The sequence below is a fragment of the Ferrimonas senticii DSM 18821 genome, assembly GCF_000422665.1.
In the GTDB taxonomy this organism is placed as follows: Bacteria; Pseudomonadota; Gammaproteobacteria; order Enterobacterales; family Shewanellaceae; genus Ferrimonas; species Ferrimonas senticii.
In genome coordinates this window covers 115,344-159,923 of sequence record NZ_AUGM01000011.1, presented here as the reverse complement: position 1 = coordinate 159,923, position 44,580 = coordinate 115,344, and the positions used below count along the sequence as shown (strand labels likewise).

General features: G+C 54.3%; 31 protein-coding genes and 2 tRNA genes (1 of these 33 cut by a window edge). 16 read left to right on the top strand and 17 right to left on the bottom strand.

Annotation, left to right across the window (positions count from 1 at the left end):
* The 7 genes from G506_RS0108580 to G506_RS0108550 form a co-directional block, all read left to right on the top strand.
* Window positions 1-8,254, top strand: an 8,254-nt coding sequence (locus G506_RS0108580) for an Ig-like domain-containing protein (RefSeq protein WP_028116504.1), incomplete at its 5' end; no start/stop codon positions are given.
* Window positions 8,255-8,264: 10 nt separating this feature from the next.
* Complete coding sequence (locus tag G506_RS19295) at window positions 8,265-10,460, top strand: type I secretion system permease/ATPase (protein WP_035387171.1); 2,196 nt, start codon at window positions 8,265-8,267, stop codon at window positions 10,458-10,460.
* Window positions 10,457-11,803, top strand: a complete 1,347-nt coding sequence (locus G506_RS19290; RefSeq protein WP_051202008.1) for an HlyD family type I secretion periplasmic adaptor subunit — start codon at window positions 10,457-10,459, stop codon at window positions 11,801-11,803. Before G506_RS19295 ends, G506_RS19290 begins: the two co-directional genes overlap by 4 nt.
* A gap of 29 nt (window positions 11,804-11,832) precedes the next feature.
* On the top strand, window positions 11,833-13,191 hold the full coding sequence (locus G506_RS0108565) for a TolC family outer membrane protein (protein WP_028116503.1): 1,359 nt from the start codon (window positions 11,833-11,835) through the stop codon (window positions 13,189-13,191).
* Between the two features lie 10 nt (window positions 13,192-13,201).
* The gene (locus tag G506_RS0108560) at window positions 13,202-13,807 is read left to right on the top strand and encodes an OmpA family protein (RefSeq protein ID WP_051202010.1); all 606 of its coding nucleotides are present in this window, start codon (window positions 13,202-13,204) and stop codon (window positions 13,805-13,807) included.
* A gap of 24 nt (window positions 13,808-13,831) precedes the next feature.
* Window positions 13,832-14,536: a transglutaminase-like cysteine peptidase gene (locus G506_RS19285; protein ID WP_051202007.1), complete on the top strand. Its 705-nt coding sequence runs from the start codon at window positions 13,832-13,834 to the stop codon at window positions 14,534-14,536.
* Window positions 14,533-16,488 carry a bifunctional diguanylate cyclase/phosphodiesterase gene (locus G506_RS0108550; RefSeq protein ID WP_028116501.1) on the top strand — a complete coding sequence of 652 codons (1,956 nt, stop codon included), beginning with the start codon at window positions 14,533-14,535 and terminating at the stop codon, window positions 16,486-16,488. The genes G506_RS19285 and G506_RS0108550 overlap by 4 nt, the downstream gene beginning before the upstream one ends.
* A gap of 61 nt (window positions 16,489-16,549) precedes the next feature.
* On the opposite strand, the gene G506_RS0108545 is transcribed toward G506_RS0108550, so the two are convergent.
* Window positions 16,550-16,625 (bottom strand) — tRNA-His (locus G506_RS0108545).
* Window positions 16,626-16,667: 42 nt separating this feature from the next.
* A tRNA-Arg gene (locus G506_RS0108540) sits at window positions 16,668-16,744 on the bottom strand.
* 274 nt (window positions 16,745-17,018) lie between these two features.
* Here G506_RS0108540 and G506_RS0108535 point away from each other — a divergent pair.
* Window positions 17,019-17,522, top strand: a complete 504-nt coding sequence (locus tag G506_RS0108535; protein ID WP_028116500.1) for a hypothetical protein — start codon at window positions 17,019-17,021, stop codon at window positions 17,520-17,522.
* Between the two features lie 62 nt (window positions 17,523-17,584).
* On the opposite strand, the gene rep is transcribed toward G506_RS0108535, so the two are convergent.
* A complete protein-coding gene (gene rep / locus G506_RS0108530) occupies window positions 17,585-19,600 on the bottom strand; it encodes a DNA helicase Rep (RefSeq protein WP_028116499.1) in 2,016 nt (671 codons plus the stop codon).
* A 119-nt stretch (window positions 19,601-19,719) separates the two neighbouring features.
* On the opposite strand from rep, the gene G506_RS0108525 reads away from it, so the two are divergent.
* Both G506_RS0108525 and mltC read left to right on the top strand, forming a co-directional pair.
* Window positions 19,720-19,977 carry an accessory factor UbiK family protein gene (locus tag G506_RS0108525; RefSeq protein ID WP_028116498.1) on the top strand — a complete coding sequence of 86 codons (258 nt, stop codon included), beginning with the start codon at window positions 19,720-19,722 and terminating at the stop codon, window positions 19,975-19,977.
* A gap of 178 nt (window positions 19,978-20,155) precedes the next feature.
* Window positions 20,156-21,295 carry a membrane-bound lytic murein transglycosylase MltC gene (gene mltC, locus G506_RS0108520; protein ID WP_028116497.1) on the top strand — a complete coding sequence of 380 codons (1,140 nt, stop codon included), beginning with the start codon at window positions 20,156-20,158 and terminating at the stop codon, window positions 21,293-21,295.
* A 70-nt stretch (window positions 21,296-21,365) separates the two neighbouring features.
* Here mltC and betT read toward each other — a convergent pair whose 3' ends face one another.
* Complete coding sequence (gene betT / locus G506_RS0108515; RefSeq protein ID WP_028116496.1) at window positions 21,366-23,378, bottom strand: choline BCCT transporter BetT; 2,013 nt, start codon at window positions 23,376-23,378, stop codon at window positions 21,366-21,368.
* 424 nt (window positions 23,379-23,802) lie between these two features.
* On the opposite strand from betT, the gene G506_RS0108510 reads away from it, so the two are divergent.
* On the top strand, window positions 23,803-24,774 hold the full coding sequence (locus G506_RS0108510) for a hypothetical protein (protein WP_156904850.1): 972 nt from the start codon (window positions 23,803-23,805) through the stop codon (window positions 24,772-24,774).
* 123 nt (window positions 24,775-24,897) lie between these two features.
* Window positions 24,898-25,617, top strand: coding sequence for an SDR family oxidoreductase (locus G506_RS0108505; protein WP_028116494.1), 720 nt, complete (start codon window positions 24,898-24,900; stop codon window positions 25,615-25,617).
* A gap of 10 nt (window positions 25,618-25,627) precedes the next feature.
* On the opposite strand, the gene G506_RS19280 is transcribed toward G506_RS0108505, so the two are convergent.
* The 3 genes from G506_RS19280 to G506_RS0108490 all read right to left on the bottom strand — a co-directional run bounded on the left by G506_RS19280 (window position 25,628) and on the right by G506_RS0108490 (window position 28,691).
* On the bottom strand, window positions 25,628-26,566 hold the full coding sequence (locus G506_RS19280) for a LysR substrate-binding domain-containing protein (protein WP_240473405.1): 939 nt from the start codon (window positions 26,564-26,566) through the stop codon (window positions 25,628-25,630).
* A 231-nt stretch (window positions 26,567-26,797) separates the two neighbouring features.
* A complete protein-coding gene (locus G506_RS0108495) occupies window positions 26,798-27,151 on the bottom strand; it encodes a cytochrome c3 family protein (RefSeq protein WP_028116493.1) in 354 nt (117 codons plus the stop codon).
* A gap of 10 nt (window positions 27,152-27,161) precedes the next feature.
* Window positions 27,162-28,691, bottom strand: coding sequence for a flavocytochrome c (locus tag G506_RS0108490; protein WP_035387168.1), 1,530 nt, complete (start codon window positions 28,689-28,691; stop codon window positions 27,162-27,164).
* 398 nt (window positions 28,692-29,089) lie between these two features.
* On the opposite strand from G506_RS0108490, the gene G506_RS0108480 reads away from it, so the two are divergent.
* Window positions 29,090-29,998: a LysR family transcriptional regulator gene (locus G506_RS0108480; RefSeq protein WP_028116490.1), complete on the top strand. Its 909-nt coding sequence runs from the start codon at window positions 29,090-29,092 to the stop codon at window positions 29,996-29,998.
* Window positions 29,999-30,166: 168 nt separating this feature from the next.
* On the opposite strand, the gene G506_RS0108475 is transcribed toward G506_RS0108480, so the two are convergent.
* Window positions 30,167-30,865: a 4Fe-4S dicluster domain-containing protein gene (locus G506_RS0108475; RefSeq protein ID WP_028116489.1), complete on the bottom strand. Its 699-nt coding sequence runs from the start codon at window positions 30,863-30,865 to the stop codon at window positions 30,167-30,169.
* Window positions 30,866-30,882: 17 nt separating this feature from the next.
* A complete protein-coding gene (locus G506_RS0108470; protein WP_028116488.1) occupies window positions 30,883-33,447 on the bottom strand; it encodes a DMSO/selenate family reductase complex A subunit in 2,565 nt (854 codons plus the stop codon).
* 293 nt (window positions 33,448-33,740) lie between these two features.
* Here G506_RS0108470 and G506_RS0108465 point away from each other — a divergent pair, with 293 nt between their 5' ends.
* Window positions 33,741-34,496, top strand: a complete 756-nt coding sequence (locus G506_RS0108465; RefSeq protein ID WP_028116487.1) for a Crp/Fnr family transcriptional regulator — start codon at window positions 33,741-33,743, stop codon at window positions 34,494-34,496.
* A gap of 26 nt (window positions 34,497-34,522) precedes the next feature.
* On the opposite strand, the gene G506_RS19275 is transcribed toward G506_RS0108465, so the two are convergent.
* From G506_RS19275 to G506_RS0108425, 8 genes are all read right to left on the bottom strand, one after another.
* Window positions 34,523-35,335 (bottom strand): ATP-binding cassette domain-containing protein, encoded by an 813-nt coding sequence (locus G506_RS19275; RefSeq protein WP_051202005.1) that lies wholly within the window; start codon window positions 35,333-35,335, stop codon window positions 34,523-34,525.
* Window positions 35,332-36,018, bottom strand: a complete 687-nt coding sequence (modB, locus tag G506_RS0108455; RefSeq protein ID WP_035387167.1) for a molybdate ABC transporter permease subunit — start codon at window positions 36,016-36,018, stop codon at window positions 35,332-35,334. Before modB ends, G506_RS19275 begins: the two co-directional genes overlap by 4 nt.
* 78 nt (window positions 36,019-36,096) lie before the next feature.
* Window positions 36,097-36,717, bottom strand: coding sequence for a TorD/DmsD family molecular chaperone (locus G506_RS0108450; protein WP_028116485.1), 621 nt, complete (start codon window positions 36,715-36,717; stop codon window positions 36,097-36,099).
* Between the two features lie 100 nt (window positions 36,718-36,817).
* Complete coding sequence (locus tag G506_RS19270; RefSeq protein WP_169628087.1) at window positions 36,818-37,432, bottom strand: TorD/DmsD family molecular chaperone; 615 nt, start codon at window positions 37,430-37,432, stop codon at window positions 36,818-36,820.
* Window positions 37,433-37,483: 51 nt separating this feature from the next.
* On the bottom strand, window positions 37,484-38,116 hold the full coding sequence (locus G506_RS0108440; protein WP_028116484.1) for a DMSO/selenate family reductase complex B subunit: 633 nt from the start codon (window positions 38,114-38,116) through the stop codon (window positions 37,484-37,486).
* Between the two features lie 24 nt (window positions 38,117-38,140).
* Window positions 38,141-40,543: a DMSO/selenate family reductase complex A subunit gene (locus tag G506_RS19265; protein ID WP_035387166.1), complete on the bottom strand. Its 2,403-nt coding sequence runs from the start codon at window positions 40,541-40,543 to the stop codon at window positions 38,141-38,143.
* A gap of 26 nt (window positions 40,544-40,569) precedes the next feature.
* Complete coding sequence (locus G506_RS19260) at window positions 40,570-42,570, bottom strand: MtrB/PioB family decaheme-associated outer membrane protein (RefSeq protein ID WP_051202003.1); 2,001 nt, start codon at window positions 42,568-42,570, stop codon at window positions 40,570-40,572.
* 11 nt (window positions 42,571-42,581) lie between these two features.
* Window positions 42,582-43,520 carry a DmsE family decaheme c-type cytochrome gene (locus G506_RS0108425; protein WP_028116483.1) on the bottom strand — a complete coding sequence of 313 codons (939 nt, stop codon included), beginning with the start codon at window positions 43,518-43,520 and terminating at the stop codon, window positions 42,582-42,584.
* 254 nt (window positions 43,521-43,774) lie between these two features.
* Between G506_RS0108425 and G506_RS20920 the strand changes: the two genes are divergently transcribed.
* Together G506_RS20920 and G506_RS0108415 are read left to right on the top strand one after the other, a co-directional pair.
* On the top strand, window positions 43,775-44,482 hold the full coding sequence (locus G506_RS20920; RefSeq protein WP_156904849.1) for a cyclic nucleotide-binding domain-containing protein: 708 nt from the start codon (window positions 43,775-43,777) through the stop codon (window positions 44,480-44,482).
* A gap of 33 nt (window positions 44,483-44,515) precedes the next feature.
* On the top strand, window positions 44,516-44,580 hold the 5' end (the start) of the coding sequence (locus tag G506_RS0108415) for a hypothetical protein (RefSeq protein WP_028116481.1). The gene runs 394 nt beyond the window's last position; 65 of the gene's 459 nt are visible here — the first part of the coding sequence; it begins with the start codon at window positions 44,516-44,518; its stop codon lies off the right edge, out of view.

The following is a 44,580-nucleotide window of genomic DNA, read 5'->3' as shown; positions in this document are numbered from 1 at the left end:
TCCCGATGCCGACTACAACGGCAGCGTTAGCTTTGATTACAGCATCAGCGATGGCAATGGCGGTACCAGCAGCGCCACCGCCACCGTCACCGTTAAACCTCTGAACGATGCCCCGGAGCTCAACCTTGTCAGCGTCAGCAGCTTCACCGAAGACAGCGGCGTTGCAGCTGGCGATGTGGTCGCCAGTTACACCACCTTTGATGCCGACGGCGATAAAGTGATCGTCTTCCTCACTGATGGCACCTATTACGCGCTCGATAACAACGGCAATGTGGTATTAACCCAAGCCGGTGCCGATCTGGTCAATCAAGGCCAAGAGCTGCCGCCATTTTTGCTGATCCCCAACGACGGAGAGCAAGATGGCCGACCGGTGATGGTCGAGCCAACGGTGAGCCCAGCCAACGACGCCCCCGAACTAACGATTACCACCGTCAATAATTTCATCGAAGACAACGGCGCTGACGTTGGTGATATCGTTGCCACATACATTACCAGCGACGAAGAGGGCGATACGGTTACCGTCACGTTAAGTGACACCACCCACTATGCCCTCGATGGCAATGGCAACGTGGTACTGACCCAAGCAGGACTGAACTTAGTCAATTCCGGCCAAGAGCTGCCCCCTTTCACCCTAACCCCAAGTGATGGCCAAGACAGTGGCGAAGCCCAACAGGCGGCTCCACAAGTTACCGCCAGCAATGATGCACCGGAAGTCAGTAGCAGCAACATCAGCGTCTTGGAAGAGAGCGGCGCCACCAACCTTGGCCTCACCGCTCCGACTGATGAAGAGAACGACAGCCTCACCATCACTGTTACCGGTCTACCGACTATTGGCACCATTACGCTGGCCGACGGCACCCCAGTGGTGACTGGCCAAGTGCTCAGCGCCGAGCAACTCGAAGGCTTGTTGTATCAAGCACCGGCTGACTACAACGGCAGCGATGCCGTTGGTGGCTTTGGCTATGAGGTGTTTGATGGCACCACCACCGTGAGCGGTAGCACCAGCATCAGCGTTACCCCAGTCGATGACGCCGCCGAGCTTATTGACGACCAGTTCAGCGGCGCTGAAGACAGCACCGTTACCGGCAACGTGCTCGCTAACGACAGCGACGTTGATAGCACACTGCAAGTGGCTAAGTTCACCATTGGCAATGATGCCACCGAATACCTCCCCGGCGACGAAGTCCCTATCCCCGGCATCGGTACCTTTAGCCTAAACGCCAACGGCAGCTTTGAATTTGTCCCCGACGCCAACTGGAACGGGGCGGTGCCTACGGTAACCTACACCACCAACACCGGTGACAGTGCCACACTGGCTATCGACATCACCGCCGTTGATGACCCAACTGATGCCGTCAACGACTTTGTCGAAGGCACAGAAGATCAAATGCTTAATGGCAATGTGCTAGCCAACGACAGCGATATCGATGACACCCTCAGCATTGCCAGTTTCAGTGTCGACGGCATCAATGGCAGTGCCCTGCCCGGTGAAAGTATCGAGATCGCCGGCGTAGGCACCATCACCATTGTGGCGAACGGCGACTTTACCTTTGAGCCCGCCGAAAATTGGACCGGTTTAGTCCCTGCAATTAGCTACGTAACCAACACCGGTACCGAGGCGATTTTGGGTATCGGGATCCGCGCCAGCAATGACGCGCCTGTCGCCGAAGATGATCTGGCCAGCACAGACGAAGATACCAGCGTCATCATTGATGTCCTCAGCAATGATTTTGACATCGACTTTAAGGATCAACCGACGGTTATCAGCGCCAGCAGCGCTGATGGGACTGTGGTCATCAACGACGATGGCACCCTAACCTTCACCCCTAATGCCAACTTCAATGGCACAGCAACCATCAGTTACACCGTTGAAGATCGTGAAGGTGCCACCGATAGCGCCACCGTTACGGTAACCGTCAATCCGGTCAATGACGCGCCTAATGCCGACAACAACAGCATCAACGTCGATGAGGATAGCGGTAGCACCCCACTTGGCCTAACCGCCCCAACTGACATTGATGGCGATAACCTCACCATCACCGTCACTGGCTTACCGACTATTGGCACCATTACGTTGGCAGACGGTACCCCAGTGGTGGCAGGCCAAGTGCTCAGCGCCGAACAACTCGAAGGCTTGTTGTATCAAGCACCGGCTGACTACAACGGCAGCGATGAAGTCGGCGACTTTAGCTATGAGGTGTTTGATGGCACCACCACCGAGAGTGGCGGCACCAGCATCAGCGTTACCCCAGTCGATGATGCCGCTGAGCTTACTGACGACCAGTTCAGTGGCGCTGAAGACAGCGTGGTTACCGGCAACGTGCTCGCTAACGACAGCGACGTTGATAGCACACTTCGAGTAGCTAAATTCACCATTGGCAATGATGCCACCGAATACCTCCCCGGCGACGAAGTCCCTATCCCCGGCATCGGTACCTTTAGCCTAAACGCCAACGGCAGCTTTGAATTTGTCCCCGACGCCAACTGGAACGGTGTGGTACCAACGGTTACCTACACCACCAACACCGGTGACAGTGCCACATTGGCTATCGACATCACCGCAGTGAATGACGCACCCAACGCCAATGACGACGATCTTACCGTTGCCGAAGATGGCGAACTTAGCCTCGATCTAACCGGCAACGATGGCGATATTGACGGTGACCTACTGATCATCACCCACATTGATGGCACCGCACTGACCGGCAATGCCCAAACCATTGACCTTAAGGATGGCAGCGGCAGTGTGATTGTGGCCGCCGATGGCAGCATCAGCTTTAAACCGGCGCAAAACTACGTAGGTGAAGCCACATTCGATTACGTCATCTCCGATGGCGAACTAAGCGACAGCGGCTCGGTCACCATCACCATCACCCCAGTGGATGACGCCCCAGTTGCCACCGATGACAGCGCTCAAACCACGGAAGAGACCGAGGTCACCATCAAGGTGCTGGACAACGACAGTCACCCCGATGGCGACACACTGACCGTCATCTCGGCCAGCGTTGATCCCGCCATTGGTAGCGTTACCGTACTCCCTAACGGTACCTTGCTATTTACGCCTGCGGCCAACTATTTTGGCTCGGCAACCATCGAGTACACCATTCGCGATGAAAACGGAGATGAGGCCAGCGCGACCGTCAGCGTCAATGTCACTCCGGTGGACGATCCCTCCGACTTGCGCTCTGATCTGGGCAACGCCGATGAGGACCACAGCGTCAGCGGCAACGTATTGGCCAACGATAACGATGTGGACAACGACCTCGCGGTGGTTGGCTTTAACATCGGTGGCGACAGCTATGGCGCCGGTGACACCGCCATCCTAGATGGCATCGGCGAGATCACCATCAACGCCGATGGTGGCTATACCTTTACTCCAGTTGAAAACTGGAATGGCACCGTGCCGCAGGTGCTCTACTTCACCAATACTGGCATGTCATCAACGCTGAATATCACCATTAATGCGGTCGATGACCCAGCCGAACTGAGCAACGACAGCATCAGCGGCCAAGAAGACACTACCGTCGACGGCAACGTGCTCAGCAATGACAGCGACGTCGACACCCTGTTGCTGGTCGATAGCTTTACCATCGGCGGCGACAGCACGGTCCATGCCGCCGGTGACAGCATCACCATTGACGGCATGGGTGAATTCACCTTAAACGCCAATGGCAGTTACACCTTTATCCCCGTTGCCAACTGGAACGGCGAGGTGCCGCCGATCAGCTATACCACCAACACTGGCGATACGGCGACGCTGGATATCACCATCGACGCGGTTAATGATGCGCCGATAAGCGAAAGCTTAATTGACAGAGATAGCCTAGATCATGAGGACATCAGCGTTGATATCAGCGCCAACTTTGACGATCTGGAAAGTGCGCTGCGCTTCACCGCCGACGGCTTGCCGGATGGTCTGACGATTGATCCCGACAGCGGCGTTATCAGTGGCCAGATCGCCAATGATGCTTCATCCACCGGCAGCTTTGAGGTCACCATTACCGCCACCGATGCCGACGGTCTTACCACCGAGCAAACCTTTACTTGGACCATCAGCAACCCGGCACCATTTGCCTTCGACGACAGCGCCAGCACCGAGGAAGACCGTAGCGTTATCATTGATGTACTTAGCAATGATTTCGATGATGACAGCTTTAGCATCACCGCCGCCAGTAGCCCCGATGGCAGCGTTACCATCAACGACGATGGCACCTTAAGCTTTACCCCTAATGCCGATTTCAATGGCACCACCAGCATCAGCTACACCGTCACCGATGCCGATGGCGCCAGCAGTACCGCGACGGTCGTCGTTACGGTTAAAGCGGATAATGCCGATGCGGTTATCAACGACGACAGCGCCAGCACCAATGAAGAGACTCCCCTCAACGGCAATGTGCTCAACAACGACGAGCAAGATGACGCCGCGCTCAATGTGGTTAGCTTTGAAGTCGGGGGGTTGCGCTACGACGCCGGCGCCAGCGCCAGCATCGATGGGATCGGCACCATCACCATCGACAGTGACGGCAGTTACCGCTTTGAGCCCGCGACCGACTTTAACGGCACGGTTCCAAGCATCACCTACACCACCAATACCGGCCAAAGCGCCACGCTTAACATCACCGTTGCCGCCGTTAACGATGCCCCCATCGCCCAGGACGACAACATCAACACCGACGAAGACAGCGCCGTCACCATCGACGTACTGGCCAACGACAACGATGCCGACAACGACAGCTTAACCATCACCGCCGCCACGGTACCGCCAGAGCAAGGCACCGTCGCCATCGTCGATGGCAAGTTGTTGTTTACCCCGGCAGCGAACTTCAATGGCAGCGCCACCATCAGTTATCAGGTCAGTGATGGTAACGGCGGCAGCGATAGCGCCCAGGTGACGGTGGTCGTTGAGCCAATCAATGACGTGCCGACCATCAGTTTGGGCGACGTTGCCGAATTTACCGAAGACAGCGGCGCCGCCGCCGGTGATGTGGTGGTTAGCTACAGCACCTTCGATGCCGATGGCGACGACGTTACCGTTACCCTTAGCGACACCACCCACTACGCCTTGGATGACAGCGGCAATGTGGTGCTGACTCAAGCTGGGGTTGACCTGATTAACCAAGGTCAGCCACTGCCACAGTTCACCCTGACGCCAAATGATGGCAGCGACAATGGCACTGCGGTTAGTGCAACGCCAACGGTCACCCCCGTTGACGATCCATCACAGTTGCTTGATGACAACGACAGCGGCCAAGAGAATCAAACTCTGACCGGCAATGTGCTCAGCAATGACCGCGATGAAGACACGCCGCTCACGGTCAACAACTTTAGCGTTAACGGCCAGACGGTCAGCGCCGGTAACAGCATCACCATCGTCGGTATCGGCGTAATTACCATCGCCGCTTCCGGCGCCTACGCGTTCGAGCCGCAAGCCGGTTGGGATGGCACCGTGCCAGCAATCACTTACACCACCAATACCGGTGCCAGCGCCAAACTCAACATCACCATCAACGGCAGTAATGACAGCCCCGATGCGGTCGATGACCGTTACCAAGTCAATGAAAACGGCTCCATCGCCCTAGATTTACTAAGCAACGACAACGATCCAGAGGGCTCGTCCCTAACCTTCAGCTACATCAATGGCATCGCCGTCACCGGCGCAGAACAAACCATTGCCATCAGCAACGGCACCATCAACATCGATGCCGATGGCAACATGACCTTTACCCCAGATCCCGGTTTCGCTGGTGATGTTAGCTTCAACTACACCATCAGCGACGGCAACGGTGGCGGCGACAGCGCCAACGTCGCGATCCGGGTTAACAGCGTTATCGCCAATGATGATCAAGCCAGCCAAGGCCAGTATCAGGTCGATGCCGACTTTAGCAATGGCGCGACCATCCCCACCGACAGTGATGGCAATCCACTGTTTACCATGACCGCCATCAGCTTCGATGGCAGTGAACAGATCGTCGGTGAGTTCAGCACCATCAGCGGTCAAGGGATCGGGGTTGGCGACAGCATCCGGCCACAAGGGCAAATCAACGATCAGATTGAATACGATCCCAGCAGTGGTCGTTCCGAAGGGATTAAGATCGAATTCAACGAGCTGGTTAGCCAAGTTGAATTCTCCGTTGCTCGCCTGTTTGCCAATGAAAATGGCGGCGAACAGGGCGTCTGGAAAGCCTATTACCAAGGGGAGTTAGTCGCCACTGAGGTGTTCTTTACCGAAAACGGTGCCACCTCCGGCAGCTACACCATTGATACCGGCGACATCGTGTTTGACACCCTAGTGTTCGAAGCCACCGAAAATCGCAACGGCAACGACGACGGCGGTGATTCCTCCGACTATCTGTTGACAGCGATCAGCGCCACTGGCGCCAACCTCGGCGATGGAGCCCTGATCACCGATGCCAATGGCCGGTTGCAGATCGACGATGCCAACAATGGCCTCTTGGCCAATGACAGCGATCCCGAAGGCGACCGCTTCAGTTTGACCCACATCAATGGCCAACCGGTAACCGACGGCCAAGTGATCACGCTAGACAGTGGCGCACAACTTACCATCAACAGCGATGGCACCTTTAGCTTTGACTCGCTGGGGATCTACGATGATCTGAGCGCCGGTCAAGTGGTCACCGAACGCTTTGAGTACAGCATCACCGACGAGCATGGCGCCACCAGCACCGCCACCGCCGAGATCAGCGTTATCGGCAACAATCGCGTTGGCAGCAATGACGACGACATCTTAACCGGCGGCGGTAATGACGACGTACTGATTGGTGATGCCGGCGGCTCAACCCCTGTCGAGGTGCCGCTGAACTACCACTACGCGGTGATGATCGACAGCTCCGGTTCACTGGATGATCAGCAACTGGCCGACATCCAAGAGGCGCTATTGGCGATGATCGATGATATGGCCGCGCACGACGGCAACGTCACCATCAAACTGATCGACTTCGACAGCCGCGTGAATAACCCCAACGGCGCTGCCACCGAATTTGATCTCGCCGATCCGGCGCAACTGGCGGCGGCCAAAGCCTACGTCAATGCGATGGACAACACCTCTGATGGCGCCACCAATACCGGTTGGACTAACTACGAGGCGGCATTCGCCGACGCCAACGCCTGGCTGAGCAGCAATCCAGCTGATGCCATCACCGAAAACCACGCCATCTTTATCACCGATGGCCAGCCCAACGCCTACATCGACAGCGACGGTAACTATCAATATGGCAGCGCCAGTGCCACCGCTTGGGGTGAATTGGTTGGCGCTGACGGCAGCGATGAACTGGCGCAACTGAAAACGCTGGTCAGCAGCTTGCAAGCGATCTCCATCGGCGTCGATGCCGACAGCATTCTTGCCAGCGGTGACAACCTAGTTGGCGATGTTGATGGCAATGGTGAACTGACCGCCAGTGAACTAATGAACTTCATCGACAGCGGCAACAATGCACTGTTATTGCAAGACAGCGCCGATCTTAAGCAGGCGCTGGGGTCGATCTTGGATCAGCAGTTGGCCTCGCTGGGTAAAGATCAGATCAGCGGCAACGATGGCAACGACATCATCTTTGGCGACAGTCCCAATACCGATGCGCTAGTGCAAGCGCTGGGACTCAATCCGGCGCACTACCCGGCAGGCTCGGGCTGGAAGGTGTTGCTCGATTTGGAAAACGATGCCGACCGCGATTGGACTCGCACCGACAGCCTCGATTACCTCCGCGCTAACCATCCTCAGTTGGCACAAGAAAACGTTTCGGTCACTGGCAACGTTCGCAGTGGCGGTGATGATCGCATCGATGCTGGTGCTGGGGATGACATCGTCTACGGCCAAGAGGGTGACGACACCATCATCGGTGGCCTTGGCAATGATCTGCTTAGTGGCGGCGTCGGCAAAGATACCTTTGTCTGGCATCAAGGCGATGCCGATGGCAGTACCGATATCATTAAGGACTTGGAACAGTTCGATAAGTTGGATCTGTCGCAGCTGTTGATTGGCGAAACCAACGCCACCATCGGCGACTATCTGAGCGTCAGCAGCGATGGCAGCGACACCACCATCCGCGTCGATACCGATGGCAGTGGCAGCAACGGCGATACGTTAACCATTGTGCTGGAAGGGGTCGACAGCAGCTTGGATGAGCTGGTCAACGATGGCGCCTTGGTGTTCGACAGCGATCTCGACAGCCAAAATGCCAATGCTGGTGCAGCCCTGCAAGTGGCACCGCAGCGGCCTGATGACACTTATCTGCCATAGGATGTAAGGGATGACAGATAGCCTCGCACGCAGCGTTACCGAATCCGCTTCTGGGCTTCCCCAAGAAGCGGCTGCGACGCCTGCAGCGCAAGCCAACACCAGCGCAGATTCACCACTGCTGGAGAATCTGCTGTGGTTGGCGCAGTTTTTTGAACAACGCGTAAATCGCAGCGCCATAACCGCCGGTTTACCGCTGCCCGGCGGCGATCTGCCGTTATCCCACTTTTCCCAAGCCGCTGAGCGTGCGGGGCTAGCCTGTCGCTCGCTGAGCCTACCATTAAGCCAACTATCCGCGCCGGCGCTGCCCTGTTTAATCGCCCTAGCGGATGACCCGCCAGTGGTGCTGTTGGCACTCAACCATGAACGCGCCACCCTGCTCGATCCGTTAACTCACGGTCAAATCGAGTGGTCACGCACTCGGCTAGAGCAGCAGTATTTGGGGCATCTGATTGCGGTCAAACCGAAACTGGCGCTGCTAGATCAGCCGGAGCAACAACCGCCGCCATCACAACACTGGTTCTGGGGACCGTTGCGCCGTACCGCACCGCTGTATCGCGACATCATCCTAGGGTCGTTGTTGATCAACCTGTTTGCGCTGGTGTCGCCGCTGTTCATTATGAACGTCTACGATCGCATCGTCCCCAATCTGGCCTACGACTCCTTGTGGGTGTTGGCAGTCGGTGCCGGGCTGGCCTATCTGTTTGATTTTGCCCTCAAGCAAGTACGAGCCAGCTTGATCGATTACGCCGGTAAGCAAACCGATCTGGCGGTATCACGCACCTTGTTTGCCAAGATCATGGGGCTGCAATTGCAGCACAAACCTGGGGCGACCGGCGCGCTGGCACGCAAGTTCAGCGATTTTGACAGCGTCCGTGAATTTATCGCCTCGACCACCATCGTCACCTTGGTGGATCTGCCCTTTTCACTGCTGTTTTTGCTGATCATCGGTTATGTCGGCGGGCCGTTAGTGTGGCCAGCGCTGATCGCCATCGGCTTGATGATTGTCATCACCGCCGCGCTGCAGCGGCAGATGGCGGCGGCCGCGCAGCAAGCCCAGCGCTTCGCCGATCTGCGCCATAACCATCTGTATGAATCGCTGATGGCGCTGGAAACCATCAAAACCAGCGGCGCTGAAGGCGCGGTGCAACACACTTGGGAGCAGCTGCAAGCCCACAACGCCGACTGGCAGATGCGCAGTCGGCGGCTGACCAACATCGCCAGCAACAGCGCCTCGTTTATCGTCCAGTTATGTTCGGTGATCACCGTGGTACTTGGGGTGTACTGCGTCGAAGCGGGAGTGATCTCCATGGGTGGGATTATTGCTGCGGTGATCTTAGGCAGCCGCGCCATCAGCCCAATGAGCCAACTGATCAACCTGCTTAGCCGCGCCCATAACGTCAAAGCCACCCTAGAGCAGTTGGACCAATTGATGCAGCTGCCGCAAGAGAGCGCCAGCCATAAGCACTACCCCGATCTTGGCCGTCTGCAAGGCAACATAAGCGCCGATAACTGGCAATTCAGCTACCCCGGCCAAGCACAACCGGCGCTGCGGGATCTCAACTTTACCCTAGCGGCGGGACAACGACTGGCGATCATCGGTCGCAATGGCTCTGGTAAATCCACTCTGGTTAAAGCCTTGCTCGGGCTGCTGCGCAGCGACCACGGCGGCCTGCGACTGGATAACCATGAAATCAAGCAACTGCACAGTGGCGCGCTACGGCAGCAGATCGGCTACGTGCCGCAAGAGATCAAACTGTTTCGCGGCACTATCGCCGACAACATCACCCTTGGCTGCCGCCACATCAGCGAAGCGCAACTGAAACTAGCAGTCGAGCGCAGTGGCGTTGGCCTATTTACCAACCTTGATAGCGAAGGCTTAAACCGTCAAGTCGGCGAAGCGGGGTTAGCGCTCTCGGCCGGCCAGCGGCAAGCGGTCGCGCTGGCGCGGGCGCTGTTGACCGATCCACCGGTACTGCTACTGGATGAACCAACCGCCAGCCTCGATGCCCGTGCCGAACTGCAGTTTATTCGGACCATCAAGCAACTGCCGCGCGATAAAACCCTGGTGTTAGTCACCCATAAACAAGCGCTGATGGAACTGGCCGATCAGCTGATGATCCTGGAACGCGGCCGGCTGGTGGCGGTGGGGCCGCGCCAGCAAGTGCTGCAGCGGTTACAGCAAAACAGCGGCGAGGCCAGCGCATGAACGATTTAAACGCCAACCGTTACCACTGGGACGAGCAACTGCTGGCGCAGCCGCCGATCTATCATAGGCAACTGATCTGGCTGCTGGCTGCACTGGTGTTTAGCTTCCTGCTATGGGCGGGGATCAGCACCATCGACGAGGTTACCCGCGGGGCTGGCAAGGTGGTGCCATCGTCGCAGGTGCAGGTGATCCAAAGCGTCGATGGCGGGGTGGTTGAACAGATCTTGGTGCGCGAAGGGATGCAGGTCGACGCCGGTAGCGCTTTGCTGCGGATCGACGCCACCCGCTTTGCCTCGGATCTGGCCCAGCGCGAGCAAGAAGCCTTGAGTCTGGCATTCTCGGTCGAACGCTTGCAAGCGCAACTGGGCAGCGTCAACGTTGGCCCGCAACAACTGACCATCAAACCGCTGCCACTGGCGTTCGCGCCAGCGCTGTTGGAACAATCCAGCACCTTGGCCGAACAGCAACGTGCCGACTACCAGCATCGACTCGAGCAACTGCAAAACCAATTGCAGATCCAAGCCCAAGCAATCAGCAAAAAAGAAAACGAACTGAAAGAGTTAGCCACCCGCACCAAAACCTTGGGGGTCAGCCTGCAGTTGGTGCAGCGGGAACTGGAAATCACCAAACCGCTGGCAGCGCGCGGCATTGTCTCGGAAGTGGAGCTGATCAAATTGCAGCGGCAAGCCAACGACGTTGCTGGCGAACTGGCAGCGCTGCGGCAACTGCGGCCATCACTGCTGCTGGAACGGGATGAAGCGGCACTGCAGCGGCGCGAGATCGCCTTGACCTTCTTGGCCGAAAGCCAAGCCGAACTGAACGAGCAAAGCGCGCAACTGGCGCGGTTAAATAAGGCCAACATCGGCGCCCAAGATAAGGTCGACCGCACGCTGCTGCTGTCGCCGGTGGCCGGTACCGTCAAGTCACTCAACATCAACACCATTGGCGGTGTGGTTCAGCCCGGCGAACCGCTGCTGGAGATCGTCCCCAGCGAAGATCAGTTGTTGATTGAAGCCAAAATTTTGCCAAAAGACATCGCCTTTTTGCGCCCCGGTTTGCCCGCCACCGTCAAGATCAGCGCCTACGATTTTACCCGCTACGGCGGCCTTAGTGGCACCGTTGAACACATCAGCGCTGACACCATCAGCGATGAAGAGGGCAACCCCTTTTACGTGGTGCGCATTCGCACCGACAGCAATCGCCTTGGCGACGGCGACAAGCCACTGCCAATCATCCCTGGGATGATCACCAGCGTTGACGTGCTGACCGGCGAAAAAACCATTTTGGCGTATCTACTCACCCCGCTGCTGCGGGCCAAAGAGAGCGCCCTTCGGGAACGATAACTTTAAAAACTTCAAAGGATGGAAGCAGTATGAAACGGTTTACCCGGCTAACGGCCCTGCGCCTTAGCACTGTTGTAACCAGTCTCGCCCTCAGTGGCTTGGCCTTTACTGGCGCCGCGCAGGCCAGCACCCTAGAGCAAGCGGTGGCGCACACCCTTGATAGCAACCCGCAGATCCGTCTGAGCTTCAACCGCTTTAAATCCAGCGAAGAGCAGGTCAACGCCGCCCGTGGCGGCTATCTGCCGCAGATCGATCTGTACGCCCGTGGCGGCTACGACTGGGCCGACATCCCCTCAGGCCGCAAGCAACAACCAGCGGATCACGATCTGGAACACAACCCAATGCAGTCCGGCATCAGTTTGTCGCAACTGCTCTTCGATGGCTTTAAAACCAACGGTGAAGTCGATCGCTTAGGCGCCGAAGCCGCCGCCGAACAGTGGACCCTGCTAAGCACCGCCGAAGACATCGCCCTTAACGCCGTTGCCCGTTACATCGGTTTGCTGGCCGCCCAGCAGCAGTATGAGTTGGCCGAGCACAACCTCGCCAATCACCAACAGGTGCACGACAAGATCAAACAGCGCAGCGATTCGGGTTTGGGATCCAGCGCCGACTTAGCTCAAAGCAGTGGCCGCTTGGCCCGCGCCAACGCCAATAAGATCGCCGCCTACAACAATCTGCTGGACGCCGAAAGCCAATACCGCACGGTGATCGATCTGGCGCCAGCTGATCTGACCATCCCGATGCCCGATTTCGATATGCTGCCGCAAAACTTAGAAGAGGCGCTCAGCAGCACCGCCGATCACCCGGTACTGAAAACCAGCCGCTTCGATGTGATCGCCGCCGAACATCAACGGGATGTCGCCAAATCCGATTACTACCCCACCTTGGAGCTGCGCTTGGATGGCAGTTGGGGCAATGAGATCAGTAACAGCGACGGCCACTACAATGACGCCAGCGCGATGCTAGAGGTGCGCTATAACCTGTTTGCCGGTGGCACCACCAAAGCCCGTGAACGCAGTGCCGCCTACCAACTTGGCAGCGCCAAGTCGATTCAAGAACAGGCCTACCGCCAAGTCACCGAAGGGATGAAACTGTCGTGGAGCGCCTACCAGCAACTGTCACTGCAGCAACAGTTTATCCGCCAACACGTTGAAGCCGCCAAACAGGCGCAACTGGCCTACAGTGAACAGTTCCGCCTAGGCCAGCGCAGTTTGCTGGATCTGCTGGATACCGAAAACGAATTGTTCCAAGCCCGTCAGGATTACATTCGTACCGAGATGGATCAGCTACTGGCCGCCTATCGGGTACTGAACGCCAGCGGCCGTTTGCTGGATTCACTGCGGATCACCCGCCCGCCGCAATGGCAGGCCGAGCGCGACTATCAATAGGATGATGACCATGAACACTTACCATAAACTGGGGCTCGCGCTGGCCGTGGCAGCACTTATCAGCGGTTGCAGCAGCAACGGCTTAGTCGACTGGCAAACCACCACGCAAGCCAATGATCTATCTGATAGCGATGGCGACGGGGTGATCTTGGCGCGAGAAGATTGCGTCGGCACCCTGCCCGGTGCCACCGTCAACAACGTCGGCTGTGGCGACGTCAGCCAGTTCACCGCCCGCAAAAAACTCAATGTGCTGTTTCCTAACAACAGCAGCGAAATCAACAGCCGCTTCTATCCAGAGATCGAGGCCGTTGCCGAGTTTATGAACCAATACCCCGGCAGTACCGTCACCATCGAGGGTCATTCCAGCAACGTTGGCAGCCGCGAGCTCAACCTAAAGCTGTCGGATCGCCGCGCCAATGCGGTTAAGCAGGTGCTAATCGACCAGTTTGGCATCGAAGCCGATCGGATTAGTGCCGTTGGCTATGGCTTTGATCGCCCTATTGATCCGGCCAACGATGCCCTCGCCCACAGTCGCAACCGGCGGGTGGTGGCCGAGATGGCCACCAAAGACAGCGCCGCATCGATGCGCTGGAACGTCTGGACCGTCGGCAAATAAGCCAGCCTGATACCGAGATTAAGCGTGAACCGCCGTATCGTTGCGCTTTGGTTGGCTTACTGCAGTGGCACCGGCCTGTTGGTCGGTGCCTTGGCACAACTGTCACCGCAATCTTGGCTAAGTCAGCCGGAATGGCAGCCGGCGCAGCAGGAGCGCTTGCTGCAATACTATGGCGAGGCGGCCGCGATCCGTTATCGCCACTGGCAGCAACTGGTTCGCGACCAACAGCAGCAACCAACGCGGCAGCAGCTGCAGGCGGTCAATCAGCATCTCAACCAGTATCAATTCCACGACGACAGTCTGCTGTGGCAGCAAAGTAACTATTGGGCCACGCCGCTGGAATTTATCGGCCGTGGCGGCGGCGACTGCGAAGATTTCGCCTTAGCGAAGCTTGTCACCCTACAACAACTGGGGATCCCTGCTGAGCAGTTACGACTGGTGTACGTCAAAGCCGAGACGCTCAATCAGCACCATATGGTGCTGGCATGGTACGCCAGCCCCAGCGCGGAACCACTGTTGCTGGACAACCTTAATGGTCAACTGCTGCCCGCCAGCCAGCGACCGGATCTGACCCCGATTTTTAGCTTCAGCGGCCAACAGTTATGGCGCGGTAGCGGTTCGCAGCGGCTGCAGGACACGCCCCCGCTCAACCTCTGGCAACAATTCCAACAACGACGTCAACTCGGCCAGATGCGGCCGCTCCCTTCTGGGCTAGGAGCCACCCCATGACTCTGTATAAACAGCTATCATCACTGATTTTTTTGGTATTCGGTTTGGTGGTTCTGGGCCTAAGCCTCGGCCAACTGCGCGAAGCACGCCAGTTTATCGACGCGCAGATGCAATCGGAGCTTAACAACAGCAGCCAAGCCCTAACCTTAATGTTGCAACCAGCGATGGAGCAGGCCGACAAGGTGGCGGCGCAGACGATGATCACCGCGCTGTTTGAAACCGGGCTATACCAAAGCATCACCCTGCATTGGCTAGCGGATGGCGAACAGCAGCAATGGCAACGGCCAGCGGGGCAAGATTCGGTGCCGCAATGGTTCCAACAATTGCCGCTGTTTCAGCCGCGCAGCCAAACCAGCACCATCGTCAGCGGCTGGCTGCAACTGGGTGAGCTAACCGTCACCAGTCATCGCGGCTTAGCCTATCAACAGATCTGGAGTTCGCTGTGGATCACCTTGCTGATCACCAGTGCGATGCTGCTACTGATGCTGACCTTAGCCAAGTGGTGGCTGCGCCACTTGCTGCGACCACTGGAGCAGATCCGAGTACGCGCCGGTAAGATTGCCGCGCGCCAATTTGAAGCCCCAGCGATCCAACCCAAGGCGAAAGAGTTAGCCGAGTTAGTTGCCTCGCTGAATCAGATGGAACGTAAACTGCAGCAGCAGTTTCTCGATCACCAGCAACTGGTCAGCCAGTTGCAACAGCAGTTGTTGACCGATGCCATCAGCGGCCTACCGAACCGCCAGCACCTTAATCAACGGCTCGACAGTTGGCTTGATAGTCACGGCACTGGGGCGCTGCTGTTACTGCAACTGCCACTGTTACAGCAATTAAAACAGCAATTTGGTTATCAGCTTAGGGATGAACTGCTGCAGCAGTTTGTGCGACAGTTGCGGCCACTAGCCAAGCAGCACCACGTCACCCTGTTTCGGATCAACTATCACGAATTGGCGGTTCTGGCAGAAAACATCGGCAGCCACGGCCAACAACTGCTGGCCGACGATCTGGTTAGCCAGCTGCAGCAACTCGAGCAAAGCTGTGGTCTGGCCAAGCCGAAGCCCAGCGCCATTGGTGCCGTCAGTCGCCAACCGCAACATCAACGGCAACAACTGCTGGCCGACGCCGATCAAGCGCTCACCCAAGCGCAACAGCAACACAGCCCACTGTGCTGGTTTGCCGAACTGACAGAGGAACCGTTATCGCATCATCAATGGCGAACGCTATTGAGCGGAGATTTGGCGCCGTTACTGCGGCTGTATCGGCAACCGGTGCTGGCGCAAGGCACGCATCACTGTGTCCACTATGAGCTATTCACCCGCTTAGACCACGCCGGGCAAGAGTATCGAGCCGAGCAATTTTTGCCTTATTTGCAACTGACCGATGCCACCATCGCCTTTGATCAACTGGTGATCCGCACGGTATTGGCACAGTTGGCCAACGCCCCTAATGGCCAACTGCCCTATGCCCTGAACCTCAGTGCGGCGGCGGTCAATCAACCGAGCTTTGGTCAATGGCTGTTAAGCCAACTGCGCGGCCAACACTACCCAGTGCAATTTGAGGTCAGCGAGGCGGCGGCACTGCATTGCAGCGATGCCCTGCTGACCCTGCGACGGCAGTTGGCCGAGGCGGGTTATCGCTGCGGCATCGACCACTTTGGCCGCGAGCTAACCTCACTGGATTACCTGTCGCAACTGCGGCCTGACTACCTGCGGCTTGATCTCAGCTTTGTCTGTAGCGCCAGCGACAGCAGCCACACTTTGGCACAAGCGTTATGTTTAACCGCATCGGGATTGGAGATTGAGGTTTACCTGACCGGCGTCGAACACACGGCGCAGTTACCACGCTGGCAGGAGGTGCCGCTCGCAGGTTATCAAGGCTTTATCGCCCCGCCAGAGCCGTTCGAGATGGCGACAGTACAGCCACAGTCTGAAGACGCGTCCTCGGCGACAACCTAAGCACTAAAAACTGAAAATGCGAAAAGGCCCTGTTCTTGCGAACAGGGCCTTCTCTGAATAGTGGGGTGGCTAACGGGACTTGAACCCGCGACAACCGGAATCACAATCCGGGACTCTACCAACTGAGCTATAGCCACCAACGGTGTTTTGTCTTTCGAACTTCTGTCGGCCAAAATAAATGGCGCGCCCAGAGGGATTCGAACCCCCGGCCTCACCCTCCGGAGGGGTGCGCTCTATCCAGCTGAGCTATGGGCGCGTTCCTTGACGCCGGCTATAGTACGTATTCGCCTCCCTGCCGTCTACGCCAATTTCGATTATTTTAACCAACCGAACAAAATTTGACTTGCTGGTTCATTTTACGCACCGATAGCTCACACTTTCTGACCACGACAGACTGCAATCGCAAATCGACACAATAGCTTAACCACTGTCGTGACCGCTCTCTCAGAACCCTAACGCAAGCTTAGTCGCGACTCGGACACTGCGGTAGCCTCTGTCCAATTTCACCCTATTTTAAGGATATTGGGGCCATGTTTAGCCGTCGCCAAGCCATCTCTCTTATCGGTGCTGCCGTTGCCGCTGCAGCCATCAGTGTGCCAGTGCAGGCCAGCACTGCGGTTGAAGAAGCCACCAAGCTGGTGCGCAAGTTCGTCTATTTTGACCACAGCGGTTTCCGCCTCGACAGCGGCAACGTCTGGTTGATGGAAAATCTGGTGATTGAAGAGTTTCATACAGGCTGGCAACGCTTCTTCGTGACCGGCGACTTCACCATTGCCAACAGCAAGCAAACCGCTGAGGGCATTCAGATCACCGTCGATTACGAACTGCTGGCCGCGGTCGACGGCAAGCTAGAAAAGCTGACCACCAATGAGATCGCTAAGCGCCAGCAGGTGACCTTCCACCTGACCCCAGACGGCAGCAAGATCACCGCCATCGATCACCCGCCTTATGTGTCGATCCACACCGCCGAAGCGATCTTCGATGCGGAAAAACAGCTGGATCAGATCCCGCTGCTGCATCAGCTGCAGAAATAGCAGCCGCATACCACAACGCCGCGCCATTGCGCGGCGTTGTGTTCTACCGAAAGCGAATTAACCTACTTTTTGTTGAGCATCGCCCGCATCGCGGCAATATTCGCGCTGGCGGTTTGCTGCCGTTGCTGCACCGACGGTTTCACCTGACGGTCTTCCCAGATTAAGTCGTCTTGCGGTAACTCCAGTAGGAAGCGGCTCGGCTCACACTTAACCTGCTCACCATATTGGCGGCGCTCTTTACACAGAGTAAACACTAACTCACGCTGAGCACGGGTGATCCCCACGTAGGCCAGACGGCGTTCCTCTTCGACGTTACCCTCATCCAAGCTGACTTGGTGCGGCAGTAGACCCTCTTCGGCGCCCACCAAGAACACCACCGGGAACTCCAACCCTTTGGAGGCGTGCAAGGTCATCATCTGCACCTGATCCAGCTCTTCATCTTCGCTGGAACGCTCCATCATGTCGCGCAGAGTCAAACGGGTAACCACCTCTTTCAGAGTCATCGGCTCTTCCAGATCGTCACCTTCCACCATCGCGGTGATCCACTTGTACAGTTCAGAGACGTTCTTCATCCGCATCTCCGCCGCTTTCGGGCTTGGCGAGGTGTCGTACAGGAAGTCTTCGTAGTTGATCTCGCGCACCATATCGCGCAGCGCGGCGATGGTGTCGCCGCGTTCGGCGCGGTCGCCAAGTTCCACCAACCAACGGGTAAAGATCATCGCCGTTTCCGCGGCGCCGCGGGGCAGCACTTGCTCAATCTCAGGATCAAAACAGGCGGCGAATAGGCTGATCTGTTTGCGGTTGGCCAGATTGCCGATCTTCTCCAGCGTCGCCGGCCCCATGCCCCGTTTCGGCACATTGCAGATCCGCAAAAACGCATTGTCGTCGTCAGGGTTAGTCAGCACCCGCATGTAGGCCATGATGTCTTTGATCTCGGCGCGGCTAAAGAAGCTGGTGCCGCCGGAGATCTTGTACGGAATGCGGTTGGTCATCAGCGCTTTTTCAAACAAACGCGACTGATGGTTACCACGGTAAAGGATGGCGTAATCCTTAAACTTACCGTGATTCATAAACTTGTGACGGATAAGCGTAGCCACTACCCGCTCCGCTTCGTGATCATCATTGTTGGCGCTGATCACCCGGATCGGTTCGCCGTATTGCAAGTTGGCCTTCAGGCTCTTGTCGTAGACGTGCGGGTTGTTGGCAATCAAGATGTTGGCGGCTTTCAAAATGCGGCCGTAGGAGCGGTAGTTGTCCTCCAGTTTCACCAACTGCAGATTGGGGTAGTCTTTGCCCAGCAACACCAAGTTCTGCGGCTTGGCGCCACGCCAGGAATAGATCGATTGGTCGTCATCACCCACCACGGTAAAGCGGGCACGTTCGCCCACCAGCAGTTTCACCAGTTCGTACTGACTGGTGTTGGTGTCCTGATACTCATCCACCAGCAAGTAGCGGATCTTGTTCTGCCAGCGCTCACGCACTTCACTGTTGCCCGCCAGCAGCAGCGTCGGCAGCATGATCAGATCGTCAAAGTCGAGGGCGTTGTAAGCGATCATATGATCGCGGTAGCGGCCATACAGCAGCGCCTGTTCGCGCTCGCCGGGATCGGTCGCCAGCGCCATCGCTTTGTCCGGCATCACCAGATCGTTCTTCCAATCGCTGATGCGACTGATCAGCCGTTGCAGCAAGTCTTTGTCGTGATCGTACTCGGCCTCGGTTAGCTCTTTTAACAGCGCCAACGAATCCTGATCGTCAAACAGCGAAAAGCCGGGCTTTAACCCCAACACTTTGTGTTCGCGGCGGATGATGTCGAGCCCCAAGGTATGGAAAGTCGAGATCCGCAACCCGCGCGCTTCGGCCTTACCCAAGGTACCGGCCACCCGCTCGCGCATCTCCCGCGCGGCCTTATTGGTAAAGGTCACCGCGGCAATGTGTCGAGCTTGATAGCCACACTGCTGGATCAGGTAAGCGATCTTATTGATGATCACTCGAGTTTTGCCGGAGCCAGCACCAGCCAGCACCAAACAGGGGCCAGAGACGTAAGTAACCGCTTGCTGCTGGGCGGGATTGAGTTTCATCACGACAACCTTGTAGAACTTTCAGAGTCGGGGATTCTAACCAATTTACTGACTTACGCACGCGCTATTGCGACGCGGATTTTGATATTCTAGGAAAAAACCAATGCAAGGAAATGGCGATGATCCCTCCACAAAAATTGGAACAACTGGCTCGACAATTGGCCGATAACCTACCGCCGGGACTAAAAGCCGGCGCCGAAGATTTTGAGCTAAAAGCGCGTACGCTGCTGCAAAGCCAACTGATGAAGCTCGACCTGGTATCCCGTGAAGAGTTTGACCGCCAAACCGCGGTACTCGCGAAAACTCGGGCGATGGTAGAAGCGTTAGAAGCGCGCTTGGCGCAGCTAGAGCAAGCCGACAAATCCGCCGCGGAATAACCGCCAAGGCGGCCGGCAAACCTTGCCCGCCGTCACTGGTGGCAACTGCATCAAAGCCGAGCTCCGCTCGGCTTTTTCAGTGATCCTAGCCGCAACTTAACGGCCATCTGCTTGGGCGATCACCTGTATCGGCGTACAGTAGTTTTTACTCAAACTGTTATCGTAGTAAGTGAATCCCATGAGAGTGTTGCTGCCTCTGACGCTGCTGGCCACTTTGGCTGGTTGCGCGCAAACGCCTGATCCTGAGCCCTGTGTCTGTGAACCGGCCTTTCAACAGCCCAGTTACAGCGAATGCCCATCGGTAACCTCGCCATCGACCCCAAGCGCCGACCAGATCGCCTTCACCAAGCTGATGCAATACTTAGCCAACAAGGTGAAACAAGAGTGGGGGGAAGATGAATATCTGGTGGCCGGTAAGCACCACTACGTGAAATACATCGACAGCTATCGTACCCGCGCCCACATCGACTTTGATAAGGGCAAAATTTGGGTGGCCACTATCGCCCAAGATCAGCCTAAAACCCACCTGCAACAAGCGATTGTCGAAACCCTGCTGATGCCAGCGGATCCCAGCAAGGTTGACCTGTTCAGTGACAAAAACATCGCCGCCAGCGGCAAACCGTTTTTGTTGGGGCAAGTGGTCGATCACGATGGCAAACCGATCGAATGGCAGTGGCGTGCCAACCGCTATGCCAACTACTTGCTAGAAAATCGGTTAAGCAGCAAGCCAGTGCGCCGTGGCAAGGTCTACTACGTCGAAATTGACATGGTGAGCGACCACGAAAGCCAGCGTGAGTACCAATATGCCCACCTGATCCGCGATGCCGCCAAACGCTATAACCTTAGCGAAGATCTGATCTACGCCATCGTTAAGACCGAAAGCAGCTTTAACCCCTACGCGGTCAGCCACGCTGGCGCTTATGGCTTGATGCAGGTGATCCCGAAAACCGCCGGCGCCGATGTGTTTAACCTGGTTAAGGGGCGTAATGACATCCCCACCAAGGAATACCTGTTCGATCCCGCCAGCAATATCGATACTGGCGCCGCCTACTTCCACATCTTGAAGACCCGCTATCTCAAGGAAGTACAGAACTCGACCTCGCTACACTACTCAATGATCTCTGCCTACAACGGCGGTACCGGTGGGGTGTTGTCGACCTTTGACAGCGACCGCAAGCAAGCGATGCGGGAACTGAACGCCCTGCATCCAAATCAGTTGTACACCGTGCTAACCACCCAACATCCGAAAGCGGAAGCCCGTCGATACTTGGAAAAGGTGCTGAAATTCCAGAAGGAATTTAACCAAGGCACGATGTAAGCCGGTTGCTTAACGCCATAAAAAAACGCCACCTCAGTTAAGGTGGCGTTTTTGCTGCTAGCTTGGGCGTTTAAGCCATGGTCGCGCTTGGTCGAGTGTCCTCGTCACGCACCATATGCAGGAAGTGCAGGTGTTTCTCGTATTGATCGAGAATGTCCCCAAGCACCTGCTCCTTGTTCCAGCCCATGACGTCGTAATCTTTACCGCCTTCGGTCAGGTGAACTTCGGCGCGGAAGTACTTACTGTCTTCGTCGCTGTCGTCACCGGTTAAGGCAAACGCAGGGCGCATGTAGGCGGTTGGGATCACGTGATATTCAAAGTCATGCTCGTCACCAAGCAGCACTTTCAGACTGATCGCGTGAGTGTCGTCATCCAACGTCACCAGCACCTCGACCCCGCTCTTACGCAGCTCGCCGGCAACCATCTCCATCGCGGCGGTCACGGTGTCATCGATAAAGCGGTTCACATGGCCACGACGAGGGAACTGCATCATATTGCGCAGACGGCGATCCCACGCCATCGAGTTGCGAGTGGCCGCTGGGGCCAGGTTGGTTTGCTGCAAACTGTCGCGCTTGTGCAGATCGATCCGCAGCGCTTTGAGTAGACCGTAACTGGCCACCAGCAACACAATCGAGAACGGCAAGGCACTGGCGATGGTCGCAGTTTGCAGCGCCGCCAGACCGCCAGCCAACAGCAACACCACCGACACCACGCCAATCGACGCCGCCCAGTAGATCCGCTGCCACACCGGGGTTTTATCGTTGCCGCCCGAGGCCAACATATCGACCACCAAGGAACCGGAATCCGCCGAGGTAACGAAGAACACCACCACCATCATCATCGCGATGGTCGACAGCAGGCCAGAGAACGGGAACTGCTCAAGGAACACAAACAGCGCCAATGAGGAATCTTGACTGATCATATCGGCCAAGGCTTGCTGGCCATGGTGCAAAATCATGTCGATGGCGCTGTTACCAAACACCGTCATCCACGCCATGGTGAAACCGGCTGGGACAAACAACACCCCAGACACGAATTCGCGAATGCTACGCCCGCGAGAAATACGGGCGATAAACATCCCCACAAACGGCGACCATGACATCCACCAGCCCCAGTACAGCAGGGTCCAGCCACCGAGCCAATCGGTCGGTTCATAGGCGTACAGGTTGAAGGTCTTGGAAACGATCTCCGATAAGTAGCTGCCAACGTTCTGAACGTAGCTTTGCAGCAACAACACCGTTGGCCCCAACAACAGCACCAGCAGCATCAAGATCACCGCCAAGCCCAAGTTAAGCTCCGATAGACGGCGAATCCCTTTATCCAAACCGGAAACCACCGAGATGGTAGCCAACGCGGTAATGGCGATGATCAGCCCCACCTGCACCTGCGCGCTGACCTCGATACCGAATAGGTAATTCAGACCAGAATTGAGCTGCAACACGCCATAACCGAGCGAGGTCGCCACCCCAAAAATGGTGCCCAAAATGGCAAAGATATCGACCGCATGCCCTGCCCAACCGTAGATCCGATCGCCAATCAGCGGATACAACGCCGAGCGCAGGGTCAGAGGCAAACCATGACGATAACTGAAAAACGCCAGAATCAACGCCACGATGGCGTACAACGCCCAAGCATGCAGGCCCCAGTGGAAGAAGGTTAACTTCATCGCCTCGCGGGCGGCTTCAACCGTGCCGCCCTCGCCGATCGGTGGGGTCATAAAGTGCATCACCGGCTCGGCAACACCGAAGAACATCAAACCGATGCCCATCCCCGCCGAGAACAGCATCGCAAACCAACTGCCAAGGCTAAAATCCGGCTCGGCGTGATCGGGACCAAGCTTAATCTCGCCGTATCGGGATAACCCCAAGTACGCCACCAGCAGCAGGATCAGCGCCACCGCCAAGATATAGAACCAACTGGCATTGGTGATGATCGACGCCTGCAGCGCCGAGAATTGCTGCGAGGCCAACTCAGGAAACAGCGCGGTAAAGCCGACCATCAATAGGATCAGCAGCGAAGCGCCAGCAAACACCGAGCGATTTAAGCTGGATTGCGGCGAAGTGGATGCGGATGCATCACTCATGGAACCTCCGAAGTCATAACTGCGCTCAGCATCCAGCTGAGCAATGACTCTAGTGCGACAAATGTAGCCCCATCCTAGCTACATTTTTGCAACGCGCAATTTAATTCACTGCAACTGCGCAACAATACAACCACAAGCCACCAACTTTATTCCCCCTGACACAGTAACTGCTCAATAACAACCGTTACTGCAGTCAAAACCGTTAATCAACATTGCTTATCGAACGGCCACCGAAATCAATGGCGTCACGTTACAGCGCGGGCAGTAGCGATAAACTTGCTGACAAACATCAGCTTTCGGACATACCCTCGGGCTGTCTGTTGTGTTGATTATTGCCGTCATGTCGACCCCGCCCCCTACCGCTGTTAACACTGATAATCCAACGTCGCCGCAACCCTGGCTTAAGTTTGGCCAATTTTTCGCCATGGTAGCGCTGTGCCTGCTGGCCAACCTGATCGAATGCCAGCCCGCGTTGTTAGCCCAGTGGCCACAACTGACAATTAGTATCGCTTTTATGGCGCGAGTCGCACCGATGGTAATGGTGATGATCTGGGTGTTAGCGCTGCTGCACCAGTTATTGACTCAAACCATCCCGAATCGTCAGTTCAGTGGCCACAACCGCTTCAGTCACGGGGTGTTATTCAGCTTAATCACCCTAATCGTCGGTGCCACCCAGACGCTGATATTAGTGTTGCCAATCCTGTCGCAACTGTCCGTGCGTCAAAAACTGCTAATGTTAACCGCTGGCTTCAGCTCAACCGGTGGCCTTACCTGCCTATCGGTGGCAGCTTTTGGCTATCTCCCCAACCAACTGCTGCTGGCATCGATACTGCTACCGCTGTTTTGCACTTCAGTGCTGGCACTGGTGTTGGGACGCGATCCCCAGCCGCACCCAATCGATCTGCATGTCAGCCAACAGAACCTCACACAACGTTTAGTCAGCTATACCGAGGCGGGCTACAAAACCATCGCCAATCGCTTGCTGATCATCGCCGCCTTTGAGTTGCTGCTGTTCTACTGGCCAACCGACTTATACCGCTTCGATGGTCTAGTTCATGCCATCGGCAACGGCTTAGACTGGCTCGGCTACAGTGCCGACGAAGCGCAACAACTAGCGCCGTATTGGTTAACCAAGGTGTGGTTGAATAAGGATTTAGCACTGGGAGCATTAGCGCCGCTGCCGCTGTTTTCAGAGCTTAACTATCTGCAACAACTGGCGTTGCTGTGCATCCTCACCAATATGGTGTCGCTAACTGCACTGCTGATCATTAGCCTTAATATCTTCGCCATCTGTGGCCGCAACGGTTGGCAACTGCTGCGGAGCGTGCCCGCCGCTATCGCTGCTGCCTTTATTGGTACTCATCTGTTGGTAGGACTGCTACTGCTGCCAAGCTAAATCATTGTTGCCATAGGGCAACAGTGATTTGAGAGAACCGATATATATCAACAGTCGCCAGCCAACTACCATTACCGCCTGCCCTGCTTTGGGCGCCCATCGCAACAGATTAAGGATGCATTAATGAAAAAGTTGGTTGTTATCACCGGCGCAAGCTCTGGTATTGGTGAAGCGATTGCCCGTCGCATGAGCGACGCCGGCCACCCGCTACTGCTGCTGGCGCGTCGTATCGACCGTCTGCAAGCCCTGAACCTGCCAAACACCCTGTGTGAGCAAGTAGACGTGACCGATCGCGCCTCGTTTGAAGCGGCAATTGCTAAAGCTGAAGCGCAGTTTGGCCCAACCGACTGTATCGTTAACAACGCCGGCGTAATGCTACTAAGCCAGCTGGACGTGCAAGACGCCGATCAGTGGAAGACCATGTTCGACGTTAACGTGATTGGCCTGATGCACGGTATGCAGGCGGTACTGGCACCAATGAAAGCCCGCCAGTCCGGCACCGTGATCAACATCAGCTCCATCGCCGGTCGCAAAACCTTCCCGAACCACGCCGCTTACGTCGGCACCAAGTTTGCGGTGCACGCGATCTCAGAAAACGTTCGTGAAGAAGTGGCCAACAGCAATGTACGAGTGACCGTCATCGCCCCAGGCGCGGTGGAAACCGAACTGCTGTCGCACACCACTTCCGATGAGATCAAAGCCGGTTACGAAGATTGGAAAACCGCCATCGGCGGCGCTCTAGTGGCCGACGACATCGCCCGCACCGTCGAGTTTGCCTACCGGCAACCGCAAAACGTGTGTATCCGCGAAATCGTAGTGGCAGCGACTCGCCAAGAGCCGTAATTGCGCCGCTTTACAAGTTCGTTAACTCAACGCCCCGCTGCTGGGGCGTTGTTGCATTGTGGGGGTGGCGCCGCAACTGATTAGCTACCACTCTGCTAAACCAATCGGCAAACAACTTGATGCTGGGTTCGTAGCGACGCCGACTCTTGCAACAAAGGTAGTAGCTCAGCCCCGACGGGCAGCTTGGTAAACCGACATCAATCAAGCGACCATCGAGCAGATCTTGACTCACCGACATATGGCAAGAGAGCGCAATGCCGTAGTTTCGCTCTGCCGCCTCGGTAGTCAGCAACACATGGTTAAAGGTGCGCGTCTGCTGATATTTGCTCGGTGTCACTCCGTTATGGGCAAACCAACGTTGCCAATCAGAGCCCATGTAATCGCTGGCAACCAGCAAGGTATAGCGATTCAATTCGGCCACGGTCAGCGGCCGTTGCTGCGGCAAGATCTTGGCACTCGCCACTGCGATCAGCTGCTCTTCAAACAACAACTGGCTGTGGTAGCCATCACTCCCAGGCTCCACCGTAATAAACAGATCTGCCACCTCATCACACAATTCTGGATGGCTCACGCTGAGCACGATCTCAACATCGATGTCGGGATAGAGCCGATTGAACTGATCTACTTGATACAGCAAGTAGCGGGTTGAAAATGAAGGATAACTGGCGATCCGGATCTTATCTTTGCTGGTACCAAACTGGCCCAACGCATACAGCTTATCGAAGATCGGAAGCACTTCGCTGGCCAGCCAATGGCCTTTGGCCGTCAACGCTACCTGCGCCCCTTGTCGCAAAAACAAGGGTTCGGCGTAAAACGATTCAAGTAACTTAATTTGCTTAGACACGGCCCCTTGGGTAATCGCCAGTTCTTGCGCCGCCAAACTGAAACAACGGTGGCGAGCGCAAGCATCAAAGACTTGAATGGAGCGTAACGGCGGCAATCGAAACATAATGCGACAGGGCGGATTGACCACCATCAAATAACAGTGGCGGCTCCTTGGGCCAATTTAGTTTGAAAACAGTGCGGCAATCATAGCAAACCGGCGATAACGCAATACGAGAGTCCCATCACGATATAATCCGGTCAGCCACTGCGATATTCACAATACTATTTAAGCAGCCTAAATAATAAAAAGCGGCAGCCATCCATTATCGCTGCCGTTTATTTTAATTACGCCAAATTATTTAAATTCTGGGTAATCAAACTGGTGACAATTATTGCAATAGAGTTTCGACTCTTGGTGCTCACTATGACACGCAGAACATTCAAGGCCATAGCCATAGTGGAACGAGTAATGCGGATTGGTGTCCAGATAATATTGGCTTTCCGGTTGCTTCACCGCTTCACGCAAATCCTCTAGCGAGCCGTGACAATTTAAACAACTGGCGTTGCTTGGGATCGTCATGTTGGCGTCGATGTGGCAATCCTGGCACTCAAGGCCGGCATCGGTATGGTGCTGCTTGAGATCCATTGCTTGCGCCAATGGGGCGATCATCAAACCCGCTAACAGGGTGGCAATAATACGTTGTTTCATGTCTGTTCCCTTAACCCAAAGAGGCAATGTGTTTAGCGGCAATACGGCCCATCACCAGCGGATCGGTCGTGCCTACGCCACCCAAGCGACTGGCACCGTGACCACCGGAAGAAACTTCACCAACGGCATACAGCCCTGGGATTGGCTTGCCATCGGCCATCGCCAATACCGACGCATTTTGATCAATGGCCGCACCGCCCATGGTGTAGTGGATCCGGTTACTTAGACGTTGCGCATAAAACGGCGCTTTGCCGATCGGCTTTAGGTTGGTGATGTACTTACCGAACTCGCTGTCATCGCCCGCCAACACCGCGGCGTTATACCGCTCAACTTGGGCCAAGAACGGCTTGACTGGGATCCCATAATGTTCCGCCAAAGCTTCCAAGGTATCGAACGCCTTAACCGCACCGGACTTAACAATGCGACGCCGACGGGTTGGCGTAATGCCGGGATCGTTATGGCCGGTTTCATCGCAGAACAGCACCGGATAAGCGTCTGGGGTGCCTTTTAAGATCTCGATAATGGCGTTGGCGCGATCGGTACGATCGCCGGTTTCATTCATAAAACGCTCACCGGTATTGACGTCAACGGCGATGCCATGGGTATAGCCAGCGTACGGCGAATAATCTGGTGAGTTGCCATAGCCCGGCTCATCCGGCGAGCACCACGGCCCCAATTGGATGTAAGACAGATGGCGACCGACCCCACCGACTCGCAACATCTCTTTCAATCCTTGGGCGGAAGCGCCGGGCTGATTGGTGTGGCCAACCGAGGCATCTAAACGCGGATCTTGCAGTAACCGGAACTGAACATCGGCAGCGTAACCGCCGGTGGCGATGATCAATCCCTTCTTGGCTTGAATGCGTTTCTCAACACCGCTGCCTGGGCGTTGCCACTCGTGACGATCCAGCACACGAATGCCAACGGCGCTGCCGTTGTCCATCAAGATCTCTTCCATGGCACAACGAGAGCGGAACTGAGCCCCGAGTTGCTCGCCTTTCTCCCGCAGCGGAATGGTAATATCGGCGCCGGTAGAGCGATGGCCGAGCTTCACCCGTGGTACCGAGTGGCCACCGTAAAGGTACACCCCATCGATAAACTTAACCCCATGGGACACCACCCACTCGTATGCCTCTTTCGAGCCATAAGCGATGGCGTGAGCCAGTTCAGGGATCCCCAAGCCACGACCAGCCTTAAGCAAATCTTGCTTATACAGCTCGGCGCTGTCTTCAATCCCCAACTTGGCCTGCTCTGCCAACCCTGCCACGGCAAGGCCAGAGCCATTTAAACAAGAGTTGCCACCAAAGGTTGGCATCTTCTCGACCACCAGCACGCTCATGCCCAATTCACGGGCTTGCAGCGCCGCCGCCAAGCCGCCGAATCCTGAGCCGACAATCACCACATCATAGCTTTCATCAAAGTGGTGTTGCGCCGGAGCCTGCGCCCGCGCCGGTAAAGACAGAGTCGCGCCACCAATCCCGGCGATCGTGGCCGCTTTTAGGATGGTGCGTCGCGAATGATTAATGGTTGTATCGTTCATCATGACTCTCCTCAAATGTTCGAGGCCATCTTAGGCAAGCCACAAGTTTGCAAAGCCAAACGAAATCACATTAATTTCAGCAAATTAGGAACAAAAGTCATAACCTTAGGAACGAAATTCCTTGCCCGTCGACAGGCGTTTCTGTGGCCTTGGCTTGGCTCAACCGCCACAAACATTATGCCAATCACCACACGCGGTGTTGGTTGGCTCATACTTTTAAAAAAGCCGGCTTAATTTTTTTCAACCAAATACCAATGGCGATTATTTGCGCCATCGCAATCAGCTCGACAACAACTGCATCTTATTCATCACGATTGCGCTATAACGGCATTCTCAGTCCAGTCCCAAGGCGCGCTAACTTTGCTACCATCGCGCTATCACTATTGCTGGCGACGCTAATGCTAAACCAACTGAATTTAAGCGACATTCGCACCTTTATTCTGATCGCCGAACTGGGCAACTTCACCAAAGCCGCCGAGGCACTGCAGGTGTCGCGCTCGCACGTATCACGGCAGATCAGCGCCTTGGAAAAACAGCTTGGGGTGACGCTGTTGATCCGCACTACCCGCTCGCTGACCTTAACCCAAACCGGACAGCAACTGTTTGCCGAGTGCCAGCAGGCGTTAAAGCAGATGGAACAGGCATTACTAGCGGCGGTGGATGACAGCCAGCAGGTGCGCGGCCTGATCCGCATCAACAGCGTCGGCGGCCATATCGGCGAGGAGTTTATCGCCCGCTACGTTGCCGAATTTATGCAGTTGTACCCAGAGGTGACCATCGATCTCGACTTTAGCAGCCACCGCATTGACCTGATTGAAGATCAGTTCGATATCGCGATTCGGATGGGGGATTTAGAGGACGCCGGTTTCGTTGGCAAACTGCTCACCAACATCGCCATGAGTACCCTCGCTAGCCCCGCTTATCTGGCCCAACACGGCGAGCCGCAACAGCCGAAAGCGCTGCTGCAACATCGGATCTTGATGGGCACCGTTGGCCGCTGGCGCTATCAAAGCGTCAACGATCCCAAGCACACCGCCGAGGTTAATCTGAAAGGGCAGCTAATCAGCAAAAACGGCCGAGTGCTGATCGCCGGCGCTCTTAACGGCAACGGCATCATTCGGGTGCCCACCCTGTATTGCCCCGCCGAGATCGCCGCCGGTCGCTTAGTGGCGGTGATGACCGGGTGGCAGATCCCGTCGGTGCCGCTGTACGCCATCTACCCCAAAGACAACTACTTGCCGCGCCGCCTGCGGGTGTTTCTGGATTTCTTAAACGAGCGGGTACAGCAAGATCCACGCTGGGTATAACCACTGACAGCTAACCGCCAAAAACAACAAGGCCACTGCGATTGCAGTGGCCTTGGTCGTTGCAGCAAATGCAGAAGGCAAACCGTCTCAATCAAGACGTTCAACGCCACTGCCAGTGGTCTCTAACAGTAAGTTGAACAACGCCGAGTGAGACGGTTTAAAGCCGCATTACACCTCGAAGCTGTTAAGCAGGTTGGCTTGACCTTTGTAGGCCACCGGATTGCTCTTAATCACCAAGTTTGGCTTGGTTTTCGAGGAATCTGGCAGACCCGGCAGATCAGCGTTGTCGCCATACAGGGCGCGCAGTTCGCCGATTTCGCCAAAGTCGATGGCACGCAGTGGGCACGACTCCACACAGGCTGGCTTGCGACGCTGACTTAGCGGAATGCTCAAGTCTTTGTCGATGCGGTCAAAACAGCCATCACACTTGGTCATTACCCCGCGTTCGCTGTCGAACTGCGGCGCATCGTACGGACACACGCGGGCACAGGTGTGACAGGCGGCACACATGTAATCGTCGATATGCACAAAGCCATCGGACTGACGCTTGTGCATCGCCTTGGTTGGACACTTCTTAACGCAGATTGGATCAGAGCAGTGGTTACAGGCAACCGAGGCGTAAAACGCAAACACGCTGTTGGCGCCAGAGAAACTGCCATTGGCGTTAACGCCAACGTTGCCGCCGCCAAACTCATACACGCGGCGCCATTTGCCGTCGATCGGCATGGTTTTGTTTGGCGCTTCGCCCGGCAGCACGCTGCCCGCCGCCAAGCGTGAGTTGTCATCTTTACAGGCTACATGACAGGTCTTACAGCCGGTGCACTTTGTGGTGTCGATATAGAAACCGAATTGAACGGATTTAGTCATTGTTTGGCTCCTCTATCTTACGCTTTGGCAATCTTGACGCGGATGGTGTGCTGGGTGTTACCACGGCCTACCGGTCCTGGGTGGTACTTGGTTAGGGTATTGGTACAGCCGCCAGTATCTTGCTGTTCGCCAGCCGTGGCCTTGTACCAAGCGCCTTGCGCCAGTGCCACACAGCCCGGAACCACCCGTGGGGTCACGCGAGCGCGGATCAGCATTTCGCCACGCTTGCTGGTAACGGTGATGGTGTCGCCGTCGGCCACTTGGTACTTGTCGGCATCCATCGGGTGGATCCACGCGCAGTCTTCCACGGCATCACGCAGCCACTTCACGTTGTGGTAAGAAGAGTGCACCCGGCCCTTGGTGTGGTAACCCACCACCTGCAGCGGGAATTGCGCCACTTCAGCATCGCCAGTGGCGGTGCCATCGGACTGGAAGCCTTCCCAATGCGGTACGTATTTTGGCAGCGGATCAATGGTATCTACTGCGGTCACCACGCCACGCTCTTGGTCTTTAAACAGCTCACGAATGCTGGCGTCTTTGGCCCAGTTAAAGGCGTAGATCTCAATCTTGCCAGTCGGGGTTTTAAGCGCTTTACCTTCGTTCACTAGGCCGCTTAGGCACACTGGGCCGCGATCCGGCGCGTGGCTGCGGAAGAAGCCTTGGGCCTGCGCTTCGGCGTAGGTCGCTGGCAGTTTCAGTGCTGCGTTGGCTTTGTTATCGCGAGTCTGGGCGTACAAATGGTCCAGCCACGCCGCCGAGTCTTTGTGACCTTCGGTATAAGCCGCTACATCGCCGCCAGAGGCCTCAACGATGCCCAGACCAATCTCGTACATGTTCTTGGTGGCGTTGAAGAATGGCTTCAGATCGGTCGACATAAAGGTGATGTAACCGGTCTCGCCCGACGCGTAGGAATCGTTAGCCAGATCGTTGGACTCCAGCCAGGTGGAATCCGGCAGTACGTAGTCCGCCATCATCGCCGAAGAGGTCATCCAGCAATCGGTCACCACGATAAGCTCTGGGCCGTGGCCCTCTGGGGTGTCACCAACGCGCTTCAAGACATCACGGGTGTAGTTGGCGTCAGCGTGCTGGTTCAAGATGGCGTTACCGGCAGAGCAGAATACCGCTTTGATCTTGCTTGGCAGCTTGGCATCAACATCCGCCAACCCTTTCACCGCGTGGCTGCGGTAAGACATCTGATCGCCGCGTTCTACCGCTTCCAGCCAGTCGAAGAAACAGATGGTGGCTTGCACTGGGTTATCGCCAATGCCCAAACCGGCTACCGGCAAGCCGTAGTTGCTTGGCAGTTCACCGTTGTTGGTGCCCGGCTGACCCAGCTTACCGGCCAGTACCGACAGCATGTACATTGAGCGCATGTTCTGCTCGCCGTTGGCCTGACGGTTCGGACCGGCGCCAATGGAGATGTACGGGTTGGAGGACGCCATCAGACGCTTAGCAACATCGCGGATTTCCGCCGCTGGCGCACCACAGATCGCTTCCGCCCACTCAGGGGTTTTCGCTTGGCCCTGGTACTTGCCCAGGCCCATGATGTAATCGTGGTAGTTATCGGCTGCCATCTGCTCGGCGGTCATGCCGGCTGGGATCAGCTCTGGCTTGGCCGCCAGTGCAACTCGGATCGAGGCCGCGTCGTAACCGACGGTGAACTGATCGATAAAGCCACGGGAGTGTTGCTCAACCCAACCGGAAGCGATCATCTCGTACGCCATCGCCGCTGCCATCGCCGCGTCGGTGCCCGGACGCACTGGCACCCACTTGTCCTCTTTACCCAACATCGAGTCGGTGTAACGCGGATCCACCAGCACCATGCTGAACTGCTTGCCGCTGTCGCGACGATCTTTCACCGCATTGAGGAAGTCGTACTGCTCGCCCGAGCCGGACATGCGGATCTCAAATGGGTTGAAACCAAAGCCCAAGAAGAAATCAGAATCGCGCAGATGACTTAGACGGCTGCCCTTAGTACCGCCGGTTTCCGCACCAAAGGTTGCCGGGGCCGCCACGTTCAGTGCCGCCCAAGAGTAGTTGGAGTAGTAGTTCAAGAAGCCTTTTTTATCGGCCGGACCGGCGTTCACCAGCGCTCGACGGATGGCGTTACCAGAGGCAAAGCCGTAGTAGGCACCAGAAACGTAGTGGTGGTAGATCGACTCGGCGCCGAAGTCGGTTTTCAGCTGACGTACTTTGGCGCCAATTTCGTTAAAGGCCTGCTCCCAGCTGATCTCTTGCCATTGGTTGGCACCACGTTCGCCAACGCGCTTCAACGGTGACTTGATGCGATCTGGCGCGTAGTTGCGCTGACGCAGGGAACGGCCACGCAAACAGGCGCGTACTTGGTGGTTGCCGTACTCGTCGGTTTCCGCCCAATCGGTTTCCACTCGGGTACAGATCCCATCAACGGAGTACACCTTCAGTGGGCAGTTAGAGCCACAGTTCACCAGACACGCGGTCCAGTTCAGCTTCTCTTCGGCAGCCACGGTTGCGGCTTGGCCAGCACCTTTGCCACCACAAGCGCTGATGCAGCTTACCGCGCCAGCGGCGGCGCTCAGTTTCAAAAAGTCACGTCTTTGCACGATCTCACCTTTAAGGCAGTCATCAATTCATTGGCTTGCGCTCACTTGCAACTGCAAGCGAACCGCATTCATTGAGAGAGATAGTGGCAAAAAGCGTCGCTTTGAAACGTAAACTAGCTGACATTTGAGTGGAAATGAGCTCTCACTTTAGAGGTATACGGGGCGAGCTAAATCACAAAATTTCCGAAGCGGAAAAACAGTTCATCGATAGCGCAATAAAACGTGATCTGGCGCAATGGAGTTATTAAAATCCACCAACATTGATTCAACCTGTCGTTAAACTGATAACGACAATGCCGGCTAACACCTCCGCCATGACTCAAGCCTTAAAGCCCACCAGTGAAATCCACAGCTTGTCGCAGCAACTGCACAAAGCGCAGATCCCGACGGTGATTGTCGATGAACTGCTAAAGAGTGCCTTTGGGATCTCGCTCAAGCGTGGCGACCGCTTTAGCCCCAGTTTGGATGAGGGGGTGCTGATCTACGTTCGCAGCGGCTGCTTGCTGGAAGTGCTGACGGTCAGCGACGAACTGCAATGCGCCTCATCGGTGTGGACCAGTGGCTACATTCAGGTTTGTTTGGCCAACAACCGCAACCGCTTTCAGCATCACCACAACTACTATCACTGCCTGTTTGACGCCGAACTGCTGGTAATCAACAACGCCACCATCGAACGACTGCTGCCGCAGTGCCCACAACTGGGCAATTTTGTGTTGGCGCGGGCGGCGGAGTGTTTGCATCTAAGCCACAATATGGCGCTGCTGCGATCCAGCCTCGATAAACGACAGAACATCATCTTGCGCTTGCTGATCCTGCACATTCGCACCAACGGCGATCGGCTCAAACTGACCATCGATGATCTGTGCCTGCTCAGCAATACCACCCGCCAATACTGCAGCGAGGTGGTTAAGCAGCTGCACAGCAGCGGTTTGATCGACAAAGGCTACGGCTATCTGTCAATCAAACAACCGCAAGCACTGCAGCAGCAGATCCCCGCCGAGGTACTGCAGTTTTTAAGCCATTACATGTCATTAAAAAAGCCGCGCTAGGCGGCTTGGTGTTGGAACTGACGCGGCTATTCGCGACCAAGCAGCCAGTTTGGCTGGCTGACCAAACCCACCACCTGATCCGGCGCAAAATCCGGAGCGTAATCGTCCAGCTTTAAGGTGATCTCGCCGCGCTCGGCATCGAAGTTGACCACGGTGCCGATACCACGGCGACGCGGCAACAGATGATCCACCTGCTGGGCATTACCTACCTGCTCAACCCGGCCGGGCGCCATCACCACAATCGGATCGCACAAATGCAGGGTTTCAGCAACGCTGTGGCTGATAAAGATGATTGGCAGTTTGTGGCTCACCCGCTGTAGGAAGCCCAAAATCTTCTGCCGCGAATCAACATCCAGCGCCGCCAGTGGCTCGTCCATCAGCAGCAGTCGCGGTGCGGCGATCAGCGCCCGCGCAATCGCCACCCGCTGCCGTTGCCCCGCCGACAACGACGGTGCTGGCTGCTCCAACAATTCGCTAAAGGCGCACTCCTTGGCCAGCTCATCAATGCCAAAGATCGGATGCTTAGCCTGTCGCAGCGCCAACTGCAGGTTTTCCCGCACCGTCAGATGTGGGAATAGGCGGCTGTCTTGAAACACCATGCCGATGTTGCGTTTATCCGCGGCGACGAACAAGTTGTTGCGGCTGTCCTGCAGCACCTCATCGTTGACCACCACGGTGCCTTTAAGGCCATCTTCAAGGCCACACAGCACCCGCAGGATACTGGTTTTACCAACCCCGGATGGGCCGAAGAAGCCAATGGCCCCGCGCAGCGGCAGATCCAATTCAAAGTTAAACACGAAGTCGCCAAGGCGTCCGTGCAAGTCGATATGCAGACTCACATTGCCCCCCAACTGCGCTTGCGGCGATCCATGCCAACGTAGATAAACAGCAGCATGGTCAGCGACATCAGCAACAAGCCGCCCGCCAAGATATGGGCACTGGCGTAATCAAGCGCTTCAACGTGTTCAAACAAAGCGATGGCGATCACTTGAGTTTCCCCAGGAATGTTGCCGCCAATCATCAGCACCACCCCGAACTCGCCCAAGGTGTGGGCAAAGCCAAGCAGACCGGCCAACACAAAGCTGTGGCGCGTCATCGGGAACACCACATAGTGAAACCGCTGCAGCTTGCCCATGCCGAGGGTCGCCGCCGCTTCCAATTCACTTTTGCCCAAGGTGACAAAGCTCGATTGCAACGGCTGCACCACAAACGGCAGCGAATAGATCATCGAGCCGATCACCAGACCGGTAAACGAGAACGCTAAGGTCGAACCGGTGAGCTCTTGATAAAACGCCCCCGGCGCATACAGCGGTGAGAACAGCAGCAACAGATAGAAGCCGAGCACCGTCGGCGGCAAAATCAGCGGCAAACAGACGATCGCTTCAACGAAGGGACGAATGCGCGCGCGGCTGTGGGCCAGCCACCACGCCAGCGGCGGCGTCACTACCAGCAGCAACAAGGTACTGATGGCGGCCAGTTTTATGGTTAAAAATAGCGCCTCAAAATCGGCTGCACTTAGCATCAAGTCATTGTTCTCTGGTGATTAGCGCCGACCAATTTCGGCGCCAACTGATAATGCCATAGGGATTAGGCTACGGCTTTATTTATACAGCGGCAGCGCGTCCGCGGTCAGATTTTGGGCCTGCATTAGGGCATTCAGCACCTGTGCCGTCAGCTGCGCCATGCCGCGGTAAAAGCCGCTGTCCGCGCCCTGCTCGATACAGGCTAACCAGCGTGGTGCCCACGGCATCAGATGTTGGCTTAGCAATTCATCGACCGCTTGCAGATGTTGCCCCTGCAGCAACTGCGACAACACCCCGAGCATCAACCCGGCGTGATCCAGCGGCTGATGCGAGTCCAGTTGCAGCTCAATCTGCCAGCGCTTTAGGAACTGGCTAAAGGCGATACTGGTGACGCCAAACAGCAGGTTTTCTTTGTCGGTGTAAACGCTGCCCCACGGGTAAGCCAACATCTCTCCCGGGCCCACAAACAACCGGTAGTAGTCCCGTTCAATTTGCTCATCGGTCAACTCCGCCAGTGATTGGCTGATCAGCGCCAGCGCTTGCTGATGCTCGGCTTCGCTGGCCAGCAGCGGCCAGCTTGCCAGCAGTTCACTGTCACGAAAGTTGGCCAAAAACGCTGGAGTCGGCTTATGAAAATAGAGGTTATGCAGCACACCGCAGATGGCGGCAGCATTGGCAAAAGTAGCGGGTGATGTCATCAAAGTTCCGTTATCGGTGTTGCTCTAGATAGTGGATGATATCAAAATAAGACTTTGTTAACTCACTCCCGCCTGAAACGCTTTACGTCACCTTGCTGGTTTACTGATAATATAGCGCCACTTTTCCTGGCTTAATGTCCATATCGATACTGATAGCCTTTAAATATGCATCCATTAGTTCGGCCACTCCCTGATAAAATCCAGTTTTAGAATTTTTCTTAAGCTCACTGATAAAACAACCAACCCAAGGTAACAAATGCACCCCAAGCAATTCCTTAGCAACATTAGCTCTATTATTTGCGAACAACAAAGATAATGCACCAAAAATTAATCCAACGTGATCTAACGGCTGATTTTTATCAAGTTCAAACTCGACCCCATTCAATTTATAAAACTGCTCAAGTAAAGATGTAGTCTTCCCAAATAATAGGTTGTCTCTGTCAGTATACACAGATCCCCAAGGATAAGCCCCTTTTGTGCCGGGACCGACTAACAAATAACGATAATCCGCCAATAAAGCATTGTAATTGTCATTTTCTAATGAGCCATTGATTAACTGTATCCCTTTGATAGAGTCCACATCATTTAACGGCCAATATTTAAACAACCCACTTTGTTGATATTCTTGATAACCATTTGACGTTGGCATTTTAAAAATTAAACCATGAAAAATGCCAAAAACAGATGCACAAATATCTTTATCGAAACTATTCATAATAATTACCATTGGCTAGGAGGAACACCTCCCAGCCAATTATTCAATTAATTACACTTCACGAGGATTCATAATGGAGCCATCATTTCGGCTTGAACTAACATTATGAGTAACCAACAAATTTGGCTTGGTAATGTGACTGCTTGGTAATGGATAAATATCACCAGTCGTCGCTCCTGGATAACGCTCACGCAACTCTTCCATCAGCCCAAAGTCCAATGCTCGAAGTGGACAGGAGGTAACGCACAATGGCTTTTTACCTTGCTCTACAAGTTCGTAACAGCCATCACACTTAGTCATCACCCCTTGGGTTGCGTCCAATTGTGGCGCATCGTATGGGCAGGCTTTGGAACAGCTCTCACAACCGATGCAAATCGAACTATCAAGAACAACTAGGCCATTAGCTTGACGCTTGTGAATGGCACCAGTTGGGCATGCTGCCAAACAAACAGGATCGCCACAGTGATTACAGCTAATCGAAACATTATACGCAAATACGTTATTAGTATAGGTACCTTTATTAGAATCTAAAATAGAGAACCTGCCTCCTCCATATTCATAAACACGGCGCCACAATACTTTTGGATTTAATTCATTCTTATCTTTGCATGCGACTTGGCAAGTTTTACAACCGCTGCATTTCCGCGTATCAACATGAAAACCATACTGAGTTAATTGAGTCATTTTAATATTCTCACTTATGCCAAATTAAGCCAAAGTCACTTTTACTAGATTGGTATGTTGCGGGTTGCATTTACCAATTGGCGTTGGGTGGTATTTGGTCAATGAGTTAACGTTGCCGCCAATATCAATCTTATCTGCCAAGTTTTCAGCTTTTAACCAAGCCCCTTGAGCAATTGACAGCACCCCCGGCATGATTCGTGGCGTAACCTTAGCCGTAATAATCACTGATGCACGTGCGCTAGTCACTTTAACCTGTACACCATCCGTAATCCCTGCTGCGTCAGCATCAACCGGATTAATCCATACAGAATCTTCAACCGCTTCACGCAACCATGGAATATTATGAAAACTTGAGTGACAACGAGACTTAGTATGATGGCCAATTAATTGAAGTGGATATTCAATACGAGCCTCTTCGTCTTCATAGCTTTCCCAGGTTTTTTGATATTTTGGAATCGCAGGAATTGAATCTCCAGCAGGCAAAGTCCAAGTATCTGCATAGCCTTGGAGGGTAGCAGAATAAATTTCAACTTTTCCACTAGGAGTGCTTAGCTTATTCGCAACTGGATCTTCAAAGTATCCTTTGTAGGCAATATATGAAGCCGTTGGCTTTTCAATATGAACGATACCCTGCTCAACCAACTTGTCATATTGTGGTAACTTTCCACCGGATCGTGCTTGGTCTTGAGCGTACAGATGACGTACCCAACCCATATAGTCCCTGCCTTCCGAAAATTCATTTTCAACGCCTAATCTTTTCGCCAGTTCTAAACAGACCTCAAAGCACCCCTTAGCGTTGAATAATGGTTCAATTGCTGGTGTCATTGCCACAACCGTTTCCATCAAGCTACCACCGTTCGCACCAACATCGGTATTTTCAAAATCAGTGATATCGGGCAACAAAATATCTGCATATTTAGCACTTGGCGTCATAAAGACATCATGTACCAAAATAAATAGTTCATCAGATTCTTTACTTGCAAGAATGTCATGAGTACCAAATGAATCAGAATGTTGGTTAATAAGAGCATTACCGGCATAGTTCCAAATAAATCGAATATTACTGTTCAACTTATCTACATAACGCAGACCATCTTTTTCTTTAGTGAACTCTGTACCACGTACAACGGCATCGCTCCACGTGAAGAACGAGATATAGCCTGGATATGGATTTTTACCAACTGGAGAGAATGAGATTGAGGTGCCAGAAGTACCTGGCCAAACACCAGAATTGGTACCTTCAATACCGATCTTACCTAGCAACAGCGGTAACATCACAATTGCTCGAACAGATTGCTCACCAATTGCATGGCGCTGTGGGCCTAGCCCTTGGCAAATAAATGGGCGCTCCGCACCAGCTAGTTTTTTCGTCAAACGACGAATTTCATCAGCCGGTAAGCCAGTAATAGCTTCAGCCCATTCTGGAGTCTTTGGAATACCATCATCGCCATTCCCCATAATGTGGGAGTAATAGTCACTGTTAGCGGGTGCATCACTCGGCAACGTATCAGCGTCATAGCCAACACAATATTTATCCATAAATGTCTTATCGACATGACCATCGTTGATCAACTCGTAAGCAATTGCCTCGCATAATGCCGCATCAGTTCCAGGACGAATTGGTAACCAGGTAACTTCTTTACCTACCGCGGAATCAGAGAATCGAGGGTCAACCACAAAGGTTTCTTTCCCCGCAATAAACTCACTCCAGTCATAGGTACCACCAGTGCCACTCATACGCGTTTCCGCAGGGTTGAAGCCAAACGCTACTATGAGATCACTGTGCTGCATTTGGGTGTAACTGCTCGATCCCCCCCCTCCGTACGTATGAGCCATTGCCACTGCCTGCTGGGCAGAACTGTAAGTTCCGTAATGACGCAGATAGCCACCTAACAAATTAAGCAGTTTGCCCCCCCACTGCCCTGCGTGGATCCAATGACCACCGCCATAACAAGAATATAAACGACCGGTACCGTACTGCGGATAAACCGCTGATGGGCCAGCATTCTCATCCTCATACACTTTTTTCAAGTTAGCGGCGATAGTGTCAAACGCCTCTTCCCAGCTAATTTCAACAAAACTACTTGCCAACCCTCGCGGACCAACACGCTTCATAGGTGAGGTTAAACGGTCTGGCGAATACACCTTTTTGCGGTTTGAGCGACCTTTTAAGCACGCACGAGCTTGATGATTGCCATAAGCATCATTACCGATATCGTCAGTTTCAATTCGGACAATTTTGCCCTCCACGGAAATTACTTTGAGCGGACAGCTGTGACCACAGTTACACGTGCAGCACGACCAATTTACTTGCTCTTGGGTTGGCAGCACTGGCGCTAATTTATCTTCATCTTTACTGCCACAAGCGGTGATGCAGGTCACTGCACTGGCAGTAGCGCTTAACTTAAGAAAATCACGTCTTTGCATGAGATTGTTCCTTTTTAATTAACTCACTAAAGGGCGTAGCTGAAGGTCAGCATCACCTTGTGGGCGACGTAGTTAGAATCAAGATTGCCGAGGGTGACGTAGCTGCTGCTATTTACACTGGCATAGTTGGTGTCGTAATAACGCTGATAGCCATAATTGGCTTTTAACTTGGCACGTTCACACAGTTGGTATTCCGCATACAGATCGACATTGTGGGACCATGCACTGTAATCGCCGTAGGCGAAACCTAGGCTCAGCTCTGTATCGGATTCCGACTCGCTGTAGCCGTAATCCAGCCCCAGCGTTAGCCGATCTTGCAACAGTCCTCGATAGCTCCCGCCAAAGCCGATGTGACTGAAGCTGTCGTTGATTTCACCTTGGTAGCTCTGCGCCCCATTAAGGTCTCGTTGCTCAGAGTCAATCCATTGCTGGCTAACAAACAGATGCAGGCTCAATGGCAAAATCGGTTGGTAGTTAAGACTTAGGTCATAGCTGCTATCAGTAGACTCTGTCAGACCAATAGTGGTGTTACTGTAGTCATCAAGGGCGTAACGTACCTTTGCGGTTACCATCACCTTTTCATTAGGGCTATGGCTAACACCCAGTTCCAGTTGACTGCGGTCACGGTCGGCAAGGTAGAACTTGCGCAGTAACGCCTGCTCTTCATCGCTAGTAGCTGCATCCGCTTGATAATCAGAACCATCACGACTGCTGTACTCACCTTTAAGATCGAAGTCCCAATGGCTGAGGCGGCGATAACGCAATTGCGCAAACAGGCGGTCTTCAGAAGTTTCCTCAGTCACCTCATCGGTTTGTTCAGTATCAATGCGTTGATACCCAGCGATAACATTGGCACCGCTCATCAAGCGATAATTGGCTTGAACTTGATAGGCCAACCGCTCGCTATCGAGGGTAACGTTTTCCACCGCACGACCAGTCGTTGGATCAAAGTCAATCGATTCAAATAAGCGCACGGGCGTCTTATTGTCGCGATCGCGGTAATCCACTTTGGCCTGCAAGCGCAGATCTGAACGAGCACGGAAATGCCAACGGGCATTAATGTCCAAGGTCTCCACCTCAGCATCGGCACTTTGGATCCCTGCCGGTACCCCCATGAGCGAGGTAAAGTCCTGATCCTGCAACATCCACCCCTTCACCACTCGACCAGTGAGACTGTGACGATCGAAGTGGTACAGGCCACTGGCGATCATCTGATGGGCTTCGTTTTCCGGTTCATAAGCTTGAATATTGCCACCGGTCTCACTGTCTATCGTTCTATTACCGTTATCAAATTGGCTACCGTGATACTTCAACTCGGTAAGCCAACCGTCGCCGCTGACGCTCCCGCCGGCAACAAGGCTATGAGTCGAATGATCTACTGGGGCAACGAATTGCACCGGGCTAGCGCTGTTGTTGGCATCAGGGGTGGCGATAAACTGGCTCGATTTAACCTGCTTACCGGTCTTTTCGGTCAATTGGTAATCAACAAAGCCGCTCCAATCCAAATCAAACCAGCGCCAATCCAATTGACTGCCAATAAAGTAGTGTTCACGTTTTAATTCCAACGTGTGCTGACGTGATTGCGGTTGCAGCAACAATTGCTCATTTACCAACAAGTACTGGCTGCTGGCATCATCGCCATTGACCATTAAATTGCTGCTATAGCCACCATTAAGCTGCCAGCCATCCTGTCGGAAAGCCGCGTCAACACGGCCAGTTTCCATGCCAAAGTTATCGGCTTGCACGCGCAGGCGCTTATCGCCATCAACGGCATTTACGTTAGCTTGTAGCGCAGCAGCAACACCATCTTCATCACCGAAGCGATTTGCTACATGGTCATCGTCGCTGTCGACAACTAACGCCGATAGGCCAACTTCACCTAACGCTTTATCGCTGACGCAATGTTTACAAGCCCAACGGCTGGTATCGAGGTTATCGGTGACGGCTTGATTAAGGTTAAAACTGGCGGCTTGCGCTGTCCCTGCACTCATAACGGCGAGCGCAACCAGGCTGAGTTTGAGATTCATCCTTGCTCTCCTTACTTACGCAGATAGTTACCACTGGGGTGATTAGACCCATGGATCTGGTTGTGACAGTTGAGACAACTTTGGCCACTGCTAAACACCGAATCTGGCTCGACATTAAATTGGTGTCCATCCGGTTGGTGGCAGTTTTGGCACAACTGTGGGGCTTTACGTTTCAGTAGGTTGTCGTTAACGCTGCCGTGAACGTCGTGACAGTTACTGCAGTCATCAACCACACCTTGGTGCTCCCAAAGGAACGGCCCGCGTTTTTCAGCGTGACACTGGTAGCAGTTGTCATTGGTACTTGGCTGAAGTAAGGCTGCATCAGACATAGAACCGTGAGAGGCGTGGCAATCACTACAGACCATCGAGCCCGCTTGGGTATTAGTCTGCATCGGGTGGGCACTGCGCTTATGAAGATCGCTGCGCTGTTCGCTGTGACACTCAACACAGCGGCCTACTTGCTGACTGCGGTCCAGAATTGGATCACTGGCACTGTGTACTTGGTGACAGCTAACACAGCTGACTTCCGCTTGGACGTGCATTGAGTCATGCCATGACATACGCTCGCTATCTTGGTGACAAGAGAGACAGACGCTGTCTTGCAGTTCAGCACTGACGTTACCGTCACTGCCAAACACGATCATCGGTTCATTCTTACCGCGGTGTTTGCCTTGAGGGCCATGGCAGCTTTCACATTGCAAGTTGGCCATCGGGCTATTGCTGTGGGCAAGATCGCCATGGACACCGCTGAAAATCGCCATTACCGATTGATCTTTACGGTGACACATCAAGCAACTATCTGCCCCTTTCGAGGAATATTGGCCGCTTTGGAATTTATCCAAGAGCTGAGTTTGCACACTCGACTCCGTCGCAGCCAACGTTAACGACGGCACACTAAAGAGCACCCCGACCGTCAAAGCTTGCATTACTTGGGTTAACTTGTTCATCATCGATCCACTGTGGTTGAAGTACAACAAACGGGTCGATAACTATGTTGCCAATGAAGCCCTAACTAGAATGTAAAATATGTGACATTCAAGGTAACTTGCCTCTGCAAATTCGAGTACTTTTCGGAATGTTTTTTCTCATTTTCTGCAATATTTTTCTAGCTGAAAAATATTCAATTTAAACCCCAAAAGTAGAGCGATGGGTCTCGAATTTAATTTGTGAACTACAGCATCACTTAGCCTCTTAAGTTTATAAAATGAATCATAGCGAATCATTATCACAGTTATTAACTAATGCTGACATACCTCACGAAGTCATCGAAAAAGTACTAAAAGCGAGCATATCTGTATCTCTGAAACGGGGTGATGAGTACTCTTTAAGCCTTGAAGAATATGGCTTAATCTTCATTCGAAGTGGTTGTTTGGTAGAGCGATTAGAAGTAACAAATGAAGTGTTCTCTAGCGCATCAGTATGGAGCAGAGGCTACCTGTTGGTTGATTCGCCAATGCACACCAATCGCCACCAACACCACCACAATCATTACTACTGTTTGTTTGATTGCGAACTTACCGTATTATCAAAGGCAATAATGACAAGCTTCAATAATACTGAGTTAGCCCAACTTTTATTGAACACCATGATTGAAAACCTCCATGTTAGCCATAACATGGCGTTACTTAGAAGCAGTTTAGATAAGCATACAAGTATTAAACTCAGATTGTTTATTTTATTTATAAAGAATCATGGCACTAGCTTTCCAATAACCATTGATGATCTTTGTCAATTAACAAACTCAACCCGCCAATACTGCGGCAATGTAATCAAGCAACTGGTTCAGCAACAGTTGATTGTAAAGCGCTATGGGTGTATCGAACTCCTTGACTTTAATGGCATGCTAAATAGCTTCAATCCGGAAATCATCGATTTCATCAGTTGTTACATGCCCATCAATAAACACTGGTAAACTCGATTACTAACCATTACTTCCAAAGCTGTTATGTCTGACAAATTTCATTACCGCCGCGCTTTAAGCGGCAAGTGGCAAATGGCCGAACACGCCAA

Excerpts from the sequence above, each read along its gene's own strand:
- G506_RS19295 (WP_035387171.1), top strand. The coding sequence starts at position 8,265 with ATGACAGATAGCCTCGCACGCAGCGTTACCGAATCCGCTTCTGGGCTT.
- G506_RS19290 (WP_051202008.1), top strand. The coding sequence starts at position 10,457 with ATGAACGATTTAAACGCCAACCGTTACCACTGGGACGAGCAACTGCTG.
- G506_RS0108565 (WP_028116503.1), top strand. The coding sequence starts at position 11,833 with ATGAAACGGTTTACCCGGCTAACGGCCCTGCGCCTTAGCACTGTTGTA.
- G506_RS0108560 (WP_051202010.1), top strand. The coding sequence starts at position 13,202 with ATGAACACTTACCATAAACTGGGGCTCGCGCTGGCCGTGGCAGCACTT.
- G506_RS0108550 (WP_028116501.1), top strand. The coding sequence starts at position 14,533 with ATGACTCTGTATAAACAGCTATCATCACTGATTTTTTTGGTATTCGGT.
- G506_RS0108535 (WP_028116500.1), top strand. The coding sequence starts at position 17,019 with ATGTTTAGCCGTCGCCAAGCCATCTCTCTTATCGGTGCTGCCGTTGCC.
- rep (WP_028116499.1), bottom strand. The coding sequence starts at position 19,600 with ATGAAACTCAATCCCGCCCAGCAGCAAGCGGTTACTTACGTCTCTGGC.
- G506_RS0108525 (WP_028116498.1), top strand. The coding sequence starts at position 19,720 with ATGATCCCTCCACAAAAATTGGAACAACTGGCTCGACAATTGGCCGAT.
- mltC (WP_028116497.1), top strand. The coding sequence starts at position 20,156 with ATGAGAGTGTTGCTGCCTCTGACGCTGCTGGCCACTTTGGCTGGTTGC.
- betT (WP_028116496.1), bottom strand. The coding sequence starts at position 23,378 with ATGAGTGATGCATCCGCATCCACTTCGCCGCAATCCAGCTTAAATCGC.
- G506_RS0108510 (WP_156904850.1), top strand. The coding sequence starts at position 23,803 with ATGGTAGCGCTGTGCCTGCTGGCCAACCTGATCGAATGCCAGCCCGCG.
- G506_RS0108505 (WP_028116494.1), top strand. The coding sequence starts at position 24,898 with ATGAAAAAGTTGGTTGTTATCACCGGCGCAAGCTCTGGTATTGGTGAA.
- G506_RS19280 (WP_240473405.1), bottom strand. The coding sequence starts at position 26,566 with ATGTTTCGATTGCCGCCGTTACGCTCCATTCAAGTCTTTGATGCTTGC.
- G506_RS0108495 (WP_028116493.1), bottom strand. The coding sequence starts at position 27,151 with ATGAAACAACGTATTATTGCCACCCTGTTAGCGGGTTTGATGATCGCC.
- G506_RS0108490 (WP_035387168.1), bottom strand. The coding sequence starts at position 28,691 with ATGAACGATACAACCATTAATCATTCGCGACGCACCATCCTAAAAGCG.
- G506_RS0108480 (WP_028116490.1), top strand. The coding sequence starts at position 29,090 with ATGCTAAACCAACTGAATTTAAGCGACATTCGCACCTTTATTCTGATC.
- G506_RS0108475 (WP_028116489.1), bottom strand. The coding sequence starts at position 30,865 with ATGACTAAATCCGTTCAATTCGGTTTCTATATCGACACCACAAAGTGC.
- G506_RS0108465 (WP_028116487.1), top strand. The coding sequence starts at position 33,741 with ATGCCGGCTAACACCTCCGCCATGACTCAAGCCTTAAAGCCCACCAGT.
- modB (WP_035387167.1), bottom strand. The coding sequence starts at position 36,018 with ATGCTAAGTGCAGCCGATTTTGAGGCGCTATTTTTAACCATAAAACTG.
- G506_RS0108450 (WP_028116485.1), bottom strand. The coding sequence starts at position 36,717 with ATGACATCACCCGCTACTTTTGCCAATGCTGCCGCCATCTGCGGTGTG.
- G506_RS19270 (WP_169628087.1), bottom strand. The coding sequence starts at position 37,432 with ATGAATAGTTTCGATAAAGATATTTGTGCATCTGTTTTTGGCATTTTT.
- G506_RS0108440 (WP_028116484.1), bottom strand. The coding sequence starts at position 38,116 with ATGACTCAATTAACTCAGTATGGTTTTCATGTTGATACGCGGAAATGC.
- G506_RS19265 (WP_035387166.1), bottom strand. The coding sequence starts at position 40,543 with ATGCAAAGACGTGATTTTCTTAAGTTAAGCGCTACTGCCAGTGCAGTG.
- G506_RS19260 (WP_051202003.1), bottom strand. The coding sequence starts at position 42,570 with ATGAATCTCAAACTCAGCCTGGTTGCGCTCGCCGTTATGAGTGCAGGG.
- G506_RS0108425 (WP_028116483.1), bottom strand. The coding sequence starts at position 43,520 with ATGATGAACAAGTTAACCCAAGTAATGCAAGCTTTGACGGTCGGGGTG.
- G506_RS20920 (WP_156904849.1), top strand. The coding sequence starts at position 43,775 with ATGAATCATAGCGAATCATTATCACAGTTATTAACTAATGCTGACATA.